72 protein-coding genes and 2 pseudogenes (2 of these 74 only partly in view) are annotated in these 51,389 nt (G+C 63.3%); 54 read left to right on the top strand and 20 right to left on the bottom strand.

The window, feature by feature from the left end; all coding sequences use genetic code 11:
* From nifA to FNV92_RS23205, 7 genes are all read left to right on the top strand, one after another.
* On the top strand, positions 1 to 1,409 hold the 3' portion of the coding sequence (gene nifA, locus FNV92_RS23235; RefSeq protein ID WP_143844404.1) for a nif-specific transcriptional activator NifA. It extends 328 nt beyond the left edge of the window; 1,409 of the gene's 1,737 nt are visible here — the last part of the coding sequence; its start codon lies off the left edge, out of view; the stop codon is at positions 1,407 to 1,409.
* Positions 1,410 to 1,555: 146 nt separating this feature from the next.
* The gene (locus FNV92_RS23230) at positions 1,556 to 1,750 is read left to right on the top strand and encodes a 4Fe-4S binding protein (RefSeq protein WP_015687126.1); all 195 of its coding nucleotides are present in this window, start codon (positions 1,556 to 1,558) and stop codon (positions 1,748 to 1,750) included.
* A 204-nt stretch (positions 1,751 to 1,954) separates the two neighbouring features.
* Positions 1,955 to 3,451 carry a Fe-S cluster assembly protein SufB gene (gene sufB / locus FNV92_RS23225; protein ID WP_143844405.1) on the top strand — a complete coding sequence of 499 codons (1,497 nt, stop codon included), beginning with the start codon at positions 1,955 to 1,957 and terminating at the stop codon, positions 3,449 to 3,451.
* Positions 3,452 to 3,485: 34 nt separating this feature from the next.
* A complete protein-coding gene (gene sufC, locus FNV92_RS23220; protein ID WP_015687123.1) occupies positions 3,486 to 4,244 on the top strand; it encodes a Fe-S cluster assembly ATPase SufC in 759 nt (252 codons plus the stop codon).
* 5 nt (positions 4,245 to 4,249) lie between these two features.
* Complete coding sequence (gene sufD / locus FNV92_RS23215) at positions 4,250 to 5,563, top strand: Fe-S cluster assembly protein SufD (RefSeq protein WP_143844406.1); 1,314 nt, start codon at positions 4,250 to 4,252, stop codon at positions 5,561 to 5,563.
* Positions 5,564 to 5,567: 4 nt separating this feature from the next.
* Complete coding sequence (locus tag FNV92_RS23210) at positions 5,568 to 6,809, top strand: cysteine desulfurase (RefSeq protein ID WP_143844407.1); 1,242 nt, start codon at positions 5,568 to 5,570, stop codon at positions 6,807 to 6,809.
* A complete protein-coding gene (locus tag FNV92_RS23205) occupies positions 6,806 to 7,174 on the top strand; it encodes a nitrogen fixation protein NifZ (RefSeq protein ID WP_143844408.1) in 369 nt (122 codons plus the stop codon). The genes FNV92_RS23210 and FNV92_RS23205 overlap by 4 nt, the downstream gene beginning before the upstream one ends.
* Before the next feature lie 7 nt (positions 7,175 to 7,181).
* Here the strand turns inward: FNV92_RS23205 and FNV92_RS23200 are convergent, their stop codons facing one another.
* From FNV92_RS23200 to FNV92_RS23190, 3 genes are read right to left on the bottom strand one after another with little or no spacing between them, the layout of a single operon-like run.
* Positions 7,182 to 7,631 carry a SufE family protein gene (locus FNV92_RS23200; protein ID WP_143844409.1) on the bottom strand — a complete coding sequence of 150 codons (450 nt, stop codon included), beginning with the start codon at positions 7,629 to 7,631 and terminating at the stop codon, positions 7,182 to 7,184.
* Between the two features lie 40 nt (positions 7,632 to 7,671).
* Entirely contained in the window at positions 7,672 to 8,106 is a 435-nt protein-coding gene (locus FNV92_RS23195; protein ID WP_168213599.1) for a response regulator, read from the bottom strand.
* Positions 8,107 to 8,159: 53 nt separating this feature from the next.
* A complete protein-coding gene (locus FNV92_RS23190) occupies positions 8,160 to 8,315 on the bottom strand; it encodes a hypothetical protein (RefSeq protein WP_168213600.1) in 156 nt (51 codons plus the stop codon).
* A 173-nt stretch (positions 8,316 to 8,488) separates the two neighbouring features.
* Here FNV92_RS23190 and nifH (FNV92_RS23185) point away from each other — a divergent pair, with 173 nt between their 5' ends.
* From nifH (FNV92_RS23185) to hspQ, 10 genes are all read left to right on the top strand, one after another.
* Positions 8,489 to 9,379: a nitrogenase iron protein gene (gene nifH, locus FNV92_RS23185; RefSeq protein ID WP_143844411.1), complete on the top strand. Its 891-nt coding sequence runs from the start codon at positions 8,489 to 8,491 to the stop codon at positions 9,377 to 9,379.
* Between the two features lie 75 nt (positions 9,380 to 9,454).
* Positions 9,455 to 10,957 carry a nitrogenase molybdenum-iron protein alpha chain gene (gene nifD / locus FNV92_RS23180; protein ID WP_143844412.1) on the top strand — a complete coding sequence of 501 codons (1,503 nt, stop codon included), beginning with the start codon at positions 9,455 to 9,457 and terminating at the stop codon, positions 10,955 to 10,957.
* Between the two features lie 78 nt (positions 10,958 to 11,035).
* Positions 11,036 to 12,595 carry a nitrogenase molybdenum-iron protein subunit beta gene (gene nifK / locus FNV92_RS23175; protein ID WP_143844413.1) on the top strand — a complete coding sequence of 520 codons (1,560 nt, stop codon included), beginning with the start codon at positions 11,036 to 11,038 and terminating at the stop codon, positions 12,593 to 12,595.
* Between the two features lie 118 nt (positions 12,596 to 12,713).
* The gene (gene nifE / locus FNV92_RS23170) at positions 12,714 to 14,384 is read left to right on the top strand and encodes a nitrogenase iron-molybdenum cofactor biosynthesis protein NifE (protein WP_143844414.1); all 1,671 of its coding nucleotides are present in this window, start codon (positions 12,714 to 12,716) and stop codon (positions 14,382 to 14,384) included.
* Positions 14,385 to 14,392: 8 nt separating this feature from the next.
* Complete coding sequence (gene nifN / locus FNV92_RS23165; RefSeq protein ID WP_143844415.1) at positions 14,393 to 15,775, top strand: nitrogenase iron-molybdenum cofactor biosynthesis protein NifN; 1,383 nt, start codon at positions 14,393 to 14,395, stop codon at positions 15,773 to 15,775.
* Positions 15,776 to 15,795: 20 nt separating this feature from the next.
* Entirely contained in the window at positions 15,796 to 16,191 is a 396-nt protein-coding gene (gene nifX, locus FNV92_RS23160; RefSeq protein WP_015687112.1) for a nitrogen fixation protein NifX, read from the top strand.
* A gap of 11 nt (positions 16,192 to 16,202) precedes the next feature.
* Positions 16,203 to 16,673: a NifX-associated nitrogen fixation protein gene (locus FNV92_RS23155; protein WP_143844416.1), complete on the top strand. Its 471-nt coding sequence runs from the start codon at positions 16,203 to 16,205 to the stop codon at positions 16,671 to 16,673.
* A gap of 8 nt (positions 16,674 to 16,681) precedes the next feature.
* On the top strand, positions 16,682 to 16,882 hold the full coding sequence (locus FNV92_RS23150; protein ID WP_015687110.1) for a CCE_0567 family metalloprotein: 201 nt from the start codon (positions 16,682 to 16,684) through the stop codon (positions 16,880 to 16,882).
* A 12-nt stretch (positions 16,883 to 16,894) separates the two neighbouring features.
* Positions 16,895 to 17,176 carry a ferredoxin III, nif-specific gene (gene fdxB / locus FNV92_RS23145; RefSeq protein ID WP_143844417.1) on the top strand — a complete coding sequence of 94 codons (282 nt, stop codon included), beginning with the start codon at positions 16,895 to 16,897 and terminating at the stop codon, positions 17,174 to 17,176.
* A 24-nt stretch (positions 17,177 to 17,200) separates the two neighbouring features.
* Entirely contained in the window at positions 17,201 to 17,518 is a 318-nt protein-coding gene (gene hspQ, locus FNV92_RS23140; RefSeq protein WP_143844418.1) for a heat shock protein HspQ, read from the top strand.
* 39 nt (positions 17,519 to 17,557) lie between these two features.
* Here hspQ and FNV92_RS23135 read toward each other — a convergent pair whose 3' ends face one another.
* Both FNV92_RS23135 and FNV92_RS23130 read right to left on the bottom strand, forming a co-directional pair.
* Positions 17,558 to 17,872: a hypothetical protein gene (locus tag FNV92_RS23135; protein WP_143844419.1), complete on the bottom strand. Its 315-nt coding sequence runs from the start codon at positions 17,870 to 17,872 to the stop codon at positions 17,558 to 17,560.
* Positions 17,873 to 17,900: 28 nt separating this feature from the next.
* Positions 17,901 to 18,359 carry a hypothetical protein gene (locus FNV92_RS23130; protein ID WP_143844420.1) on the bottom strand — a complete coding sequence of 153 codons (459 nt, stop codon included), beginning with the start codon at positions 18,357 to 18,359 and terminating at the stop codon, positions 17,901 to 17,903.
* Between the two features lie 245 nt (positions 18,360 to 18,604).
* Between FNV92_RS23130 and FNV92_RS23125 the strand changes: the two genes are divergently transcribed.
* The gene (locus FNV92_RS23125) at positions 18,605 to 19,009 is read left to right on the top strand and encodes a Rieske (2Fe-2S) protein (RefSeq protein ID WP_143844421.1); all 405 of its coding nucleotides are present in this window, start codon (positions 18,605 to 18,607) and stop codon (positions 19,007 to 19,009) included.
* Positions 19,010 to 19,020: 11 nt separating this feature from the next.
* Here the strand turns inward: FNV92_RS23125 and FNV92_RS23120 are convergent, their stop codons facing one another.
* Positions 19,021 to 19,611: a hypothetical protein gene (locus FNV92_RS23120; protein ID WP_015687104.1), complete on the bottom strand. Its 591-nt coding sequence runs from the start codon at positions 19,609 to 19,611 to the stop codon at positions 19,021 to 19,023.
* Positions 19,612 to 19,958: 347 nt separating this feature from the next.
* On the opposite strand from FNV92_RS23120, the gene FNV92_RS23115 reads away from it, so the two are divergent.
* The 20 genes from FNV92_RS23115 to FNV92_RS23020 all read left to right on the top strand — a co-directional run bounded on the left by FNV92_RS23115 (position 19,959) and on the right by FNV92_RS23020 (position 30,775).
* On the top strand, positions 19,959 to 20,279 hold the full coding sequence (locus FNV92_RS23115) for an iron-sulfur cluster assembly accessory protein (protein WP_015687103.1): 321 nt from the start codon (positions 19,959 to 19,961) through the stop codon (positions 20,277 to 20,279).
* Positions 20,280 to 20,322: 43 nt separating this feature from the next.
* Positions 20,323 to 20,616: a NifU family protein gene (locus FNV92_RS23110; RefSeq protein ID WP_015687102.1), complete on the top strand. Its 294-nt coding sequence runs from the start codon at positions 20,323 to 20,325 to the stop codon at positions 20,614 to 20,616.
* A 23-nt stretch (positions 20,617 to 20,639) separates the two neighbouring features.
* Positions 20,640 to 21,833, top strand: a complete 1,194-nt coding sequence (gene nifS, locus FNV92_RS23105; RefSeq protein WP_143844422.1) for a cysteine desulfurase NifS — start codon at positions 20,640 to 20,642, stop codon at positions 21,831 to 21,833.
* Positions 21,830 to 22,054, top strand: a complete 225-nt coding sequence (gene nifT / locus FNV92_RS23100) for a putative nitrogen fixation protein NifT (protein ID WP_143844423.1) — start codon at positions 21,830 to 21,832, stop codon at positions 22,052 to 22,054. The genes nifS and nifT overlap by 4 nt, the downstream gene beginning before the upstream one ends.
* Positions 22,051 to 22,917, top strand: coding sequence for an SIR2 family NAD-dependent protein deacylase (locus tag FNV92_RS23095; protein WP_143844424.1), 867 nt, complete (start codon positions 22,051 to 22,053; stop codon positions 22,915 to 22,917). Before nifT ends, FNV92_RS23095 begins: the two co-directional genes overlap by 4 nt.
* Positions 22,918 to 23,223: 306 nt before the next feature.
* Complete coding sequence (nifB, locus tag FNV92_RS23090; RefSeq protein WP_143844425.1) at positions 23,224 to 24,780, top strand: nitrogenase cofactor biosynthesis protein NifB; 1,557 nt, start codon at positions 23,224 to 23,226, stop codon at positions 24,778 to 24,780.
* A 14-nt stretch (positions 24,781 to 24,794) separates the two neighbouring features.
* Positions 24,795 to 25,019 (top strand): 4Fe-4S binding protein, encoded by a 225-nt coding sequence (locus FNV92_RS23085; protein WP_015687097.1) that lies wholly within the window; start codon positions 24,795 to 24,797, stop codon positions 25,017 to 25,019.
* 14 nt (positions 25,020 to 25,033) lie between these two features.
* Positions 25,034 to 25,342, top strand: coding sequence for a HesB/IscA family protein (locus tag FNV92_RS23080; RefSeq protein ID WP_143844426.1), 309 nt, complete (start codon positions 25,034 to 25,036; stop codon positions 25,340 to 25,342).
* Positions 25,343 to 25,361: 19 nt separating this feature from the next.
* On the top strand, positions 25,362 to 25,892 hold the full coding sequence (locus FNV92_RS23075) for a hypothetical protein (RefSeq protein WP_143844427.1): 531 nt from the start codon (positions 25,362 to 25,364) through the stop codon (positions 25,890 to 25,892).
* Positions 25,885 to 26,658, top strand: coding sequence for a 4Fe4S-binding leucine-rich repeat protein (locus tag FNV92_RS23070; RefSeq protein WP_143844428.1), 774 nt, complete (start codon positions 25,885 to 25,887; stop codon positions 26,656 to 26,658). The genes FNV92_RS23075 and FNV92_RS23070 overlap by 8 nt, the downstream gene beginning before the upstream one ends.
* On the top strand, positions 26,655 to 26,972 hold the full coding sequence (locus tag FNV92_RS23065) for a nitrogen fixation protein NifZ (RefSeq protein ID WP_015687093.1): 318 nt from the start codon (positions 26,655 to 26,657) through the stop codon (positions 26,970 to 26,972). The genes FNV92_RS23070 and FNV92_RS23065 overlap by 4 nt, the downstream gene beginning before the upstream one ends.
* Positions 26,972 to 27,220 (top strand): nitrogen fixation protein NifZ, encoded by a 249-nt coding sequence (locus FNV92_RS23060; protein ID WP_143846232.1) that lies wholly within the window; start codon positions 26,972 to 26,974, stop codon positions 27,218 to 27,220. Before FNV92_RS23065 ends, FNV92_RS23060 begins: the two co-directional genes overlap by 1 nt.
* Positions 27,221 to 27,224: 4 nt before the next feature.
* Positions 27,225 to 27,584: a DUF3024 domain-containing protein gene (locus FNV92_RS23055; protein ID WP_143844429.1), complete on the top strand. Its 360-nt coding sequence runs from the start codon at positions 27,225 to 27,227 to the stop codon at positions 27,582 to 27,584.
* A 13-nt stretch (positions 27,585 to 27,597) separates the two neighbouring features.
* Entirely contained in the window at positions 27,598 to 27,867 is a 270-nt protein-coding gene (locus FNV92_RS23050; protein WP_015687090.1) for a hypothetical protein, read from the top strand.
* Positions 27,864 to 29,072: a DegT/DnrJ/EryC1/StrS family aminotransferase gene (locus tag FNV92_RS23045; RefSeq protein WP_143844430.1), complete on the top strand. Its 1,209-nt coding sequence runs from the start codon at positions 27,864 to 27,866 to the stop codon at positions 29,070 to 29,072. The genes FNV92_RS23050 and FNV92_RS23045 overlap by 4 nt, the downstream gene beginning before the upstream one ends.
* A 34-nt stretch (positions 29,073 to 29,106) precedes the next feature.
* Complete coding sequence (locus tag FNV92_RS23040; RefSeq protein ID WP_015687088.1) at positions 29,107 to 29,415, top strand: 2Fe-2S iron-sulfur cluster-binding protein; 309 nt, start codon at positions 29,107 to 29,109, stop codon at positions 29,413 to 29,415.
* A gap of 17 nt (positions 29,416 to 29,432) precedes the next feature.
* Positions 29,433 to 29,657 (top strand): hypothetical protein, encoded by a 225-nt coding sequence (locus FNV92_RS23035; RefSeq protein ID WP_143844431.1) that lies wholly within the window; start codon positions 29,433 to 29,435, stop codon positions 29,655 to 29,657.
* A gap of 18 nt (positions 29,658 to 29,675) precedes the next feature.
* Positions 29,676 to 30,125 carry a Rieske (2Fe-2S) protein gene (locus tag FNV92_RS23030; RefSeq protein WP_015687086.1) on the top strand — a complete coding sequence of 150 codons (450 nt, stop codon included), beginning with the start codon at positions 29,676 to 29,678 and terminating at the stop codon, positions 30,123 to 30,125.
* A 4-nt stretch (positions 30,126 to 30,129) separates the two neighbouring features.
* Positions 30,130 to 30,297, top strand: a complete 168-nt coding sequence (locus FNV92_RS23025; RefSeq protein ID WP_168213601.1) for a hypothetical protein — start codon at positions 30,130 to 30,132, stop codon at positions 30,295 to 30,297.
* Positions 30,298 to 30,346: 49 nt separating this feature from the next.
* The gene (locus tag FNV92_RS23020) at positions 30,347 to 30,775 is read left to right on the top strand and encodes a group II truncated hemoglobin (RefSeq protein ID WP_143844432.1); all 429 of its coding nucleotides are present in this window, start codon (positions 30,347 to 30,349) and stop codon (positions 30,773 to 30,775) included.
* 12 nt (positions 30,776 to 30,787) lie between these two features.
* On the opposite strand, the gene FNV92_RS23015 is transcribed toward FNV92_RS23020, so the two are convergent.
* Genes FNV92_RS23015 through FNV92_RS23000 form a run of 4 tightly spaced genes read right to left on the bottom strand, consistent with a single transcriptional unit; the run spans position 30,788 to position 32,647 of the window.
* Complete coding sequence (locus FNV92_RS23015) at positions 30,788 to 31,033, bottom strand: hypothetical protein (protein WP_143844433.1); 246 nt, start codon at positions 31,031 to 31,033, stop codon at positions 30,788 to 30,790.
* A gap of 35 nt (positions 31,034 to 31,068) precedes the next feature.
* The gene (locus FNV92_RS23010; protein WP_143844434.1) at positions 31,069 to 31,803 is read right to left on the bottom strand and encodes a dienelactone hydrolase family protein; all 735 of its coding nucleotides are present in this window, start codon (positions 31,801 to 31,803) and stop codon (positions 31,069 to 31,071) included.
* Positions 31,804 to 31,839: 36 nt separating this feature from the next.
* Positions 31,840 to 32,169 carry an iron-sulfur cluster assembly protein gene (locus tag FNV92_RS23005; protein ID WP_143844435.1) on the bottom strand — a complete coding sequence of 110 codons (330 nt, stop codon included), beginning with the start codon at positions 32,167 to 32,169 and terminating at the stop codon, positions 31,840 to 31,842.
* 7 nt (positions 32,170 to 32,176) lie between these two features.
* On the bottom strand, positions 32,177 to 32,647 hold the full coding sequence (locus FNV92_RS23000; RefSeq protein ID WP_416377763.1) for a hypothetical protein: 471 nt from the start codon (positions 32,645 to 32,647) through the stop codon (positions 32,177 to 32,179).
* 350 nt (positions 32,648 to 32,997) lie between these two features.
* On the opposite strand from FNV92_RS23000, the gene FNV92_RS22995 reads away from it, so the two are divergent.
* From FNV92_RS22995 to FNV92_RS22985, 3 genes are read left to right on the top strand one after another with little or no spacing between them, the layout of a single operon-like run.
* A complete protein-coding gene (locus FNV92_RS22995) occupies positions 32,998 to 33,231 on the top strand; it encodes a BolA family protein (RefSeq protein ID WP_015687080.1) in 234 nt (77 codons plus the stop codon).
* Between the two features lie 51 nt (positions 33,232 to 33,282).
* Complete coding sequence (gene grxD, locus FNV92_RS22990) at positions 33,283 to 33,618, top strand: Grx4 family monothiol glutaredoxin (RefSeq protein ID WP_186355481.1); 336 nt, start codon at positions 33,283 to 33,285, stop codon at positions 33,616 to 33,618.
* A complete protein-coding gene (locus FNV92_RS22985) occupies positions 33,615 to 33,971 on the top strand; it encodes a (2Fe-2S) ferredoxin domain-containing protein (protein WP_015687078.1) in 357 nt (118 codons plus the stop codon). Before grxD ends, FNV92_RS22985 begins: the two co-directional genes overlap by 4 nt.
* Here the strand turns inward: FNV92_RS22985 and FNV92_RS22980 are convergent.
* Both FNV92_RS22980 and FNV92_RS22975 read right to left on the bottom strand, forming a co-directional pair.
* On the bottom strand, positions 33,968 to 34,393 hold the full coding sequence (locus FNV92_RS22980; RefSeq protein ID WP_143844437.1) for an ArsC/Spx/MgsR family protein: 426 nt from the start codon (positions 34,391 to 34,393) through the stop codon (positions 33,968 to 33,970). The two genes, FNV92_RS22985 and FNV92_RS22980, sit on opposite strands and share 4 nt — an antisense overlap.
* Before the next feature lie 9 nt (positions 34,394 to 34,402).
* Entirely contained in the window at positions 34,403 to 34,837 is a 435-nt protein-coding gene (locus tag FNV92_RS22975) for a response regulator (protein ID WP_143844438.1), read from the bottom strand.
* A 395-nt stretch (positions 34,838 to 35,232) separates the two neighbouring features.
* Here FNV92_RS22975 and nifH (FNV92_RS22970) point away from each other — a divergent pair, with 395 nt between their 5' ends.
* From nifH (FNV92_RS22970) to FNV92_RS22925, 10 genes are all read left to right on the top strand, one after another.
* Complete coding sequence (gene nifH / locus FNV92_RS22970) at positions 35,233 to 36,123, top strand: nitrogenase iron protein (RefSeq protein ID WP_015687075.1); 891 nt, start codon at positions 35,233 to 35,235, stop codon at positions 36,121 to 36,123.
* A 48-nt stretch (positions 36,124 to 36,171) separates the two neighbouring features.
* Entirely contained in the window at positions 36,172 to 36,921 is a 750-nt protein-coding gene (locus FNV92_RS22965) for a nitrogen fixation protein NifQ (protein ID WP_168213602.1), read from the top strand.
* Positions 36,922 to 36,932: 11 nt separating this feature from the next.
* The gene (gene irr / locus FNV92_RS22960) at positions 36,933 to 37,424 is read left to right on the top strand and encodes a Fur family transcriptional regulator Irr (protein WP_143844440.1); all 492 of its coding nucleotides are present in this window, start codon (positions 36,933 to 36,935) and stop codon (positions 37,422 to 37,424) included.
* Positions 37,425 to 37,568: 144 nt separating this feature from the next.
* Entirely contained in the window at positions 37,569 to 38,750 is a 1,182-nt protein-coding gene (nifV, locus tag FNV92_RS22955) for a homocitrate synthase (RefSeq protein WP_143844441.1), read from the top strand.
* A 7-nt stretch (positions 38,751 to 38,757) separates the two neighbouring features.
* Complete coding sequence (cysE, locus tag FNV92_RS22950) at positions 38,758 to 39,567, top strand: serine O-acetyltransferase (RefSeq protein WP_143844442.1); 810 nt, start codon at positions 38,758 to 38,760, stop codon at positions 39,565 to 39,567.
* Complete coding sequence (gene nifW, locus FNV92_RS22945; RefSeq protein ID WP_143844443.1) at positions 39,560 to 39,889, top strand: nitrogenase stabilizing/protective protein NifW; 330 nt, start codon at positions 39,560 to 39,562, stop codon at positions 39,887 to 39,889. Before cysE ends, nifW begins: the two co-directional genes overlap by 8 nt.
* A 256-nt stretch (positions 39,890 to 40,145) precedes the next feature.
* Positions 40,146 to 40,988 carry an electron transfer flavoprotein subunit beta/FixA family protein gene (locus FNV92_RS22940; protein WP_143844444.1) on the top strand — a complete coding sequence of 281 codons (843 nt, stop codon included), beginning with the start codon at positions 40,146 to 40,148 and terminating at the stop codon, positions 40,986 to 40,988.
* A gap of 19 nt (positions 40,989 to 41,007) precedes the next feature.
* Positions 41,008 to 42,117, top strand: coding sequence for an electron transfer flavoprotein subunit alpha/FixB family protein (locus FNV92_RS22935; protein ID WP_143844445.1), 1,110 nt, complete (start codon positions 41,008 to 41,010; stop codon positions 42,115 to 42,117).
* A gap of 13 nt (positions 42,118 to 42,130) precedes the next feature.
* Positions 42,131 to 43,438 (top strand): FAD-dependent oxidoreductase, encoded by a 1,308-nt coding sequence (locus FNV92_RS22930; RefSeq protein ID WP_143844446.1) that lies wholly within the window; start codon positions 42,131 to 42,133, stop codon positions 43,436 to 43,438.
* A gap of 38 nt (positions 43,439 to 43,476) precedes the next feature.
* Positions 43,477 to 43,773, top strand: coding sequence for a ferredoxin family protein (locus FNV92_RS22925; protein ID WP_143844447.1), 297 nt, complete (start codon positions 43,477 to 43,479; stop codon positions 43,771 to 43,773).
* A gap of 49 nt (positions 43,774 to 43,822) precedes the next feature.
* Here FNV92_RS22925 and ahpD read toward each other — a convergent pair whose 3' ends face one another.
* A complete protein-coding gene (ahpD, locus tag FNV92_RS22920) occupies positions 43,823 to 44,368 on the bottom strand; it encodes an alkylhydroperoxidase, AhpD family (RefSeq protein WP_143844448.1) in 546 nt (181 codons plus the stop codon).
* 8 nt (positions 44,369 to 44,376) lie between these two features.
* A complete protein-coding gene (locus FNV92_RS22915) occupies positions 44,377 to 44,931 on the bottom strand; it encodes a peroxiredoxin (RefSeq protein WP_143844449.1) in 555 nt (184 codons plus the stop codon).
* A gap of 184 nt (positions 44,932 to 45,115) precedes the next feature.
* Between FNV92_RS22915 and FNV92_RS22910 the strand changes: the two genes are divergently transcribed.
* A complete protein-coding gene (locus FNV92_RS22910) occupies positions 45,116 to 45,322 on the top strand; it encodes a TOBE domain-containing protein (RefSeq protein ID WP_143844450.1) in 207 nt (68 codons plus the stop codon).
* On the opposite strand, the gene FNV92_RS22905 is transcribed toward FNV92_RS22910, so the two are convergent.
* The 4 genes and pseudogenes from FNV92_RS22905 to modA all read right to left on the bottom strand — a co-directional run bounded on the left by FNV92_RS22905 (position 45,291) and on the right by modA (position 48,545).
* The gene (locus tag FNV92_RS22905; RefSeq protein ID WP_168213813.1) at positions 45,291 to 45,908 is read right to left on the bottom strand and encodes a DUF2478 domain-containing protein; all 618 of its coding nucleotides are present in this window, start codon (positions 45,906 to 45,908) and stop codon (positions 45,291 to 45,293) included. The two genes, FNV92_RS22910 and FNV92_RS22905, sit on opposite strands and share 32 nt — an antisense overlap.
* 96 nt (positions 45,909 to 46,004) lie before the next feature.
* Positions 46,005 to 47,102: pseudogene (gene modC, locus FNV92_RS22900) on the bottom strand (molybdenum ABC transporter ATP-binding protein); the annotation flags it as partial.
* Complete coding sequence (modB, locus tag FNV92_RS22895; protein ID WP_143844451.1) at positions 47,099 to 47,785, bottom strand: molybdate ABC transporter permease subunit; 687 nt, start codon at positions 47,783 to 47,785, stop codon at positions 47,099 to 47,101. The pseudogene modC and the gene modB, both read right to left, overlap by 4 nt.
* A 4-nt stretch (positions 47,786 to 47,789) precedes the next feature.
* Entirely contained in the window at positions 47,790 to 48,545 is a 756-nt protein-coding gene (gene modA, locus FNV92_RS22890) for a molybdate ABC transporter substrate-binding protein (RefSeq protein WP_143844452.1), read from the bottom strand.
* A 241-nt stretch (positions 48,546 to 48,786) separates the two neighbouring features.
* Between modA and modD the strand changes: the two genes are divergently transcribed.
* Positions 48,787 to 49,674 (top strand): ModD protein, encoded by an 888-nt coding sequence (gene modD, locus FNV92_RS22885; protein WP_143844453.1) that lies wholly within the window; start codon positions 48,787 to 48,789, stop codon positions 49,672 to 49,674.
* A gap of 14 nt (positions 49,675 to 49,688) precedes the next feature.
* Here the strand turns inward: modD and FNV92_RS22880 are convergent.
* Both FNV92_RS22880 and FNV92_RS22875 read right to left on the bottom strand, forming a co-directional pair.
* Positions 49,689 to 49,811 (bottom strand): annotated as a pseudogene (locus FNV92_RS22880) (molybdopterin cofactor-binding domain-containing protein); the annotation flags it as partial.
* 262 nt (positions 49,812 to 50,073) lie between these two features.
* Positions 50,074 to 51,231 (bottom strand): HAD-IIA family hydrolase, encoded by a 1,158-nt coding sequence (locus tag FNV92_RS22875; protein ID WP_244623648.1) that lies wholly within the window; start codon positions 51,229 to 51,231, stop codon positions 50,074 to 50,076.
* Here FNV92_RS22875 and FNV92_RS22870 point away from each other — a divergent pair.
* A protein-coding gene (locus FNV92_RS22870) for an ABC transporter substrate-binding protein (protein ID WP_143844454.1) crosses the window boundary here: on the top strand, positions 51,230 to 51,389 show its start. Its footprint extends 1,403 nt past the window's final position; 160 of the gene's 1,563 nt are visible here — the first part of the coding sequence; its start codon is at positions 51,230 to 51,232; the stop codon falls past the right edge of the window. The two genes, FNV92_RS22875 and FNV92_RS22870, sit on opposite strands and share 2 nt — an antisense overlap.

The raw sequence follows: 51,389 nt of genomic DNA, 5'->3' as shown, positions 1-51,389 counted from the left end.
TTGCGGAAAACATCGCGGCCCATCCTGCCTTTAGCCCAGCCGACATGGAGGTGCTCGGAGCCTCCGAAGCAACGCGCGTCTCGTTCATTGGTGTTCCGATTCGTATTGACGCCAGGGTCGTCGGTACGTTGACGATCGACCGGATCTGGGACGAGCGGTCGGTGTTTCGGCTCGACTCGGACGTCCGGTTGTTGACCATGATCGCCAATTTGGTCGGGCAGACTGTGAAGCTGCACCGCGTCGTGGCGCAGGACCGTGAGCGGCTGATGCATGAAAGCTATCGGCTGCAAAAGGAGCTATCCGAGCTCAAGCCGCAGCGGGACCGTAAGAAAGTCCACGTGGAAGGTATCATCGGCGACAGCCCGGCATTGCGCGGACTGCTGGAGAAGATTGCCATCGTCGCGAAATCGAATTCGACGGTGCTGTTGCGCGGCGAGTCCGGAACCGGCAAGGAGCTGATCGCCAAAGCCATTCACGAATTGTCGCCGCGGGCCAAGCGGCCGTTCATCAAGATCAATTGTGCGGCGCTGCCGGAATCGGTGCTGGAGTCGGAATTGTTCGGCCACGAGAAGGGCGCGTTTACCGGTGCGCTCAATGCCCGCAAGGGGCGGTTTGAGCTCGCCGACAGGGGCACGTTGTTCCTGGACGAGATCGGCGAGATTTCCGCCTCGTTCCAGGCCAAGCTCCTCCGTGTGCTGCAGGAGCAGGAGTTCGAGCGTGTCGGCGGGAACCAGACCATCAAGGTTGACGTCCGCGTCATTGCCGCCACCAACCGCAATCTGGAAGAAGCGGTCGCGCGTAACGAATTTCGCGCCGATCTCTACTATCGCATCAGCGTGGTGCCGATGATATTGCCTCCGCTGCGAGAGCGGCGCAGCGATATCCCGCTGTTGGCGGGCGAGTTCCTGAAGAACTTCAACGTCGAAAACGGCCGGGAGCTGACTTTCGGTTCGCATGCCGTTGAAGTCCTGATGAATTGCGGCTTCCCGGGCAATGTGCGCGAGCTGGAGAATTGCGTGCAGCGGACAGCGACGCTGGCGCCGGGACGCGAAATCGTCAGGAGCGATTTTGCCTGCTCCCACGGCCAGTGCCTGTCGGCGATCTTGTGGAATGGCGGATCGGACCTGCCGGCGCAGCGCTCCCTGCCGATCGTGCCGCTATCGACGATACGGTCCGCGCCACCAACAGGGTCCAGCGCGATTGCGCCATCGCCGGCAACCGTCGAGCCTGTCGCGCGCTCGGCGCCTGAGACGTCCGGTGTCGCCAAACTGGCCGACCGCGATCGTGTCCTTGCGGCGATGGAAAAGTCTGGCTGGGTCCAGGCGAAAGCGGCGCGTCTGCTCGGCTTGACGCCGAGGCAGATCGGTTACGCGCTGAAGAAGTACGACATTGAGGTCAAGCGGCTCTGACAGCGCATGTCGCAGATGCGACACGCTGTCGGGCCCACGACAACGCGATAAGCAAGATAGCTATTGGATTTCAGGCCTTTCGCGGTTGGCACGGCCTTTGAAAGGGTGATGTCAAATGACATCGCTCGGTCGAGGAGCCGCACCACATGGCCTACAAGATCATCGCCTCACAATGCACGGTCTGCGGTGCCTGCGAGTTCGAATGTCCCAACGCCGCGATCAGCCTCAAGCGCGACATGTACGTCATCGATCCGAAGAAGTGCACGGAGTGCGAAGGGCATTTCGATACGGCGCAATGCGCGGTCGTCTGCCCCGTACCCGACACTTGCGTTCCAGCATAGGGCGGGCCGATGACGCGCTCACGACCATCGGGCTGGATCGATACGCTGGCGGCACAGGTCCTGCGCCGGGCCATGCAACTGGGCCTGCTCGTGACTGGTCCCGAACGTCATGTGACGCGGGTCATCGCCTACGCGGCCAACCGGGCACGTACGCATCGTGCGCGGAGCACGGCTGGTCTATCGATTTCGCGTAGGGAGCAATAGATGGTAGCGGTTCAGGAAACGATCGAGCGGGTCCGCGGCATCGACGTTGATCAGTATCGCTATGGATTCGAAACGCAAATTGAATCCGAGAAGGCCCCGAAAGGGCTGTCGGCAGAGACCGTCAAGTTCATCTCCGAGAAGAAGAACGAACCCGCCTGGATGCTCCAGTGGCGGCTCGAAGCCTATCGGCGCTGGCTGACCATGACCGAGCCGACCTGGGCCCGCGTCGACTATCCCAAGATCGACTTCCAGGACCTCTATTACTATTCGGCGCCGAAGCCGAAGAAGACGATCACCTCGCTCGACGAGATCGATCCGGAGATCCTGAAGACCTATGAGAGGCTCGGCATCCCCTTGCGGGAAGTCGCCATGCTCGAAGGCGTCGAGCCCAAGCCCGGCGAGCAGGACCCCAACAGGCGCAAGATCGCGGTCGACGCGGTGTTCGATTCGGTCTCGGTCGCGACCACCTTCAAGGCCGAGTTGAAGAAGGCCGGCGTGATCTTCATGCCGATCTCGGAGGCGATCCGCGAGCATCCCGAGCTGGTCCAGAAATATCTCGGCTCGGTGGTTCCGACCTCGGACAATTTCTACGCGACGCTGAACTCGGCGGTGTTCTCCGACGGCTCGTTCGTCTACGTGCCGCCGGGGGTGCGCTGCCCGATGGAGCTGTCGACCTATTTCCGCATCAACGAGCGCAACACCGGCCAGTTCGAGCGCACGCTGATCATCGCCGACAAGGGCTCTTACGTCAGCTATCTCGAAGGCTGCACCGCGCCGCAGCGCGACGAGAACCAGCTGCACGCCGCCGTGGTCGAGCTCGTCGCCCATGACGACGCCGAGATCAAATATTCGACGGTGCAGAACTGGTACCCCGGCAATTCGGAAGGCAAGGGCGGCATCTACAATTTCGTCACCAAGCGTGGCGACTGCCGTGGCAACAACTCCAAGATCTCCTGGACCCAGGTCGAGACCGGGTCGGCGATCACCTGGAAGTACCCGAGCTGCATTCTCCGCGGCGACAATTCGCGCGGCGAGTTCTACTCGATCGCGATCTCGAACGGCTATCAGCAGGTCGACTCCGGCACCAAGATGATCCATCTCGGCAAGAACACGTCGAGCCGGATTATCTCCAAGGGCATCGCAGCCGGCAAGTCGCAGAACACCTATCGCGGCCTCGTCACCGCCCATCGCAAGGCGACCGGCGCGCGCAACTTCACGGCCTGCGATTCCCTGCTGATCGGCGACAAATGCGGCGCGCACACCGTGCCGTACATCGAGGCGAAGAACTCCTCGGCGACGTTCGAGCACGAGGCGACGACCTCGAAGATCTCCGAGGACGTGCTGTTCTACTGCATCCAGCGCGGCCTTTCGCAAGAAGAGGCGGTCGGCCTCGTCGTCAACGGCTTCGTCAAGGACGTGCTGCAGCAACTGCCGATGGAGTTCGCGGTGGAAGCGCAGAAGCTGATCTCGATCTCGCTCGAAGGTAGCGTAGGCTGATGATGGCCGAACGCGAGACGCAAGGAGAAGTGTGATGACGGCGCTCCTGGACATCCGTGGGCTCAAGGCGGAGATCGATGGCCGCCAGATCCTCAATGGGCTCGACCTTTGCGTCGGCAAAGGCGAGGTCCACGCCATCATGGGGCCGAATGGCGCCGGCAAGTCGACGCTGTCCTATGTGCTGTCAGGCAAGCCGGGTTACGAGATCACCGGTGGCGAAGTGTATTTGAATGGCGAAGACCTGCTGGCCATGGCGCCGGATGAACGCGCCGCCAAGGGGCTGTTCCTGGCTTTTCAATATCCCCTTGAAATTCCCGGTGTCGCCACGCTGACTTTCCTGCGCACCGCGCTCAATGCCCAGCGCAAGAAGCGTGGCGAGGAAGAGCTGTCATCGCCCGACGTCCTGAAGCGCGTGCGAGAACTTGCCAAGCAACTCAGTATCGATCCGGAGATGCTCAAGCGCCCCCTCAATGTGGGCTTCTCTGGCGGTGAGAAGAAGCGCAACGAGACGCTTCAGATGGCGCTCCTGGAGCCGCGTCTCTGCGTACTGGATGAGACCGATTCCGGCCTCGACATCGACGCGCTCCGCATCGTCGCAGACGGCGTCAACCGGCTGCGGGCGGCGGACCGCGGCATGATTGTCATCACGCACTATCAGCGGTTGCTCGACTATATCGTGCCCGATGTCGTGCATGTGCTCGCGGCCGGCCGCATTGTGAAGACCGGCGGCAAGGAGCTGGCGCTCGAGCTGGAAGCGACCGGCTACGCCCAGTATCAAAGCGAAGCGGCCTGATCGCCATGAACGCCGAGATCCGCCCTGTGAAGACTGCAGCCGAGATCGGGCTCGCCGACCTGTTTGCCGCAGCGCGCCAGACGTTGCCCGGTGGCAGCCGGACCGAAGCGCTCCGGCTCGAGGCGTTCGATCGCTTCTCCGAGTCCGGTCTGCCTCACGCGCGGCTGGAGGGTTGGAAGTACACCGATCTTCGGCGCCTGGTGCGTGATGCCAAGCCGTTGGCCCCGCTGCCCGATGCGAGCAAAGTGGACGCCGCAGTGCCGGGAGCGGCGCTCGACGACCTGGGGCTACGGCGGCTCCTCATCGTCAACGGCGTATTCGTCCCCGACCTGTCCGATCTCGCGAGCCTTGAAGCCGGGGTCAGCATTCGTTCGGCTACCGAGGTTCTTGCCGCGGACGAGCCGGTTCTGTTGAGCGGCGCGGAGTGCGATCCGGCCGCCTCGCTCAATCGTGCGTTCGCGGCGTCCGGCGTCGTGATCGCGGTCGCTCCCGACGTCGTTCTCGAGCGACCGATCCATCTTGCCTACGTCACCACGACCGGCACGCCGTCGGCGATGTTTACGGTGTCCCGGCTGGAGGTTGGCGAACGGGCGCGTGTCACGCTGATCGAGACGCACGAGGGTCCCGACTTGTCCGACTATCAGGTCAATACCGCGCTTCAGTTAATTGTGGCGGATGACGCCGAGTTCGACCGCATCAAGCTGACCTGCGAGGGCGCCGCTGCGTTGCATATTGCGACGCTCCAGGCTGAGATCGGGGCGCGCGTCCGCTATCGCGAGTTTGGTTTCACGACCGGCGGCGCCGTGGTGCGAAACCAGCTCCTCGTGACGCTCGCCGGCAAGGGGACCGATGCTCAAATCCATCAAGCGAGCCTGCTCGCCGGCCGGCAGCACGCCGATACCACGCTCGTCATTGATCACGTCGCAGCCGGCTCGCAAAGCCGGGAGGTGTTCAAGGCTGTTGTCGATGACGAGGCCCGCGCAGTGTTCCAGGGTAGGATCACGGTACAGCAGGGCGCGCAGCAGACCGACGCCAGGATGATGGCGCGGGCGCTGTTGCTGTCCGATGAGGCGACTGCCAATTGCAAGCCGGAGCTCGAGATCTTCGCCGACGATGTGCAGTGCGGACACGGAACCACCACTGGCGCGCTGGACGATCAGCTCAAGTTCTACCTCATGGCCCGCGGCATCCCCGAGAAGGAGGCCGAAGCGCTGCTGATCCAGGCCTTTGTCGGCGAAGTGATCGACGCAATCGACCGGGAGGATCTGCGCGGTGCTCTGTCCCGGATCATGACGGACTGGCTCAAGGGGCGGGGATGATCCCATGCATCCGGCAGTCAGCAACGGCAGTTATGACGTTCAGCGTGTCCGCGAGGATTTCCCGATCCTAGCGATGCAGGTCTATGGCAAGCCGCTGGTCTATCTGGACAATGCGGCATCCGCCCAGAAGCCGAAAGCGGTGCTCGATCGCCTGACCCAGGCCTACACGTCCGAATGCGCCAATGTGCATCGCGGGTTGCACTATCTCGCCAATGCGGCGACGGATGCCTATGAGGGCGCCCGTGACAAGGTCGCGCGCTTCCTCAATGCCGGGCGCCGCGAGGAGGTCATCTTCACGCGCGGTGCCACGGAAGCGATCAATTTGGTGGCGCAAACCTTTGGTCGGGAGCGCATCGGCCCTGGTGACGAGATCGTACTCTCGATCATGGAGCATCATGCCAATATCGTGCCCTGGCACTTCCTCAGGGAGCGTCAGGGCGCCGTCATCAAATGGGCACCGGTTGATGACGATGGAAACTTCCTGCTCGACGAGTTCGAGAAGCTCCTGACCGATCGCACCAGGATGGTGGCGATCACGCAGATGTCGAACGTGCTGGGAAGCGTCGTTCCCGTCAAGGACGTGGTTCGGCTGGCGCACGCCCGGGGCATTCCGGTTCTGGTCGACGGCTCGCAGGGCTGCGTCCACATGGACGTCGATGTCCGCGACATCGACTGCGATTTCTACGTCATCACCGGCCACAAGCTCTACGGACCGACCGGCATTGGCGCGCTATACGGTAAGTACGAGCATCTTGCCGCGATGACGCCGTTCAACGGTGGCGGCGAGATGATCCGCGAGGTTACACGTGACGTCATCACCTATGGCGATCCGCCGCACCGCTTCGAGGCCGGGACGCCGTCGATCGTGCAGGCCATCGGGCTTGGTGCCGCGATCGACTACATCAATTCCATCGGCAAAGAGCGGATCCGCAGACACGAGAATGGGCTGCTGACCTATGCCCAGGAACGGTTGCGTGGAATCAATTCGTTGCGGATCATCGGCACGGCCGCCGAAAAGGGCGCCATCGTCTCGTTCGAGATGAAGAACGCGCATGCCCACGATTTTGCGACCGTGATCGATCGCTCCGGCATCGCCGTGCGGGCCGGCACGCACTGCGCCATGCCGTTGCTCGATCGGTTCGGTGTCTCAGCCACCTGCCGTGCCTCGTTCGCGCTCTACAATACCAAGGAGGAGGTCGACGTCCTCGCGGAGGCGCTGACCAAGGCCCAGGAGCTATTCTCATGAGCGGACAGATCGCTGCGAAGCCGAAGCCCCCGTCGGGCTCCAAGTCGAAGCCGGTCGCGCGCGTCGTATGCAACGCCGGTCGGCACAAGACGGTGCGCAACATGGAAATGCGGCTGGCCGGCCGTTTCGATCCGGGAGAGCCGATCCGTTCGCTGGCGCCGATCATGAACGACGGCATGTACCCGCACAAGGACGTCGGTGAGGCCCTGGTGTATCCCGGCGATACCGGAATCGTCCGCGAGAGGTGGCGGTTTCTCGACGATACTTACTACACGGTCGAATTCGCCGGACGCTCAGTGTTCGTCATCATGCGCGGCCACGAGATGATGCGGATAGGAACGGCTCTCGACGTCGGCCTTGAATAGACGCTGACTAGACCGCTTCCGACAGCACGCCCTGGGCATCCGCGCGCATCCGCTCCACCATGGAGCGGAAACCGTTGGAGCGCTGCGGCGTCAGATGTTCGCCAAGACCCAGCCGCTCGAACAGGGCGATTGGATTTTCGTTCGCGATCTGCCAAGCGGGTCGCCCCGACAGCAGCGCGATCAGGATCGCGACCAGGCCGCGGACGATATGGGCATCGCTGTCGCCCATGAAGGTGAGCACTGTTTCGCCATCGCTCCGGCAGACGGTCGTTGCCAGCCACACCTGGCTGGCACACCCCCGCACCTTATTGACCTCGTTGCGATCCTGCTCGGGAAACGGCGCCAGCTTGCGGCCAAGCTCGATCACGTAACGGTAGCGATCGTCCCATTCGTCGAGCAGCGCGAAGTTTTCGACGATGTCGTCGATCGAGAGCGCCTGCTGCTGCGATGTGGTCATGGGTCTTCTCCGTGGTTGGCACGCTTGCGGGCGTCTGGATCTAGCCAAACGCCATGCGGATGAGGCGGGACGGGCCGCCTTGCACAATTGGTACGGCGAGGGCGGAGCGGACGGCATCGCAAACCGGATCAAACGAGATCGGCTTGGAGACGACGCCGTGTGCACCACTTCCGAGGCATGCTTGCGCGAGAGGGTCGGAGGTTCGGTCGGCCACGAACAGGATCTTGGCGCCGGCGAATTGCGCAATGAGTTCGGGTAGGAGCGTCTCGCTCCGGTCCTGCAAGATGGACGCGCCAATCAAGACGACATCGGGCTTGTCCGCGGAGATGTGCGCTTCGTCCGTCGATATGAATGTGTGTACCCGATAACGGTCCCTGAGGATGTAGGACAGCGCAGACCGTACGACCTCTTCGCCTTCAATCACGAAGACGGTCGATCGATGGGCAGCGGCTTGCAATTTCGGTTCGAGCTGCATGGGACCCTCGATGCGTCGACGAAACGTACCAAGCAAGCTCCATACCGCGAGCGTCACAGACGCATTCCCAGCTGAAAGCGCGCATCTGGCGATCGTTTGATTTGCCCGGCGCATTGTTTTGTTTCGAACAGCGCGCCGTGGGGGAACATGTCGACATGGCGCGATGTCGGGTTTGCAACAATCACGGCCCGCATCGCTATCTCGCTCATAATACGGCACTTTTTGCATTGAGACCGCGCTGGCACACTCGTTGCAAAAGTCTTTGCGCAAGGCGCGGCTGTCGTCCTTTGGATCTCGTCGAGATGCAGATGGAAGCTAGCCGTCCGACCGGATCATGAGAGAGCGCACGCCGGGCGATCAGCATCGGTTGATGGAGAGCAACATGTCTTCACTGAGACAAATCGCGTTTTACGGCAAGGGCGGTATCGGCAAGTCGACGACGTCGCAGAACACGCTGGCTGCGCTGGCGGAGATGGGCCACAAGATCCTGATCGTCGGCTGTGATCCCAAGGCGGATTCGACTCGCCTGATCCTGCACGCCAAGGCGCAGGATACGATCCTGAGCCTGGCGGCGAATGCCGGCAGCGTCGAGGACCTCGAAATCGAGGATGTCATGAAAGTCGGCTACCGCGACATCCGTTGCGTCGAGTCCGGCGGTCCGGAACCCGGTGTCGGCTGCGCCGGCCGCGGCGTGATCACCTCGATCAACTTCCTGGAAGAGAACGGCGCCTATGAAGACGTCGACTACGTGTCCTACGATGTGCTCGGCGACGTCGTGTGTGGCGGCTTCGCGATGCCGATCCGCGAGAACAAGGCGCAGGAAATCTACATCGTGATGTCCGGCGAGATGATGGCGATGTATGCCGCCAACAACATCTCCAAGGGCATTCTGAAATACGCCAATTCCGGCGGCGTGCGTCTCGGCGGCCTGGTCTGCAACGAACGGCAGACCGACAAGGAGCTGGAACTGGCGGAAGCGCTGGCGAAGAAGCTCGGCACCCAGCTGATCTACTTCGTGCCGCGCGACAACATCGTGCAGCACGCGGAGCTGCGCCGCATGACGGTTCTGGAATATGCGCCCGACTCGAAGCAAGCGGAACACTATCGCACGCTCGCGACCCGGATTCACAACAACAAGGGCAAGGGCATCATCCCGACCCCGATCACGATGGACGAGCTCGAGGATATGCTGATGGAGCACGGCATCATGAAGGCGGTCGACGAGTCCGTCGTCGGCAAGACCGCGGCTGAACTCGCGGCGATGCCGGCCTGAGGCCGTCCAGTTACATCCGACGCTTCGGAGAAGCGCCGCCCCCTCATTGCACAGGATAAACCGAAGGATACTCGCATGAGCCTAGCAACCACCCAGAGCGTCGCGGAGATCAAGGCCCGCAACAAGCAACTGATCGATGAGGTCTTGAAGGTCTATCCGGAGAAGACGGCCAAACGTCGCGCCAAGCATCTCAACGTCCATGAGGCCGGCAAGTCGGATTGCGGCGTCAAGTCCAACCTGAAGTCCATCCCCGGCGTCATGACCATCCGGGGCTGCGCCTATGCGGGTTCCAAGGGCGTGGTGTGGGGTCCGATCAAGGACATGATCCATATCAGCCATGGCCCGGTTGGCTGCGGCCAGTATTCCTGGGCGGCGCGCCGGAACTACTACATCGGCACGACCGGCATCGACACCTTCGTGACCATGCAGTTCACCTCCGACTTCCAGGAGAAGGACATCGTGTTCGGTGGCGACAAGAAGCTCGCCAAGATCATCGACGAGATCCAGGAGCTGTTCCCGCTCAACCACGGCATCACCATCCAGTCGGAATGCCCGATCGGCCTGATCGGCGACGACATCGAGGCGGTCTCGAAGGTTAAGTCGAAGGAGTATGAAGGCAAGACTATCGTGCCGGTGCGCTGCGAGGGCTTCCGTGGCGTCTCGCAATCGCTCGGTCACCACATTGCAAACGACGCCGTGCGCGACTGGATCTTCGACAAGATCTCTCCGGAGGCCAAGCCGACATTCGAGCCGACGCCCTACGACGTCGCGATCATCGGTGACTACAATATCGGTGGCGATGCCTGGTCCTCCCGCATCCTGCTCGAGGAGATGGGCCTGCGCGTGATTGCGCAGTGGTCCGGCGACGGCAGCCTCGCCGAGCTCGAAGCCACGCCCAAGGCCAAGCTCAACGTCCTGCACTGCTACCGCTCGATGAATTACATCTCCCGCCACATGGAGGAGAAGTTCGGCATTCCGTGGTGCGAATACAATTTCTTCGGCCCGAGCAAGATCGCGGAATCGCTGCGCAAGATCGCCAGCTTCTTCGACGACAAGATCAAGGAAGGCGCCGAGCGCGTCATCGCGAAGTATCAGCCGCTGATGGACGCGGTGATCGCCAAGTACCGGCCGCGGCTGGAAGGCAAGACCGTGATGCTGTTCGTCGGCGGCCTGCGTCCTCGCCACGTGATCGGCGCCTATGAAGACCTCGGCATGGAAGTGGTCGGGACCGGCTATGAGTTTGGTCACAACGACGACTATCAGCGCACCGCCCAGCACTACGTCAAGGACGGCACGCTGATCTACGACGACGTCACCGGCTACGAATTCGAGCGCTTCGTCGAGAAGATCCAGCCGGACCTCGTCGGCTCCGGCATCAAGGAGAAGTACGTCTTCCAGAAGATGGGTGTGCCGTTCCGGCAGATGCACTCGTGGGACTATTCCGGGCCGTACCACGGCTATGACGGCTTCGCGATCTTCGCCCGTGACATGGACATGGCGATCAACTCGCCGATCTGGAAGAAGACCAAGGCGCCCTGGAAGGATGCCCCCCGGCCGAGCCTGATGGCGGCAGAATAACAGAGACAAGCTACGGCTCTTCCCGGTCCCGGGAAGAGCCGGGACAGGCGATCGAACACGAATCCAAAGGATGCGACGATGACACAGAATGCCGAACACGTGCTCGATCACTTCGAGCTGTTCCGGGGTCCGGAATACCAGCAGATGCTGGCCAACAAGAAAGCGCTCTTCGAGAACCCGCACGACCCGGCGGAAGTCGAGCGCATCCGCGAATGGGCCAAGACGCCCGAATATCGCGAGAAGAACTTCGCCCGCGAAGCGCTGACCGTCAACCCCGCCAAGGCCTGCCAGCCATTGGGCGCGGTGTTTGTCGCGGTCGGCTTCGAGGGGACGCTGCCCTTCGTCCACGGCTCGCAGGGCTGCGTCGCCTATTATCGCAGCCATCTGTCGCGGCACTTCAAGGAGCCGAGCTCCTGCGTCTCGTCGTCGATGACGGAAGATGCGGCCGTGTTCGGCGGCCTGAACAACATGATCGACGGGCTCGCCAATACCTACAACATGTACAAGCCGAAGATGATCGCGGTTTCCACCACCTGTATGGCGGAAGTCATCGGCGACGACCTCAATGCCTTCATCAAGACGTCCAAGGAAAAGGGCTCGGTTCCCGCCGAGTACGACGTTCCCTTCGCCCACACGCCCGCATTCGTCGGCAGCCATGTCACCGGCTATGACAACGCGCTGAAGGGGATCATAGAGCACTTCTGGGACGGAAAGGCCGGCACGGCGCCGAAGCTCGAGCGCAAGCCGAACGAAAAGATCAACTTCATCGGCGGCTTCGACGGCTACACCGTCGGCAACATCCGTGAAATGAAGCGCATCTTCGAGCTGATGGGGATCGAGTACACGATTCTCGCCGACAACAGCGACGTGTTCGATACCCCGACCGACGGCGAGTTCCGCATGTATGATGGCGGCACCACGCTGGAGGATGCCGCCAACGCGATCCATGCCAAGGCCACCATCTCCATGCAGCAATATTGCACGGAGAAGACGCTGCCCTTCATCGGCGGTCATGGCCAGGAGGTCGTCGCCTTCAACCATCCGATCGGCGTCGGCGCCACCGACGAGCTTCTGATGACGCTCTCGCGCATCGCGGGCAAGCCGATCGCGAAGGCGCTCGAGCAGGAGCGCGGCCGTCTGCTCGACGCAATGGCGGATTCCAGTGCGCATATCCATGGCAAGAAGTTCGCGATCTATGGCGATCCCGACCTCTGCTATGGCCTGGCGGCCTTTCTGCTCGAACTCGGCGCCGAGCCGACCCATGTGCTGTCGACCAACGGCAACAAGGGTTGGGCTGAGAAGATGCAGCAGCTGTTCGATAGCTCGCCGTTCGGCCAGAACTGCCACGCCTATCCCGGCAAGGACCTCTGGCACATGCGCTCGCTGCTGTTCACCGAGCCGGTCGATTTTCTGATCGGCAACACCTACGGCAAGTACCTGGAGCGCGACACCGGCACGCCTCTGATCCGCATCGGCTTCCCGGTGTTCGATCGCCACCATCACCATCGCTACCCGGTGTGGGGCTATCAGGGCGGCATGAACGTGCTCGTGAAGATTCTCGACAAGATCTTCGACGAGATCGACAAGAACACCAACGTGCCTGCCAAGACCGACTACAGCTTCGACATCATCCGCTGACGTCGCGGAGGTCTGCCGCTGCTCCATGAACGGGCAGCGGCGGACACCAGTCTAGCCAGAGCGATCGAGACTGCGGGGCAGAGAGCTCGCGCAGCGGGTCAGGGAATAGGAGAGACGAATGAGCTCGCTGTCGGCCACCATCCAGGACGTCTTCAACGAGCCGGGCTGCGGCAAGAACGCCAACAAGTCCGAAGCCGAACGCAAGAAAGGTTGCACCAAGCAGCTTCAGCCAGGCGGCGCCGCCGGCGGCTGCGCATTCGACGGCGCCAAGATCGCGCTGCAGCCGTTCACCGATGTTGCCCATCTCGTCCATGGCCCGATCGCCTGCGAAGGCAATTCCTGGGACAATCGCGGCGCCGCCTCGTCCGGCTCCGATCTCTGGCGCCGAAGCTTCACCACCGACATCAACGAAACCGATATCGTGTTCGGCGGCGAGAAGCGGCTCTATAAGGCAATCAGAGAGATCATCGAGAAGTACGATCCGCCAGCGATTTTCGTCTACCAGACCTGCGTTCCCGCCATGATAGGCGACGACATCAACGCGGTCTGCAAGGCGGCGGCAACCAAGTTCGGAAAGCCGGTTATCCCGGTCAATTCGCCGGGCTTCGTCGGCCCGAAGAACCTTGGGAACAAGCTCGCCGGCGAGGCGCTACTGGAGCATGTGATCGGGACCCAGGAGCCCGACTACACCACGCCCTACGACATCAACATCATCGGCGAGTACAATTTGTCCGGCGAGTTCTGGCAGGTGAAGCCGCTGCTGGACGAGCTGGGTATCCGCATCCTCTCCTGCATCTCCGGCGACGGCAAATATCGCGAGCTCGCCTATTCGCACCGCGCGAAGGCTGCGATGATGGTGTGCTCAAAGGCGATGATCAACGTCGCGCGCAAGATGGAGGAGCGCTACGGCATTCCCTTCTTCGAGGGCTCGTTCTACGGCATTCAGGATTCCAGCGACTCGCTGCGCGAGATCGCCCGCATGCTGATCGAGCGCGGCGCGCCGGCGGAACTGATGGACCGTACCGAAGCCGTGATCGCGCGCGAGGAGGCAAAGGCCTGGGCTGCGATCGAACGCTTCAAGCCGAGCTTCAAGGACAAGAAGGTGCTTCTGATCACCGGCGGTGTGAAATCCTGGTCGGTCGTGGCGGCGTTGCAGGAGGCCGGGCTCGAGATCGTCGGCACCTCGGTGAAGAAGTCCACCAAGGAGGACAAGGAGCGGATCAAGGAGCTGATGGGCCAGGACGCCCACATGATCGAGGATATGACGCCGCGCGAGATGTACAAGATGCTGAAAGACGCGAAAGCGGACATCATGCTCTCCGGCGGGAAGTCGCAATTCGTGGCGCTGAAGGCCGCGATGCCCTGGCTCGACATCAACCAGGAACGATCCCACGCCTATATGGGCTATATCGGCATGGTGGAGCTGATGGAGGAGATCGATAAGGCGCTTTACAATCCGATGTGGGAGCAGCTTCGCAAGCCCACGCCGTGGGACGCCGGCAGCGTCAACTGGCAGGCCAAGGCAATGGCCCAGATGGACGCGCAGGCCGCCGAGATCGCGGCCGATCCCGCGCTCGCCGAGGCCACCCGCCGGGCGAAGAAGATCTGCTTCTGCAAGGCCGTCGATCTCGGGACCATCGAGGACGCCATAGCCGCGCATGGCTTGACGACCGTCGACGGCATCAAGGAACGGACCAGCGCGTCGGGCGGCTGCGGCGCCTGCAAGGGGCGTGTCGAGGATATTCTCGCCGCGCAGCCGGTGCCCGTTGTGCTCCAGGCAGCGGAGTAGGGCGTCTCATGGCGATCGTCACCACGTCCAAGAAGGCCTGCTCGGTCAATCCGCTCAAGATGAGCCAGCCGATTGGCGGCTCCTTCGCGTTCATGGGGCTGCGTGGCGCGATGCCGCTGCTGCACGGATCGCAGGGCTGCACCTCGTTCGGGCTCACGCTGTTCGTGCGGCATTTCAAGGAAGCCGTGCCGATGCAGACCACCGCGATGAGCGAGGTCGCGACCGTGCTTGGCGGTTACGAGAATGTCGAGCAGGCGATCCTCAACATCTACAATCGCACCAAGCCCGAGATCATCGGCATCAACTCGACTGGCGTTACCGAGACCAAGGGTGACGATGTTGACGGCTTCATCCGCCTGATCCGCCAGAGGCATCCGCAGCTCGAGAAGTTTCCGCTGGTCTACGTCTCGACCCCGGATTTCAAGGATGCATTCCAGGACGGCTGGGAGAAGACCGTCGCGCGGCTGGTCGAGGAACTGGTCGACCCGGTCGATGCTGCCGCTCCGCGCGATGCCGCACGCGTCAACGTGCTGCCCGGCTGCCATCTCACGCCGGGCGATCTGGACGAACTCCGCACCATTCTGGAGGATTTCGGGCTCAGACCGTCGTTCCTGCCGGATCTTGCCGGCTCGCTGGACGGCCATATCCCGGACGAGTTCACGCCGACCACGATTGGGGGCATCGGCGTCGACGAGATCGCCACCATGGGCCAGGCCGCCTGGACCATCGCGATCGGCGCGCAGATGCGGCGGGCAGCCGAAGCCATGCAGGCCAAAGCCGGCACGCCGTTCCGGCTGTTCGAGCGGCTCTGCGGCCTCGGTCCCAACGACGAATTCATCGCGTTCCTGAGCGAGATCAGCGGCAGGCCGGTGCCGCTGAAGTATCGGCGGCAGCGCGGCCAGCTTGCGGACGCGATGCTGGATTCGCATTTCCACATCGGCGGCCGCAAGCTCGCGATCGGGGCCGAGCCGGATCTGCTGTTCGACCTCTCCAGCATGCTTCATGAAATGGGAGCGCAGGTGACGGTGGCGGTGACCACCACGGCCTCGCCCGTGCTCGAGCGTATCAAGACCCAGGAGGTCCTGATCGGCGATCTCGAAGACCTCGAGGACCTCGCCAAGGCCCGCGATTGCGATCTTCTCATCACCCATTCACACGGCCGGCAGGCGGCTTCGCGCCTGAAAATCCCGTTCTATCGCGCCGGCTTCCCCATGTTCGACCGGCTGGGTGCGGGGCACCTGCTGTCGGTCGGCTATCGCGGAACGCGCGATCTGGTGTTCGATCTCGCCAATCTGATCATCACCGATCGCGAGAACAACCATCAGCCGACGCCGGACACCTGGCGGAGCACCGATGCCGGCCTGCCCGTCGTTCCGCCGCAGCTGCACTGACGCGAGAAAAGGATCATCTGATGAAGGTCGCCTTTGCCACCCAGGACCTGAAGCGCGTCGATGCGCATTTCGGCTGGGCCAAGAACATCGCCATCTACGACGTCAGTCCCGAAGGACATCGCTTCGTCGAGGCGATTCAGTTCGACGGCGACCTCAAGGAGGACGGCAACGAGGACAAGCTGGCGCCGAAGATCGAGGCGATCAAGGATTGCACGATCCTCTATGTCGCGGCGATCGGCGGCTCGGGCGCGGCGCGGGTCGTTGCCAACAATATCCATCCGATGAAGGTAGTCCAGCCGGAAGCGATCGCCGATCTCTGCAGCAAGCTCGAGGAGGTGCTGAAAGGCACGCCGCCGCCCTGGCTGCGCAAGGTCCTCGCCAAGGACCAGGAACGCACGCTTGATTTCGAAGATTGAGGGAAACGAACATGGCCGATGCGGCTGAACTGATCCAATCCGAGTCCGCGGCAGATGCTCCGTTCATCAAGGAGCTCATCAACATCTGGCGGGCCCAGGACACCCACGGCGCCTGGGAGGGCAAGAAGGATCTCGACCTGCTCGAGCCCTATATTCTCGACAAGGAGGCGCGCCGGGCGCTGCCGATCGTCGGAGATCCCGACCCGGATACGATCTGGCGGATGGAGCTGTTCTTCAATGCGGTCGCGCTCGCGATCGAGAAGGCGACCGGCGTGATGATCTCGCCGATGCTGAAGATGCATCACGAGGGCTTCGGCCGCATGGTCCTGATCGGCGGCCGGCTGATCGTCGTCAACAAGCAGCTGCGCGACGTCCACCGTTACGGATTCGACAATCTCGGCAAGCTCGCAGCTGAAGGCGACAAGTTCGTCAACGGCGGGATTGAGATGATCCGCAAGTTTCCTGACGTGGCCAACTATTGAGGTGACACATGAGCGATCCTGAAACCCTGAAAGCCGAGATCAAGAAGCTCTCGGCCAAGGCCACGGCGGCCAAGATGGATCTCCACGATCTCTCCGAGGAGCTGCCGATCAACTGGACCTCGATCATGAGCGTCGCCCAGAAGGCGCACGACGCCTTCTCCGAGCTCGAGCGCAAGCGCGAGGATCTCAAGGCGCTCGAAAAGGCCTGAACGGACTCCGCCATGTCATCTGCAACCCGCGATGGTCGCGATTGGAGACCGGACTATCTGGTCTCGATCGACCCTAGGAAATGCATCGGCTGCGGCCGCTGCTACAAGGTCTGCGGCCGCGAGGTCATGACGCTGAAGGGCCTCAATGAGGACGGCGAGATGATCGATCTCGACGACGATGACGATGAGGTCGAAAAGAAGGTCATGGTGATGAATGACGATGGCGCCTGCATCGGTTGCGGCGCCTGTGCCCGGGTCTGCCCGACCAATTGCCAGACCCACGCCCCGGCGTGAGCGCGGCGGACTATGCGGTGAGCGATGAGCAAGACCCGGATCGCCAGATACAATATCGGCCAGGTGATCCGCCATCGCCTCTATGAAATGCGCGGTGTGATCTTCGACGTCGATGCGTCTCCCGCGGCGTCCGATGTCGGCCCGATGCAGGGGCCTGGAGCACCGGGGTTGTTCTATCGGATGTTCGCCGTGGACGACCAGATCCCTTACGTCGCCTGCATCGCCGAGCAGGATCTGTTGCCCGACCAATCGAGCGAGCCGGTCAACCATCCTGAGATCAGCGGGTTGCTCGAAGTCGATGAGGGCGGCGGCTATCGCCGGCGGAAGCGATTGATGAACTGAGTGTGCCGGACAGCAGGCCGGCGAGGCACGCGGGTTGGCCTATTCAATTCCCTGCTCACGCGCCTTCATCATCGCGGCGATGCGAAACCGCTCGTGGATTGCGATTGGATTTGCGAGCATGTCGGCCTCGGCACGCTTGAACGCTGCGAGGACGATCTCTGCTTCTTCGCGCGTCAGCGGGACGCGGCCGGCCATGTGCGTGGCCTCGGGCGCAGCGTTCCGGATCGCGCGCCGATAGGGGTGATCCTTGACTTCGATCAGCTCGTTGGCCTCGAGCTTGCCGCCGAGCGTGATCGCCAGCCCCGTCACTTCGAGCTTGCGTCCGTCCTGGGTCGTCTTCACCAGTGTCGCCATGTGTTCGCCCTCGCTCGCGTGCGGTGAATCAGAGAACCGTCGGCATCGCGAAGCCGGGGCGGGGATGGGCGTCGTAATAATCAGGCCGTTCCGGCCAGCCGCCTTCGGCTATGAATGTGAAGGCTGTAATTCTCACTGGCGCGCCTTGCGAGCACGAGACCTCCGCGAATTTGATCTCGCGTGGGCCAGGCCCTGCAGAGAAGTCAGCGATCACAGTGCCATCCGCCTTGCAGGCGCGGGCGAAACCCGGTGTGCCAACGCTGCTGGCGGGAACGGGATTGGCCGCAAATGTGGCGGTCTCGCCCCCGTCCGCCGTGGGACCGAAGGCGGGACTGGCGAAATTGAACGTTGCGAGCACGTCACTGCGATCGACCGCATGATCTGCCGTCATCGGCCGCGCGACCGAGTAGACGGTCAGCGTGCCGCCGGCGAGCAGGGACTTCAGTTCCTCTTCCGGACAGCCGGCAAATGCGGACGCGACGTTCATGTCATTCTCCATGCCAAAGGGCTTTGGCTGAAGAACATCAAATTTCGTGCCACGCGGCAGGCATGCAGCGTGGCGGCCGAAGGCCGCCGAACGGGCGAAAAGCCCCCCGTTTCTTGCGAGTTGGCACGGGTCGATCGAGGCGAATGTCGGTTTCCGCACAAGGGTGCGACGGATGACGGACTTTTGCGTAGCGCGATTCTTGCAATGTCTCGCCCAGGTAGCTCGGGCTCGCAAACGAGGACAGCATGGAACAGGATACCGCCTATGCGATCTGCCGCTTCAGCGATATTCCAAGCCAGAGGGCGATCGGCTTTCAACTCATGATCGTCGGCGACGACGGCGCGCCGCGGCCCTGGCCGATCGTGATCGTCCGCTGGGGCAGACAGGTTTTCGGTTATCTCAACAGATGTCCGCACAACGGCGTGAACCTGGACTGGGAGCGCAACCAGTTCCTGGATACGAACGGCACCAGGCTGCTGTGCGGCAAGCACGGCTCGACCTTCGAGCTCGGCACCGGTCTTGGGATCGACGGGCCGTGCAAGGGCCAGAGCCTGACCCCCATTGCGCTTGCCGTGCTCGACGGGGACATCTGCGTCACCGGCGTGACGCTGGTCGAAGACGAAGACGAGGCTTGCGACGAAGAGATCTGACGCGCGGGGCGTCAGACCGGGCGGTTCTCGTTGCGATTCTTCACCGGCTCCATCTTGGCGAGGCCTTCCTCGTAGCTGATCTCGGCATAGGATCCGTCGAGGTCCTTTGCGACATCGAGCAGGTAATCGAGCTTGCCAGCGGTATCGAGCTTCTTGATGTCGTTCTTGTCGACACCAGCGAGGTCCATCATCTCTTTCCAGACGGTCGATTCGTCGCAGGGCAGCACGCGGAAGGTGATATCGCCGATCCTGGTGCGGTATTTGGCCAGCAGGTCGATGTTGTTGCAGAAGATGAAGTAGCTGCCCTTGGGCGTCAACGCGCCGTCGAGCACCTTTGCAAGGTCGGCCAGGTAGGCGAAGGAATGCAGGTAGCCGGCCAGCACGGGGATCGTCGCCTCTCCCTCCTGCGCCACGGTCAACACCTGCTCGATCGAATAGTCCGGCGGGCGCTTCTCGTCTGCGACCTGGGCCTGGAACTTCAGCGCGATATCGCCGCGAAAGCCGAAGCGGCCCGGCTTTGTCGTGTCGCCCTTCAGCACCGCGTTCAACAGCCGGCCCTCCTTGTCCAGCCGGCCAAGGGCGGTGTTGTCGATCGACGTCATGAAAGCCTCCTCGTTCAATGCGCTCGCAGCGGTGTCGGCCGGCGCGAAATCACGCCTGCCGTTGTGTGAGTGACCTTATGCAAGGAGTTTGCCGACCGCCTGCGCGCGCACCGAAAGTTCAAGTCATCGCGCATTTGGTGAGTTCTTGCGCTGGAATTGCGCGAGGAGCGGGGCGGTCTCGCCGATAGGTTTGTTGCGGCGCCGCCAAAGCCTGTGTCGGAAATCCGACACGCGTCGCAAACGCAACAGGCAAAGTCAGAAGAAAAATGCAGCGTTTTCAAGTGCGTGCCGGGTGGCACGGGACTTGCGATCCCTATGCCAACAGACCCAGATAGAGAGGGCGAACGATGATCAATCTGACGGACAGTGCGGTGAATGCGGTGAAGACCGCGATCTCCTCCGCAGCGGAGCCGGCGAATGGCCTGCGGATCATGGTCGAAACCGGCGGCTGCGCCGGGTTCAAATACATGATGGGCCTCGCGGAAGAAGCCAAGCCCGACGATACCGTGATCGAACGCGGCGGCGTGAAGGTGTTCGTCGACAATGCGAGCCACGAGCATCTCAACGGCACCACGATCGACTTCGTGGTGGCGCTGGAAGGCTCGGGCTTCACCTTCGACAATCCGAACGCGAAGTCGAGCTGCTCCTGCGGCAAGTCGTTCAGCTGATCCCACTGCTCCCACGAAACGATCTGCCAGAGAAAGAACACGCATGCTCGTTGAATCCGAACCACTCAAGCAGCTGCCCGCCGCCGAACCGACGGACCGCGAGCGCATCGTCCGGGCCGTACTCGATGAGATCCGGCCCAACCTCAAGCGCGATGGCGGCGATTGCGAATTGCTCGAGATCGACGGCAACAAGATCATGGTCAGGCTCACCGGCGCCTGCGTGTTCTGCAAACTCGCCAGCGCGACGCTGGAGGGAATTCAGGCCCGTCTGGTCGAGCGTCTCGGCGAGTTTGTCCGCCTGATTCCGGTCGCCGGAGCGGCAAAAGCCCGGCACTGAGGCGACATCGAGAGGGACGTTCCGTGCGGCCAGTCTACCTCGACAACAATGCGACGACCCGCACGGACCCCGCCGTCGTCGCGGCGATGTTGCCGTTCTTCTCCGAGCAATTCGGGAATGCGTCGTCGTCGCATGCGTTTGGCAGCGAGGTCGCCCCGGCCTTGAAGCAGGCGCGCAAGAGCCTGCAGACGTTGATCGGTGCGGCCTACGATCACGAGATCGTCTTCACGTCGGGCGGCACCGAATCCGACAACGCGGCGATCCTGTCGGCGCTCGCGGTGCAGGAGGGGCGTGACGAGGTCGTCACCACGGCGGTGGAGCATCCGGCCGTGCTGTCGCTGGTCGAGGAGCTCGGCCGCCGCGGTATCAGGAGCCATCTCATTCCCGTCGATACGCGGGGCCGCCTCGATATCGAGGCGTTCCGGCGCGCGCTGTCGCCGCGCACGGCGGTCGCCTCGGTAATGTGGGCCAACAACGAGACCGGCACGATCTTCCCGGTGGAATTTCTGGCCAAGATGGCGCGGTCGGCCGGCGCGCTGTTTCATACCGATGCGGTCCAGGCCGTCGGCCGGATTCCGATCGATCTGAAAAACACCGAAATCGACATGTTGTCGCTCTCCGGCCACAAGCTGCATGGACCCAAGGGGATCGGCGCGCTCTATGTGCGTAAAGGCATCAAGTTCAAGCCGCTGATCGTCGGCGGTCCGCAGGAACGCCGCCGCCGGGCGGGGACCGAGAACGTGCCCGGCGTCGTTGGACTCGGCAAGGCGGCGCAGCTTGCAACGGCGCAACTCGAGTCAGAGCGGACGCAGGTCGCCGCGCTCCGCGACCGGCTGGAGCAGGGTGTCCTGAGGCTCGGCCATTGCGTGGCGCTCGGCGATGTCCGGAGCCGCCTGCCGAATACCTCCAATATCGCCTTCGAACGGCTCGAGGGCGAAGCCATCATTCATCATCTGAACCGCGCCGGCATCGCCGCCTCGCTTGGGTCGGCCTGTGCGTCCGGATCGATGGAGCCGTCGCATGTGCTGCGCGCCATGAATGTGCCGCCGACGGCACTGCGCGGGGCGATCCGCTTTTCACTATCGCGAGAGACCACCGCCGACGAGATCGACTGCGTCCTCGCGGCGCTGCCTGACATCATAGAGAAACTGAGAGCATTGTCTCCTTCGCAGGAACGCGCGAGCGACACCTCTCTTCCTGCGGAGATGAGCCTATGAAAGTCATGATTCGACGCTCGCCGGAGACCGGCCTGTCGATCTACGTCCCGAAAAAGGATCTCGAAGAGCCGATCGTGGAGACCGAGCACGAGACGTTGTGGGGCGGCTGGATCAGGATCGCGAACGGCTGGGTGCTCGACCTGCCGCAAATGGCGAGCGACACCACGCTGCCGATCACGATCAATGCCAAGAAGCGCGGCGGCGACGGAGAGGAGCGATGAACGCACCCGTACCGCGGATCGATTTCGCAGGTCCCGCCGATGCCGAAGCCATCCTCCGCGAGGTGACTGCGAAGCTGCGCGCCGGCAGCGTCATTCCTTATCTCGGGACCGGCGTCACCGAGCTGGCCAAGCCGGGCGTACCGATGAATCCGGAAGCGCTTGCGGCCTTCCTCGGCAGCAAGGTCGCACTGCCGCGGCGGGCCAGGGGCAATGCCTGGGCCGCGGCACAGCATATCGAAAGCACGAAGCATCGCTCCACCGTTACGGCGCTGATGTCGGAGGCCTTCGCCACGCCGGTCGCGCCGACCCCGCTGCATCGTCACCTCGCGACGCTGTCCCTGCCCCTGATCGTCGACAGCTGGTACGACGGCGCGATGCGAACGGCGCTCGCCGATCGTAGCGATTGGGGGGAAATCCAGGGTATCACCCGGGCCGGCATTGGTGAGGACCGCTGGTACCGCTTCTACGATCCCGCCGGAATGGAAGTTGATCGCACGCTGGCCCAGGGGTGGGACACCGTCCTCTACAAGCCGCATGGCAGCATTGCGCCGGCGAAGAACTTCCTGATCACCGACGCCGACTATGTCGAGGTCCTGACCGAGATCGACATCCAGACGCCAATTCCCGACGAGGTGAAGGCGCGTCGCACCGGCCGCAACTTCCTGTTCCTCGGCTGCCGGTTCAACGACCAGCTCCTGCGCACCTATGCGCGTCAGGTGTCGAAGCGATCGGCCGAGAGTCACTATGCTGTTGTCGAGCCGGACGCGCTATCGAAGAACGAGCTCCGCTTCCTCGTCAATCAGGGCCTGACGCCGCTCGCGATCCCGCTCGCGCGTGCGATCGAGATCGTGCTCGCGGGGTGATCTCATCCATCTCGATCCGACGGGACCGCGCGGGCAATGCTCGCGCGGCTTCTTGCGTCGATCGTCATCGCGCGCCGTCGTGGTCGCTGCGGCTGTCACCTTTGCAACATGCATCGTCGCGACGCGCGCCGATGTTGGCAATCCGACATTTGCCGGATCGTTCGCTAACTCTTTGACGCGAGAGAAGAATGTGCCCGGCCGAAGCCATGGCATGCGAGTTGCTAATACCTCTCTAGAACCACTCTTAGACTGCTTCTCGGAAGTCGGGCCCCGGGAAACTCATTCGGCATCAGGGAGAACTGGGCGATGGATGTTTCAGTGCAACACGAAGTGAGCGGCAACGTCGCCGATGTCGGCGAGATCATGCAGGCGATTGCCGACCACAAGGGCTGCGGCACGACCGGCGGCAGTGGCAAGGCGAGCTGCGGCTCGAGTGCAGGGCAGGGCGATCTGCCGACCGAGATCTGGGAGAAGGTGAAGAATCATCCCTGCTACAGCGAGGAAGCGCATCACCACTACGCGCGCATGCATGTCGCGGTCGCGCCGGCCTGCAACATCCAGTGCAACTATTGCAATCGTAAATACGATTGCGCCAATGAATCGCGCCCGGGCGTGGTGAGCGAGAAACTCACCCCTGAGCAGGCCGCCAAGAAGGTACTGGCGGTGGCCTCCACCATCCCGCAGATGACCGTCCTCGGCATCGCCGGTCCGGGCGATCCGCTGGCCAACCCGGAAAAGACCTTCAAGACTTTCGAGCTTATCTACAATACGGCGCCCGACATCAAGCTCTGCCTGTCGACCAACGGCCTCATGCTGCCCGACCACGTCGACACCATCGCGAAGTACAACGTCGACCACGTCACGATCACGATCAACATGGTCGATCCCGAGATCGGCGCGCAGATCTATCCGTGGATCTTCTACAAGCACAAGCGATACACCGGCGTCGAGGCTGCCAAGATCCTGACGGATCGCCAGCTCCAGGGCCTCGAGATGCTTACCGAGCGCGGCATCCTCTGCAAGATCAACTCGGTCATGATCCCGGGGATCAACGACAAGCACCTGGTCGAGGTCAACAAGGCCGTGAAATCGCGCGGCGCCTTCCTGCACAACATCATGCCGCTGATCTCCGCGCCCGAGCACGGCACTGTGTTCGGCCTGAACGGCCAGCGTGGTCCGAGTGCGCAGGAGCTGAAGGCCCTGCAGGATTCCTGCGAAGGCGAGATGAACATGATGCGGCATTGTCGCCAGTGCCGTGCCGATGCGGTGGGTCTGCTTGGAGAGGACCGCAGCGCCGAGTTCACCACCGAGAAGATCATGGCGATGGAGGTCAAGTACGACTCCGACACCCGCAAGGCCTACCAGGCCAAGGTCGAGGAGGAGCGCGTCGCCAAGGTGGCCGCGAAGCAGGAAGAACTGGCGGAACTCGCCGGTGCCTCGAGCGACATCAAGGTCCTCGTCGCGGTTGCGACCAAGGGCTCCGGGCTGATCAACGAGCACTTCGGTCATGCCAAGGAGTTCCAGGTCTATGAACTCTCCACCGCGGGCGCCAAGTTCGTCGGCCATCGCCGTGTCGATCTCTATTGCCAGGGCGGTTACGGCGAGGAGGACAGCCTCGAGACCATCATCCGCGCCATCAATGACTGTCATGCGGTGTTCGTGGCCAAGATCGGCGGCTGCCCGAAGGGCGATCTGATCAAGGCCGGCATTGAGCCGGTCGATCAATTTGCCCACGAGTTCATCGAGAAGTCGGCTATCGCCTGGTTCAGGGCCTATCTCGACAAGGTGAATAGCGGCGAGATCGAGCATGTGGAGCGCGGCGACGCTGCGATCCGCCAGGGCGCGCTGATTTCGGCCGCCTGACCCCGGAGGAAGCGATGCCATTCAAGATCATCTCCTCGCAGTGCACGAGCTGTTCGGCCTGCGAGCCGGAATGTCCGAACGTCGCGATCCGCGAGAAGGGCGGGACGTTCGTGATTGATCCAAAAAAGTGCACCGAATGCCTCGGTCATTTCGACGAGCCGCAATGCGTGGCGGTGTGTCCGGTCGATAACACCTGCGTCATCGACACGTCGCTGCCGCGCTATCAGGCGCCCGCCTAAAGAGGAGGAAGGACATGAACTTCACGATCACACCGGCGGCGCAGAAATTCATGCGCATGATGCTCCGCGTGGATGGCCCCGCGGGGAGCGGCTTCCGCCTCGCCGTCAGTCCGGGCGGTTGCTCCGGCCTCGCCGCGGACATCAAGGTGCTTGCCACGCCCCTGTCGGGCGATGCCATCGTCGAACGTGACGGCGTCAAGCTGTTCCTGCCCGCGGAGAGCCGGCTGCTGCTCGATGGCGTGACCATCGATTTTGCGGATACGCCGACCCAGACCGGGCTGGTGTTCCACGATCCGAAGCAGGTTTCCTGCGGACATCACTGAGGACGATAGGCCACAGCCGATGCCCGACACGCTATTCAGCCCGCAATCAGAGATCAACGACGCGCTGCTCGCCGGCGCGTTGCTCGGCGGCGGGCTGCCCAGCGAAGCCGAGCATCATCTGTGGCAGGCTGGCTTGTCTTACCATCTGGACGATATTGCCGAAAACCACCTGCGGGAAGCCGCTGCGATCGCCCCCGGGCATGCGGCGGTGCTGATCGGCCTCTATCGCTTCTATTTCTACAAGGGGCGCCTCGCCGAGGCGCTCGACGTCGCCGAACGCTGCCTGCAGAAAGCAGCCGAGGCGAACCATTTCGCCGCCGACTGGCGCACTGTGGGCGCGGCTGACGCCGAATTCAGCCGCTACGAGAGCGTCCTGCCGCGGTTCTTCCTGTTCTCGCTGAAGGGCTACGCCTACCTCCAGATGCGGCTCGGACGCATGGAGGAGGGGCGGCTGGCCGTCGCCAAGCTGCTGGAGCTCGATCCGACCGACAAGATTGGGGCGAAGGTTCTCCTCGGTGTGCTCGAACGCATGGGGCGGGACGATGAGTGACGACATCGATGAAGCCCGCGACTGGCAGGGCCAGGAAGTCGACTGCACCGCCTGTGCGCATCTTGCGCTGAGCGGCGGCGGTCGTTGCCGGTTGAAGCATGCCTGCGTCAACGACCGCTATGCCCGCCGGATTGACCGCTTCTTCAACTGGAATCCCGGCCTCGCGGACAGTTATCTCCGCCACCCGCATTTCGAGGTGCGCGCGATCGCTGCGAAATTCGCCAATGTGTTCCTGCTGCCGACGCTGCTCGCCGATGTCGACGAAACCGTGCGCTGGAACGCGGTCCGACGGTTGCCGAAGCGATACGCACTGCGATTGCGGAAGGATCCGCATCGCGAGGTGAGGATGCGGGTTGTCACGCTTCTGGATGGTGACGAACTGCTGCCCATGGTGTCCGACGAGGACTACTACGTTCGCCTCGTGGTCGCGCGCCGGATCGCGCCGCCGCTGCTCGGGCGTATGATCGACGACCCGGAGGCCGAGGTGCGCCGTGTGGTGGCGCGGCGGCTTCCCGACGGGTGGCTGCTCGGCATGATCAACGATTGCGACGCCTCGGTGCGTCTGGAAGTGGCCCGGCGGCTTTCGCCGGAGGTCCTGACGCTGCTGCGCCGCGATCCGGACTGGCGCATCCGGTACGAGGTGGCGAGCCGCGCGGCGGTGTCGGAATTGTCCGATCTCGCCGAGGACCAGGACAGCCTGGTGCGCGAGGTCGCACGCGCCAGGGTGTCGGTGCGGCTGGAGCGAGGCTCAGGGAGTTCGGCATGAGCAACATCGTTCGTGACAGCGACGTCGTCGAATTGTCGGCGCCGCCTTTCTTCAATTTCGGCGAAAGAGTGCGGGCCAAGCGCACCATCCGAAACGACGGCACTTATGCCGGCAAGGAGATCGGCGACATCCTCGCGAAGAAGGGCGAGGTCGGTTACGTCGTCTCGATCGGAACCTTTCTGCAGCAATTTTACATCTACGGCGTCGAATTCCTCGAAAGCGGCAATCGGGTCGGGATGAAGCGCAAGGAGCTCGATCCGGTCACGCCGCGCGACGAGGTCGAGGATCTGCCACTGCCAGGAGCCACATCATGATGCCTGAACCGAGACTCCCGAAATATCAGTGGGGCCAGCGCGTCAAAGCGGTGACTGATTTGATGAACGACGGATCGTTTCCGGACGCACCGGCTGATGGTCGTCTGGTCGGAGTCGGGGATACCGGCGAAATCGTCCAGGTCGGCAGGCATACGGATGCAAACCTTCCGATCTACCTCGTTGAGTTCGGCGAGAAGCTGGTGGTCGGATGCCTCGAGGAAGAGATCAGCCCGCTACAGGGGAATTAGCGCGATGAACGCCGCTGTGTTGAGGAAGCTCGATACCGGACGACCCGCGCATCCGAACGATATCGATCGCAAGCGGATCGAGCGCGCCATCAAGTCGCGCCAGCGCTATCGTTACGTCTCGCCTGACGTCACCGCGGTGACTGGAGGCTATCTCGTCGTCAGCCCGTGCTGCTCGCGGAATATCGATACCGAAGGTGGCGTCATCGACGTTGCGTTGCTGCACCACGATGCGGCCAGCGCAATGTGGCAGCTCTTCCGCAAGGATCACAAGAGGGGCGTCTGGGAATTGCACTCGTCGCACCCTCGACTGGGATCGGTGACCGACGTCCTGAACGCCGATCCCGAACGCGTGTTTTGGCAATAGCGGGATTTGCGAGATGGCTTTGGTGGCAAGCGAATTGGCAGAGATCGAACAGATGCTTGCGTCGTCGGATGCGGGCTCGCAGGCCTACTCGGAGCTGCGGCGTAAATACCCGCATCTCGCCTGGATCCGCTGCGACGCGTCCGACGTGACGGAGACGCCGTTCCGCTCGTTCCGGGAATTCGACCTGCATCTGCTCGATAGTGCGGATCATTGTGCGCAGATTACCGCAGATCCGGAGCGTGCGACCGGCATCGTCCTCGCAAAGCGGGGTGCAGCATCATGACCGAGCCCGCGCTGGTCTATGAGGTAGAGGAGATCGACGAGGAGTCGGTCGGGACAGGGAACGAATCCTTCATTCCCCTGTCGGATCCCGACATCACGGTCGCCGAGATCGCCGCGGTGGACGCGGTGCTGCGTTCGCCGCGGCTCTCGAATGGACCTGTTGCGGAAGCGTTTGAGACGGCCTTTGCCGGCTACCTCGGCCGGAAATACGCAGTCGCGGTACCGAATGGAACGATCGGGCTGCTACTCGCGCTGAAAGCTTGCCGCATCGGCGCAGGCGACGAGGTCATTGCTTCGGCCTATTCGTTCCGCGAAACCGCGCACGCGATCAGCCTTGCCGGGGCGCGGCCGGTGTTTGCCGATATCGACTATTGGTCGGGCGTATTGGCGCCGCAGAAGGTCGAGGAGCGCATCTCGCCCAGGACCCGCGCCATCATTGCCGGTAACAACAACGGCCATCCAGCGGCCTGGTCCGAGCTTTGCGATATCGCGTCGCGGCACAATCTTGTGCTGCTGGAGGATTCCACCGAGGCGATAGGCTCACGCTACAAGGGCGAACTGGTCGGAACATTCGGCGATGCCGCCATATTCGACTTCTCCCAGCCCTCGCTCCTGACGTGCGGTGAGGGTGGCATGGTCGTCACCGACGACATCGACCTTGCCATGACCTTGCGCCGGCATCGTTCGCACCGGCTGGACGAGCGCTCTTCCGTCGTGGTCGGCTCCGCCGCGCCCTACCAGGCCGGAATCAGCGATCTTGCGGCTGCGCTCGGGCTCGCGCAGCTCGCGCGCATCGACGAAATCATCGAGCGGCGCCGGCTGACCGAAGATCTCTACGCAACGCATGTCCAGTCCTTCGAGGGGATCAAGCCGCCCTATATCGCCCCCGACGTGACCGAGGTGAACTGGCTGCTCTATCTCGTGCATCTCGGCACGCGCTTCTCCCGCTCCAGTCGCGACGCCATCGCCGAGGATCTTCGGGTCGAGCAGGTCGAGGCGACGGCTTACAGCCATCCGCTGCATCTGCAGCGGCACTATTTCGATCTCGGCTATCGCCGCGGCGACCTCCTGGTCACCGAAAAGATCGCCGACCGCGCCGTCGCGCTGCCGTTCCACACGCATCTCACCGATGCCCATATCGAGTTCATCGTCGAGACCATGAAGGACGCCTCGATCAACGTAGGTGCCGGCGCAGCGATCTATTGAGTTGGAAGTCAACGTAACAGAGAGGATGAGAACCATGACGACCCTGACCGTGCTGCCGGAAGGCAAGACCATCGAGGTCTCGGAAGGAACGACGCTGCTGGCGGCGCTGCTGGGGGCCGAGATCGCGGTCCCGCACAAGTGCGAGGGCCAGGCCAAATGCGGCTCCTGCCACATCTACGTGCAGGAAGGCCGCAAAGGCCTGTCGAAGATCGCGCGGCTCGAGAACGAGAAGCTGGATTCCATCGTCGGTGTCGGCTCGAAGTCGCGGCTCGCCTGCCAGGCCACCGTGCTGGGAACGGAAGACGTCAAGATCGAGCTGCTCGGCTTTGGTTCGGGCCTGTGAAGGCGGGGGAGGGACAGATGGAGACGCAGAACATTGTGCTGCATGCGCGTTTCGCGCCGAACGGCACTGTGGTCGAGATCGGCGAGCGACCGGCGAGCCTCGCGCCGCAGGACTGGTTCAACTTCCTCAGCGACAAGGCTGGTGATGTTTACCAGGCGCTGGCCGGGGGCCGAGGCGTGTTTCGGTTGACGCGGGAAGAGCTGAACGCGCTGAAGGAGGCCGCCGCGCCGGCCGCGGCCTAGGGCCGGAAAGGGAATCGCATGGACACCGATGAGATCGAAGTCTTCGTCATCTGCGCCACCGACGCGGTCGAACGTGGCGGCGCGAAGGCCTTCAGCCTGTCGCGCATCGACGCGTCAGGCGAGAGCCGGCCGTTCCCGATCGTCGTGATCAGGACGCACGACAACGACTACATCGGCTATGTCAATGCCTGCCCGCATGATGGCGTGTGGCTCAACATCGGCAGCGGCGACTTCTTCACGCCGGACCGCGCCTTTCTCAAGTGCGGCCGTCATGGCGCGACCTTCGAGATCGACAGCGGGCTCGGCATCGACGGACCATGTCAAGGAAAGAGTTTGGAGCCGATCGCGCTTGCGGTGGTCGACGGCGAGGTCTGCCTGTGCGGTGAGCGGCTGGTCGAGGACGACCAGCCGCGCGATCCGTTCGACGACCACGACGAGACCATGGAGATCATGATCCACCCGGAATGACCCCATGACCGTCGCTCAGCTGCTCGAGGAATTGAACAGGCTGCCCGGCGACGCGGTCGTCCTGGTGGACAGTGGCGGAGGGCTGTCGCGCGTTGCGGCGCTGGAATTCGTCGCAGGGCAAGGCCCGGGCGCGCCGGCAGAGGTCATCTTGTCGCCCAGCATGGACGAGTGAGACCCCTGCGGCCGGGAGAAAGCACGGCGTAGCAAGGAGCGGGACACGAATGAGCGAGACGGCAGTCGTGGTTTCAATGTTTGAGCGGATCGGCGGCACGGTCACCATCGACCGGCTGGTCGAGAGCTTCTATCGGCGAATGGATGAGCTGCCGGAGGCCGCTTGTATCCGCGCCATGCATCCCTCCGACCTGGACCCCACCAAGCAGGTGCTGAAGCGCTATCTCACGGAGTGGACCGGCGGCGCGAAGCTCTATTCGGTCGAGAAGGGGCATCCGCGGTTGCGCCAGCGGCACATGGGCTTTCCGATCGGAGGTGCGGAGCGCGATGCCTGGCTGCTTTGCATGCGCGGTGCGCTGGACGAGACGGTCGCGGACGGCGCGGCCCGCCAGGAGCTCGACGTGGCGCTGTCCCGTCTCGCCGACTGGATGCGCAACCAGGCCGGCAATCCGCATGATGCCGGCGGCCATCCGGCTTGAGCCTGTGCCCCGTCATCCCGGCAGCGGCAAGCCGAAGAAATCCTCCTCCGAGCCGCCCCACGCCTCGTGCAGGGCGAGGCCGTTCCGCCAATGCCCGAGCTCGGACTCGTTGGCGGGCCGGTGCGTGATCTTGCCGTCGACCCTTTCGGCTAGCAGGAAGGCCTTGCCGTTGCGGATGAAGCGATTGAGATCCTTGCTGTCGGTCGGACGAACCACGCAGCGTGGTGCATCGTCGATGAGAATGGTCGTCGGAAGCATGCGGTGCTCCTTCCAGGTCGCGGACGGGCGAGCCGTCAATCCATCGGCGGTCCGAGATCGTCGTCCTTCTTCTTTTTCTTCTTCTCGGTCTTGGCTTGCGCATAGGCACCGGCATTCTTCAGGAGAATGGGCGGCTGGCCTTCGACATATTGCGAGATCCAGAACTGAGTGCGCGCCAGCGCCTGATCACCTGCGTCCTCGCGATAGCTGTCGCCTGGATAGGTGAAGGCGCTGACGTCGGGGCGATAGGCGCGGAATTGGGTGATCTGCTCCAGCGAAACCCGCGGATCGTTGTCGCCGAAATGCAGCAGCGTCGGCACTTTGCGCTTTTCGCGGTAGTCGGCAACGATCTCGCTGCCGTCATAGCCGACCACGCAGGCGATGCCGTCGATCTTGTTGCCGGCGGAGTAGGCGAGGTCGCCTCCCCAGCAGTAGCCGACGATCGCGACCTTGCCGGCGTCCTTCACCGCATCCACCGCAGCCTGAATGTCGGAGATCGCCTGGACCTTGCCGATCTGCTCAGAGATCGCCGTGCCGTCAGCCCGGCCGGATTCGTCCTGGTTGAGACTTACACCCGGTTTCACCCGATCGAACAAGGATGGTGCGATCGCGACATAGCCCGTGGCGGCAAACGTGTCCACGGCCTTCCGGATGGCGGGCGTGATGCCGAAGACGTCCTGAAGAACGACCACGGCTCCCTTTGGGGTCTCCGCCGGATCGGCGCGATAGGCGGAAAAATGGCTTCCGTCGCCTGCGGTCAGTTCGATCATGTGCATCCTCCTTGTTGATGTGCTTCGGCCGTGTCGCTAGAGCAGGCCGAGCTCGAGCTTGACGTCATCGGACATCCGCGAGCTGTCCCAGGGCGGATCGAACACCAGCCGAACCTCGACCCCGGCGATGCCGTCGATGGCGCGGACCGCCGTCTCCACCCAGGTCAGAATCTCGCCGGCGACGGGGCAGCCGGGCGCGGTCAAGGTCATGTCGATCTCGACCAGGCCGTCGTTCTTCGGCTCGATCCGGTAGATCAGCCCGAGATCGTAGATGTTCACGGGAATTTCGGGGTCGTGCACGGTCCGCAGTGCCGCGACGATCTCGGTGACCAATGCATCCTTGTCGGCAACAGCGGACGTCATCATCACGGCCTCATTGCAGTCCATCCGCGAGGGCGGCCACGACCGACCAGCCGACGGCGCCCGCGGGATCGAGCCTGCGCAAGGCCATGAGAAGCTCGTGCGCCTGCTTCCGGTTGTCCTTCCTCAAATGGATGAACGCGAGCGCCTTCAGCGTGTAGAGGGCAAAGCGTCCGGCCCCTTCCGGCAGCTCATCCTGAGGCTGCCAGCCTCGCCAGTCGGCTTTCCAGCCAGCCTGCAGCGCGGCTTCGCGCAGGCCGCGTTCGGCCATTTCCTGGGCCTCGTCGAGATAGCCGCGATAGGTGTGGATCTTGTAGAGGCAAAAATACACCGCAAGCTCGGTCGGCGCGGCGTCCAGTGCCTGGCGGAAGATGCGATCGGCCTCGATCGGATCGCGGCGGTAGCTGATGACACCCTGCTGCAGCAGGGCATCGATCTCCGGCGGAAGCTCTCCGAAATTGATGGCGTCGGTGTCAGCGAGCATGGCGATCACGATGATCCATGATTGTTCGTACCGGGCGTCCAATTCTTGCGTCCTTGCACGCCAACGCAGGTGCAGTTCCTGGCATCGGGCGGCAGGTCACGCTGTTGCAAAGCAAGAGCCGGGCCGCGGAAAATCTTCCGTACGGATGCGAATTCGGCGCGTGACGATCAGGCAATAATCTCGTTGAACGCCAAGTGGCCCGATGCCGTCACGTCCGCGACAGCGATAGGCACAGGATTGTCGGAAGTCGAACACGATGCGGGCCACAGTGCCCGGGGATCACGTCAAAACGCGTGCTCCGGACTGGTTTGGAGCTTGCATAGAGGCGCCCGGGAAGAGGAGTGCATGATATGGCGATGGCCGCACCAGACATCGAACAGCTGATCCGCGAGGCGTTCCCGGACGCGAAGGTGATCGTGACCGATCTCGCAGGCGACGGAGATCACTATGGCGCACGCGTCGTCTCGCAGGCCTTTGCCGGCAAGAGCCGCGTTCAGCAGCACCAGATGGTTTACGCCGCGTTGAAGGGAAACATGGGCGAGGCGCTGCACGCGCTGGCGCTCGAAACGGACGTGCCGAAATGAACGGCGCGCGTCCGGCTGTCAATCATCCATGAGCATGAGGAGAAAATGTCCATGAGTAACCCGACCGAACAACGCATCAAGGACGTCATTGCCAGCAACGACATCGTGCTGTTCATGAAGGGGGGGCCGGCGGCGCCGCAATGCGGCTTTTCGGGCGCCGTGGTGCAGATCCTGAGTGGTCTTGGCGTGCCCTTTGCCGGCGTCAACGTGCTGGCCGATCCGGAGATCCGTGATGGTATCAAGGCGTTCTCGAACTGGCCGACGATTCCGCAACTTTACGTCAAGGGCGAGTTTCTCGGCGGCTGCGACATCGTCCGCGAGATGTTCAAAGCCGGTGAGCTCGCCGCGCTGTTGAACGACAAGGGTATCGCGGTGGCGGCCGTATGAGTGACGGTGTGAACGAGGAGGAGTTCCAGCTCCCGCAACTCTACCGGCATCACGTCTTTGCCTGCCATACCCAGCGTCCGCCTGGCCATCCCCGCGGCAGCTGCGGCGCGGCCGGCGGTGCGGCTTTGTGGGAGCGGTTCGGCAAGGCGATCGAGGCGCAGCGGCTGACCGATATCGGTTTCACCGCGTCCGGCTGTCTCGGCTTCTGCGCCGCCGGTCCGCTGATGGTGATCTATCCCGATGGCGTCTGGTATCGTCCAACCACGCCGGAGGACGTCGATGAGATCGTCGAGTCCCATCTCAAGCAGGGCAAGCGCGTCGATCGCCTCGTGATGGTGTTGGCGCGAAGCTAAGTCGCGGTGAGGGGATCCGGGCAACGCGGCACGGCCTCAGGTCGCGTGCAGCCCTGGAGGTCGTCGCGTGAGCCGCCGCCAAGCAGCGACAGCACCGGCTCGCGGTCGAAACCGGCGCATCGCGCGCCATCGGCCTCGACCAGAGGCCTTCGGATCAGCAGCGGATCGTCGAGCATCAACGCGAGCGCGCCTGCGGCATCGATTGCGGCGGGATCGACTTCGCCGGACTTCACCCGTGGCGCGGCTGGGTTGAACCAGGATGCCACGGGCGTATCGCCGAAGAAGGTCATCAGATCCGGCGCGGTCCAGGGCTCGGTGAGCAGGCTCTTGGCGACAACCCGATGACCCGCGGCTTCGAGCGCGCGGATCTGCCGTGCATTCGTGCCGCAGCCCGGCTTTTGGTAGAACAGAACGGTCGCCATGGCGCGCGCCTATTTCATCATTGAGAGCTGGATCAGCGGCGCCGCCCCGCCGCGGCCGAGAATGGTGTCGACTTTCTGCCGCACGCCCTCGAGCGTCAGCGGCTTGACCACGGCGCCATGCGCACCGGCTTTCATCGCCTCGACCGCGGTCGCCTCGTCCGACCTGTCGGTCACGACCAGGATACGGACGCCGGGGAATTTTGCGGTGAGCTCCCCGATCAAGCCGGGCCCGCGGCTCTTGAGGAATGAGACGCCGAGCAGGACGACGTCGGGCTTGAGCCAGTCGACGCCCTTTGCATAAGCCTCTTCGGGGCTGGTCAACTCATGGGTCTCGATCTCGTCGTGCAGCATGAATTGCAGGGCCGCGCGGGTGATCTCGTCCTCGTCGACCACGAACACGCGCCGCTGGTCCACGGCCTTGGCTGTCTCGACTCCGATCTGCATCTGTCGCTCTCCTCAAATCGCATCTGACGAAGAGAGTTAGCAATTTCCGTTCCGCTTTCCGGTCACGAAAACGGCCGCTAAATAGGCGCGTTTCGGCTCGAAGGCTTGTCCGGTTTCCGACAGTGGCACTACCTCTGTAGGGTTCGGCACAGCTTCTGTCGCTGCCGGCTGCGAATTATTCTTCAAGCATGATCAGTCGCTTAGTGCGCGTGCCGGGAATGGCACGCCAGTTGCTATTTGGATGCAGCAACAACGAGTGAGGGCTGAGAGCACGCCGACGCCGATGGCGAGCGATGTTCTCCTTCCCGAGCCCCGTGTGCCCACGTTTCTGAGAGAGAAACAATCTCGCGCGAGCATCGTGCGAAATCATTGGCAATCGGTTGATGGAGAGCAACATGTCTTCACTGAGACAAATCGCGTTTTACGGCAAGGGCGGTATCGGCAAGTCGACGACGTCGCAGAACACGCTGGCTGCGCTGGCAGAGATGGGCCACAAGATCCTGATCGTCGGCTGCGATCCCAAGGCGGATTCGACCCGCCTGATCCTGCACGCCAAGGCGCAGGACACCATCCTGAGCCTGGCGGCGAATGCCGGCAGCGTCGAGGACCTCGAAATCGAGGACGTGATGAAGGTCGGCTACCGCGACATCCGTTGCGTCGAGTCCGGCGGTCCGGAGCCCGGTGTCGGATGCGCCGGCCGCGGCGTCATCACCTCGATCAACTTCCTGGAGGAGAACGGTGCCTACGAGGACATCGACTACGTGTCCTACGACGTTCTAGGCGACGTCGTGTGCGGCGGCTTCGCGATGCCGATCCGCGAGAACAAGGCGCAGGAAATCTACATCGTGATGTCCGGCGAGATGATGGCGATGTATGCCGCCAACAACATCTCGAAGGGCATTCTGAAATACGCCAATTCCGGCGGCGTGCGTCTCGGCGGCCTGGTCTGCAACGAACGGCAGACCGACAAGGAGCTGGAACTGGCGGAAGCGCTGGCGAAGAAGCTCGGCACCCAGCTGATCTACTTCGTGCCGCGCGACAACATCGTGCAGCACGCGGAGCTGCGCCGCATGACGGTGCTGGAATACGCGCCGGAGTCCCAGCAGGCCGATCACTATCGCAAGCTGGCGCAGAAGATCCACAACAACGGCGGCAAGGGCATCATCCCGACCCCGATCACGATGGATGAGCTCGAGGACATGTTGATGGAGCACGGCATCATGAAGGCGGTGGACGAGTCCGTCGTCGGCAAGACCGCCGCCGAACTCGCCGCCATGTCGGCCTGATCCCTCGTGCCGGCCTCCCCGACCGGGGAGGCCGGCATCGGCTTCACAATGACAGCAGCGGAGCCTTCCGTGATTGCAGCACAAGCGAGCCGGATCGACGTGTCGTCATTTCCGTTCGCGCCGGCAGATGCCGGCGAGACGCACGCCGGAAGAGCCTTCTACCGCCTGCTGACCGGACGTGACCCGGCGGATGCCGATATCCGCGACAACGACGATTTCGATCGCCACGTGCTGGCGTCCATCCTGGCTGCTTCGGTGATGGATGGCGGCCAGATCGCCGAGCGGTCGGGCCTCGCCGAGCAGGACCTCAATGAGCTGCTGGCTCAATGCTTCCCGTCGGCCGGGGTGAGAGCATTTGCCTGGAGTGCCAGGTCCGATCGGGACGGCGACGACGAGACGGCCATGGTGCGCGATCTCTTGCTCGCGCAGCGGTCAACCGACGGCGAGATAGGCCGCTGGCTCGCGGCGATGGTGGCACGCCGCGCCATGGAGCCGAACCATCTGTGGGAAGATCTCGGATTGCGTGAGCGCCCGGAATTGTCCCGTCTGCTGACCCGGCACTTCGCGCCTCTGGCGGCGCGCAATACCCGGAACATGCGCTGGAAGCGCTTCTTCTATCGCATGCTGTGCGAGGACGATGGCTTCGTGATGTGCACGACGCCCATCTGCACGCAATGCAATGATTTCGATCTCTGCTTCGGTGAAGAGAACGGCGAGAGCCGCATGGCCGAGCGCCGCCGGGAATATCTGCGCGGCGCCGACGATCATGTCGATCCGGCCGGGGATCGGCGAGCGTGAGGCAAGCTCACATGGACCTGTTCTCTGGCGACAAATATCAGGAGTCCGTTGCTGACGCGGAGTCCGAAGCGGGATGCGGGCGGCTTGATGCCGACGGGCCTGGTTGTGCACGGCGGTTGCGGGATGCGGGGCTGCGACCGACACGCCAGCGGGTGATGCTTGGCGAATTGCTGTTTGCCAGAGGCGATCGCCATGTCACTGCCGAAATGCTCTATGGCGAGGCGGTCGAGGCCAACATCGAGCTTTCACTGGCGACGGTCTACAACACGCTGAATCAGTTCACGCAGGCGGGCCTGCTGCGCCGAATCGGACCGGACGGATCGAGATCCTTCTTCGACACCAATACCAGCGTGCATCCGCATTTCTATCTGGTGGGCGAGGATGTCCTGATCGATGTTCCGGAACGGCTGATTGTGGCGCAAATGCCGGAGGCCTTGCCCGGCCACGAGATATCCAGGCTCGACATCATCATTCACATCTGCCGCAAGCCAGCAGACATCTGACGCGTCGCCTTCGCGACCTTGTCGCATATGCGACAAAGCCAGATCAGCTGAAAAGAGCTTTGATTTCAAGCGCCTTTTGCCGTTCTCGGTGGTGGCACGCGGGTTGCTGAGGAACAGCGGAAGAATTTGATACGGAGCCCGCTGATGGCGTTCGCCGGCGTAACGACACTGTCGGACAAGGTATTGTCCCGCCCCATCGTTCTCAACGACACGACGTTGCGCGACGGCGAGCAGGCGCCCGGCGTAGCCTTCACCACAGGGGAAAAGGTATCGATCGCGCGCGCGCTGGCGCGGGCGGGTGTTGTCGAGATCGAGGCCGGGACCCCGGCCATGGGGCACGAGGAGGTGACCGCGATCCGCGCCATTGTGGAGGCGGGCTTGCCGGTGACGGCGATTGCCTGGTGCCGGATGCGGCAGGCGGACGTGGACGCGGCGATCGCGGCGGGGGTCTCCATGGTCAATGTGTCGATCCCGTCCTCCGACGTGCAGATTGCCGCCAAGCTCAGTGGCGGACGGGCTGCGGCTCTGGAGCAGGTGCGGCGCGTGGTGGGCTATGCCCGTGATAGGGGGCTCGACGTTGCCGTCGGCGGCGAGGATTCATCGCGTGCCGACGTCGATTTTCTGGTCGAGCTGATCGCAACCGCCAAGGCCGCTGGTGCGCGCCGATTTCGTATCGCCGACACGTTGAGCGTGCTCGATCCCGACGCATCCTTCGCGCTCATGAAAGCGCTCCGCGCGACCACCGATCTCGAGCTCGAGTTCCACGGCCATGACGACCTGGGTCTCGCGACCGCCAATACGCTTGCGGCGATCAAGGCCGGCGCCACCCATGCCTCCGTGACCGTGATCGGGCTTGGCGAGCGGGCCGGCAATGCGCCTCTGGAGGAGGTCGCGGTCGCGCTCAAGCAGCTCTACGGCCACGACACCGGCGTGGTGCTGTCGGAACTGGAGAATGTCGCTGCGGTGGTAGCCGCTGCGGCCGCACGCGCGATTCCGCTCAACAAGGCGATCGTCGGTGAGCATGTCTTCACGCACGAGTCAGGCATTCACGTCGATGGTCTGTTGAAGGACCAGCGTACCTATCAGGCGCTCGATCCCGGATTGCTCGGCCGCGCCAACCGCATCGTCATCGGCAAGCACTCGGGATTGGCGGCGATCACGTCGTTGCTCTCGGAATTGCAGCTTGCCGTCAGTGCGGAGGAGGCCAGGACCATTCTTGCCCGGGTTCGCAAGCATGCGGTCGAACACAAGGGCGCCGTCGCGCGCGAGACGGTGACTGCGATCTGGCGCGAAGTGCACGAGCACTCGCTGCTCAACTGTGCGTGAGGTTATCATGGCCTGTGTCGTCGACATTCCAATGGCCGATCCGGACGATGCGAGGCCGGCGGGACCGTCGTTGCTCGCGTTGATCCGCGAGGATATCGCCTGTGTACGTCAGCGCGATCCTGCCGCGCGCGGCCAGATCGAGACGCTCCTGACCTATCCCGGGATCCACGCGGTGATCTGGTATCGGATCGCGCATGGGCTGTGGAACAGCGGCTGGCGCTTTCCGGCACGGGTGCTGTCCTGGCTCGGACGTTTCCTCAGCAATGTCGACATTCATCCCGGCGCCCGGATCGGTCACCGCTTCTTCATTGACCATGGCGCAGGTGTCGTCATTGGCGAAACCGCCGAGGTTGGCGACGATGTCACGCTCTATCATGGCGTCACGCTGGGCGGTACGTCTTGGTCGCCGGGCAAGCGTCATCCGACGCTGGAGGACCGCGTCGTCGTCGGGGCTGGAGCCAAGATTCTCGGGCCGATCACGGTCGGGGCCGGCTCTCGCGTCGGCGCCAATTCGGTGGTGATCGAGAGCACGCCGCCTGACGTCACCGTGGTCGGCATCCCCGCGCGCGTGGTGCGGCCGCAATTGAGCCACCGCCGCGTGGTCGGACGGATCGATCTCGATCATCATCTGATGCCCGACCCCGTCGGCGATGCGATCGAGGTGCTGCTTGATCGCGTCGAATTCCTGGAAGCGCGGCTCACGCACATGCAGAAGCGTCTGCGCGAGGCCGGCGTGCCGGGCCGGGCCGATGATCCCGCCTTGTCGACGTCCGATTGTGGCGGCACCACGAGCCTGATGGAGACCTGCAATGGCTGATGGAATTCTGGCGCAATTGAACAGCGCGTCTTCGGCGGAGGAATTCTTCGCGCTGCTTGGCGTCGACTACGACGCGAAGGTCGTCAACGTGGCCCGGCTGCATATCCTGCGGCGGATGGGCCAGTATCTCGCGGGCGAGGATTTTATCGGCGCCGCGGACGCTGTCGTTGCCGAGCGATGCAGGGCGGTGCTCGAGCGGGCCTATGCGGATTTTGTCGCATCGACGCCGATCGACCAGCGGGTCTTCAAGGTCCTGAAGGATGCTGTTGCGCCGCAGGCGAAGCCGACGCCGACATTGGTGCAGCTCGGCACATTGAAGTGAACGTTCTCTCGTCGTGCAGCGGAGCCGCGAATGATCCGTGGGCGGGCTTGCGCGCGCCCTTGGACGCCCGCCTTGGCAAAATCATGTCTGTCGGGGCCTGTCGGATTTCCGACGCGTGTGTCGAGTGTCGTGCCCACCCGACGGGCAACTCGTCCCGGCGCCATCGCAAGCCATTGGACTCCTGATCGATTTTCGTCGTCGCCGCAGTTGGTACGACACTTGCTGTCCTCTATCTGGCCAAGCTTTGGAGAAGCGCATGCACATCGTCGTCTGCATCAAGCAGGTTCCCGATTCCGCGCAGATTCGCGTGCATCCCGTGACCAACACCATCATGCGCCAGGGGGTGCCGACCATCATCAACCCCTATGATCTGTTTGCGCTCGAAGCGGCGCTCGAGCTGCGCGACAAGTTCGGCGGCGAGGTCACGGTGCTGACCATGGGGCCGCCCTCGGCCGAAGACTCGCTTCGAAAGGCGCTGACGTTCGGCGCCGACCGGGCGGTCCTGCTGACCGATCGTTTCTTTGCCGGTGCCGATACGCTGGCCACGACCTACGCACTTGCCACCGCGATCCGGAAGATTTCGACCGAGTTCGGTCCGCCGGATCTGGTCTTCACCGGCAAGCAGACGATCGATGGCGACACCGCCCAGGTCGGTCCCGGCATCGCCAAGCGGCTCGGCCTGTTGCAGCTGACCTATGTCGCGAAGATCAGCGCGCTTGATCTCGAGGCGCGTACGATCGATGCGGAGCGACGCTCCGAAGGCGGCGTGCAGATCTTGCGTACCCGGCTGCCGTGTCTGGTCACCATGCTGGAAGCGACCAACCAGATTCGGCGTGGCGCCATGGCCGATGCACTCCGCGCGGCACGCGCGCCGATCGTGAAATGGAGTGCCCAGGATGCCGGGGTCGAGGACATCTCGAAATGCGGACTGAGGGGATCGCCGACGATCGTCAAGCGGGTGTTTGCACCGGCCGCACGCAGCGAAAAGGCGGCTCTGATCGAGGTCGGCGAGCAACCAGCCGAGGCCCTGATCGAGGCGATCTTCAAACGTCAGCCGCCGCTGGAGGCCGAACTCGCGACGCTGGCGCGCGGATATTGATGCAAAGGGAGCACCGACTATGAGCACCGCACCGAAAACTCCCTCTCAGGCCGCCGGTGGCCGCGCTTCCACCAAGAAGGAGCTGCCCGAGCATTTCAAGGCCTATAAGCATGTCTGGGTCTTCATCGAGCAGGAGCGCGGTGTCGTGCATCCGGTCTCCTGGGAGTTGATGGGGGCCGGTCGCAAGCTTGCCGACAAGCTCAAGGTCGATCTCGCCGCTGTCGTGATCGGTCCGGATGGCGAGGCGACGCAACACGCTGCGGCCGAATCCTTCTGTTACGGTGCCGACCTCGTCTATATGGTCGCCGACAATCTGCTGGCCGATTATCGCAACGAATCCTACACCAAGGCGCTGACCGACGTCGTCAACACCTACAAGCCGGAGATCCTGCTGCTCGGTGCCACCACGCTCGGCCGCGATCTGGCGGGCTCGGTGGCGACCACGTTGCTCACCGGCCTCACCGCCGATTGCACCGAGCTCGACGTCGATGCGGACGGCTCGCTGGCCGCAACGCGGCCGACCTTCGGCGGCTCGCTGCTCTGCACGATCTACACGCTGAACTACCGGCCGCAGATGGCGACCGTTCGTCCACGCGTGATGCCAATGCCGGAGCGCGTGGTTCGCGACACCGGCCGGATCGTCAGCCATCCGCTCGACCTCGTCGAGGACGACATCGTCACCAAGGTGCTGTCGTTTCTGCCTGATCGCGATTCCGCCAAGTCAAATCTCGCTTACGCCGACGTGGTCGTCGCCGGCGGCCTCGGGCTCGGGTCGCCGGAGAATTTCCAGCTGGTGCGCCAGCTCGCGACCGTGCTCGGCGCCGAATATGGCTGCTCGCGGCCGCTGGTGCAGAAGGGCTGGGTCACCTCCGACCGGCAGATCGGCCAGACCGGCAAGACCATCCGGCCAAAGCTCTATATTGCCGCCGGCATCTCCGGCGCGATCCAGCATCGCGTCGGCGTCGAGGGCGCCGACCTCATCGTCGCCATCAACACCGACAAAAACGCGCCGATCTTCGAATTCGCCCATGTGGGCATCGTCACCGACGCCATCAGGTTGTTGCCGGCGTTGACCGCCGCGTTCCGCGCGCGGCTGTCGCCGCATTCGCGCGACCGCATCGCAAGTTAGGGAGGGGACCGCCATGATCGAGGAGAAATTCGACGCCATCGTCGTCGGGGCCGGCATGGCCGGCAATGCGGCGGCGCTCACGCTGGCCCAGCGTGGCCTGAAAGTACTGCAGCTCGAGCGCGGAGAATACTCGGGATCCAAGAACGTGCAGGGCGCCATCCTCTACGCCGACATGCTGGAGAAGCTGATCCCGGATTTCCGCGAGGATGCGCCGCTCGAACGGCATCTGGTCGAGCAGCGCTTCTGGATGATGGACGACCGCTCTCACACCGGATTGCACTATCGCTCGGACGACTTCAACGAGGAGAAGCCGAACCGCTACACCATCATTCGTGCCCAGTTCGACAAATGGTTCTCCTCGAGGGTCCGCGAAGCCGGCGCGACGGTGTTGTGCGAGACCACAGTGACCGAGCTTGCGCAGGACGCCTATGGCAAGGTGATCGGCGTCCGCACCGATCGCGCCGACGGCGAGATCCATGCCGACGTGGTCGTGCTGGCGGAGGGCGTCAACGGCCTGCTCGGAACGCGCGCCGGCCTGCGCGACCGGCCGAAGCCGGACAAGGTGGCGCTCGCGGTGAAGGAGATGCACTTCCTGCCGCGCGAGACCATCGAGGCGCGCTTCAACCTTCGCGGCGACGAAGGCGTTGTAATCGAGGCCGCCGGCACCATCTCGCGCGGCATGACCGGCATGGGCTTCATCTATGCCAACCAGGAGTGCATCTCGCTCGGCATCGGCTGCCTGGTCGCTGACTTCCAGCGCACCGGCGAGACGCCTTACGGCCTGCTCGATCGCTTCAAGCGGCACCCTTCGGTGGCGCCGTTGATCGAAGGGTCGGAGGTCAAGGAATATTCCGCCCACCTGATCCCGGAGGGCGGCTTCAATGCGATCCCGCAGCTCTATGGCGAGGGCTGGGTCGTGGTCGGCGACGCCGCGCAGCTCAACAATGCAATTCATCGCGAGGGCTCGAACCTTGCGATGACCTCCGGCCGGATTGCGGCCGAAGCGATCTTCCAGATCAAATCGCGGCGCGATCCGATGACGGCGGACAATCTGGCGCTCTACAAGAAGATGCTGGACGAGTCCTTCGTCATGAAGGACCTGAAGAAGTACAAGGATATGCCGGCGCTGATGCATACCCAGTCGCAGAACTTCTTCCTGACCTATCCGGAACTCGTCTCCAAGGCGATGCAGAACTTCCTGCGCGTCGACGGTACGCCCAAGATCGAGAAGGAAAAAGTGACGCTGAGATCCTTCATCAAGGCGCGATCCTGGACCGGTTTGTTCGGCGACGCCTTCCGCCTGGCCCGCGCCTGGCGCTGAGAGAGCTGACATAGCGACAAACGATGGAGACCCAAATCATGTCGATCGAACCATCCGTGCGCGTCGAGGACAAGCTGTTCTACAACCGCTATCTGGTCGATGCCGGCCGCGCCCACATCAAGGTGCGGCCGCACACGACACCGTCGCCGCAGCTGCTCACCATGCTCAAGGCCTGCCCGGCGCGCTGCTATGAGCTCAACGACAAGGGACAGGTCGAGGTCACCGTCGATGGCTGCGTCGAATGCGGCACCTGCCGGGTGATCTGCGAGGAAAGCGGCGACATCGAGTGGAGCTATCCGCGCGGCGGCTACGGCGTGCTGTTCAAGTTCGGCTGAATATCCGGACGCCGCCGGTGAGTCCGGCGGCGTCCGCTTGTCGCATTGCCTATTCCGCGGCCGCCAGAACGGCAGCTCCGCCGGCCTCGATGGCGACCGCGACCGACTGGATGATCGCGGCAAAGCGCACCGCGGTCTGGATCTTACCGGCGGCGACGCCGGCCTCCTGCAAGACCTTCTCGTGCGCATCGATGCAGGCGCCGCAGCCGTTGATGGCGGACACGGCGAGCGACCAAAGCTCAAAATCGGCTTTGTCGACGCCGGGGTTTCCGATCACGTTCATGCGTAGCCGCGCTGGCATGGTTCCGTATTCCTTGTTCGAGGCAAGGTGGACGAACCGGTAGTAGATGTTGTTCATGGCCATCACGGACGCCGCGGCTTTCGCCGCCGCGATGGCCGCCGGCGTCAATCTGTCCGACGCAAGCCGTGTGAACGCCGCGATCACGGCCGGGTTGCGGGTCGCAACCGCGGCTGCGAGGAACAGGCCATACTTCGTCTGCTCGCCCAGGCTCTCGTCGGCCACCATGGACGAGAGATTGAGTCTCACGTCCTTGGCGAAGTCCGGGACCATGTCCTTCAGTTGATCAATCGACATGGCTGCTGTCAGGCGACCTTCAGCGTCTCGCCGCCGACCTCGCGGTTGCAGGGGCAAAGCTCGTCGGTCTGCAGCGCGTCGAGCACGCGCAGCGTATCCTTGGGGCTGCGGCCGACATTGAGGTTGGTGGCGTAGACATGCTGGATGGTATTGTCGGGATCGACGACGAACGTGTAGCGATAGGCGACGCCATCCGGCGAACGGACGCCGAGACCGTCGACCAGCGAGCCCCTGGTGTCGGCGAACTGCCAGATCGGCAGCTTGCGTAGATCCTTGTGATCGCGCCGCCAGGCCAGCTTGCAGAACTCGTTGTCGGTCGATCCGCCGAGCACGACGGCATCGCGATCCTCGAAATCCTTCGCGAGCCGAGCGAATTCGGCGATCTCGGTCGGGCAGACGAAAGTAAAATCCTTGGGATAGAAGAAGACAATCTTCCATTTACCGGGAAAGCTTTTTTCAGTCAGTGTCTCGAAGGCGCTCTCACCCTTTTCTTCCTGAACTTCAAATCCGGGCTTCACGCCGACGACTTCGAACGATGGCAACTGACTTCCAATTCCGAGCATAGTTTTTAACCTTTTGAGATTCGATCGCAGCATGAAGCTGCAAGCAAGCGATATGCCATTCGTGATGTTTGGCCAAGGTCGGAAATGTAACGATCAGAATCTCGGATTGCGGAGTCAACATTCTTGCATGCAAAACATCGAGCGACGCGAATTCACGTCGTCGCAGAAAGCAAGGATTGCAAAAATGAAACTCAGTGCACGCAACATTCTGCCGGGCCGCATCGTTGCCGTGACCAAAGGTACGACGACGGCGCATGTGAAGGTCGAGCTGGCGCCGGGGCTGGTGGTGTTTTCCGCGATTACCAACGAAGCGGTCGACGATCTCGTCCTGAAAGTGGGCGACACCGTCTCGGCCGTGATCAAGTCGTCGGATGTAATGATCGGCAAATAGTCGCGCGGTCGGTGGTTGACACTGCGTCATGATCCTCGCGCATGCGTTTCATGCGCGAGGATATGTCCTGCCACCATGCTTCGATGACCTGACGCTCGCAGAGCAGCGTGGTGCCGATCCCGCCGGTAAAGCTGATCCAGGCTTCCAGACATTTTTCGGGCACGGCGGTCAGCACGGGAATACCGGCGGCGATGGCGTCGGCGAGCTCGTCGCGCAGCCCCTGTCCGGCGGCTTCCTGCTTGGAGAACTTGTTGATCACGATCAGGTCGACATCCTGCGCGATCGCGCTTGCGACCGCGACGGAAGCGTCGGCAAGACCGGCGGCATCCAGTTTGCACGCCATGGCACCGCTGCCGAGCGGCTGGCAGATCGAGATCTCGCGGCCGGTCATGAGGTCGATGGCCTGCATGCCGACCTGGCAGCCGCCTCCGTCCTTGATGTTGCGCTGGACGATACCGCCGATGCGCTCACCCGTCCGCACCAGGTCTTGCGCGAAGTCGGCGAGCAAGGCGTCAAGGTCGTCTTGCGGCCGGTATAGAATGGCGGCAACGCGGTTCGGGTCGATCTCGGCGAAATCAATAGGCATGGCTGTGGTCCTTGTTTCGCTTGGTACGCCTGTATCCTGAGTTGAGCAATGGTCGAGCCGCTCTGGCGCAGGCGGCGCTATATTACCGATCGCGCGATCAGACGCCCGGACCAGCGAGACGCCTTTGACCTGGGCATAGACGTCGATGCCGTCCGATAATCCAAGAAGGTCCCGTGAGCGGCGGCTGATGCGCGAAAGGATCGACGCGCCAGATCCGTCGGGGCCAAGCTGGATCACCATCGTGACCTCGCCCGCGCCCAGCGGCGATTGCGCGACCACGCGTGCCGGCAGGATGTTGAGGATCGAGCTCTCCGTAGGCCGCGTCCGGACGATGCTGACGTCGCTGGCTGCGATCCGAAGCCGTTGCCGCGCGCCGACAGCGATGCGATGTGATGGCACCTGCAGCAGGCCGCCGCTGACGGCGAGCGTGAGCAGGCCGTAGCGCTCGTCATAAGCCTCCACGACGCCGTCGATGCTGACTGCTGCGTCGCGGCTGTGGGCCAGTGGCAGCGCAGGATCGCTTTGCAGGATATGGAGCGGTCCGGTGGCGACGACGCGACCGCGCTCCATCAGAACCAGATGGTCGGCAAAGCGCTCGATTTCGGCCATGTCGTGACTGATATAGAGGACGGGCAGCGACAGCCGGTCATGCAGGCGCTCGAGAAACGGCAGGATCTCGTCCTTGGTGGCGCGGTCGAGCGCGGCCAGTGGCTCGTCCATCAGCAGCAATTTCGGTTGCGACAGCAGCGCGCGGCCGATCGCGACCCGCTGGCGCTCGCCGCCGGAAAGCCGATGCGGTGAGCGGTCGAGCAGCGCGGTGATGCCGAGCAGCTCCACCACCTCGTCGAAGTCGATCGGCGCATCGGGAGTTTTCGGCGCCCCGTAGAGCAGATTGCGCCGGACCGACAAATGCGGAAAAAGGCTCGGCTCCTGGAACACGTAGCCGACCGGACGGCGATGCGCCGGCCGAAACGTCTCGCCGTCCTGCCAGACCTCGCCGTCGATCGCGCAGAAGCCGTCGGACAGGCGCTGCAGCCCGGCAATGCAGCGTGCGACCGTCGTCTTGCCGCAGCCGGACGGGCCGAAGATCGCGGTGACACCGGTGCCGGGTACGCTCAGGCCCGCATCGAGCGCGAAGCGTCCCAGCCGGCCGCGAAAGGCGGCGTTGATCCGGCCGGGCCCGATGGCCCTCATGAGGCAGCCCTCGCGCTGCGCCTGTCGATCAGCGTCATCGTCAGGATCACCGCGAAGGCGAAGATCACCATCCCGCCGGCGAGCAGGCTTGCTTCCCGCCAGCGCGAGGCCTCGACATAGTCGAAGATCGCGACCGACAGGACCTTGGTGCGCCCGGGAATGTTGCCGCCGATCATCAGCACCAGGCCGAATTCGCCGACGGTGTGCGCGAAGCCGAGCACGGCGCCGGTGAGGAGACCGGGCCGCGCCAGCGGTACCGCGATCGTCCAGAACGCGTGCCACGGCGAGGCGCGCAATGTTGCCGCGACCTCGAGGGGCCGCTCGCCCATCGCGGTGAAGGCGTTGCGGATCGGCTGCACCACGAAGGGCATGGAATAGACCACCGAGCCGATGACGAGGCCCTCGAAAGTGAAGGCGAGCGTGCGTCCGCCCCACAGGCCCGCGATCCGGCCGCCCGGTCCGTCGGGGCCGAGCAGCACCAGCAGGTAGAAGCCGAGCACCGTCGGCGGCAGCACCAGCGGCAGCGCGACGACGCTTGCGACGATCTCGGTCCACCAGCCCTTGCTGCGCGCCAGCCACCAGGCGAGGGGCGTACCGATGACGAGCAGTGTTGCGGTCGTCACCGCTGCGAGCGCGAGGGTGAGGGTGACGGCTTGCGAAATCTCCGCCGACCAGACGTCCATGAGATCAGCTTTGTCCGTCCAGCACGTAGCCGTATTTCTCGATGATGGCGCGTGCTTCCGGTCCGTGCAGGAAGCCGATGAAGGCGCTCGCCGCGTCGTTGCCGGCACCGTTCTTGAGCAGCACGGCGTCCTGGCGGATCGGGTTATAGAGGTCCTGCGGAACGACCCAACGCGAGCCGGCGTCGCTGCCCGTGAGCTGTGACAGCGCGACGAAGCCGACCTCGGCATTGCCGGTTTCGACGAACTGGTAGGCCTGCGTGATGGTCGCGCCTTCGACCAGCTTCGGCCGCAGCGCCTCATAGAGCTTCAGCGCCTTCATCGCCTCGACCGCCGCCGCGCCATAGGGCGCAGCCGCGGGATTGCAGATCGACAGTTTTGCGAAGGAGGCGGCCTTCAGCGTCTCCTCGCCGTTTACGACACCGGGTGACTTGCTCCAGAGCACCAGCTTGCCGATGGCATAGGTAAAGCGGCTACCTGGCACCGCCAGGCCGTCCTCGACGAGTTTCTTCGGCCGCGAATCGTCGGCTGACAGGAACACCTGGAACGGCGCGCCTTGCGTGATCTGGGTATAGAACTGCCCGCTGGCGCCGAAGCTCAGCACGGCCTCGTGCCCGGTCTTCTGCCTGAAGGCGGCCGCGATCTCCTTGGCAGCTTCAGTGAAGTTGGCGGCGACGGCCACGTTGGTCTGGGCCGCCTTTGCCGCACCGGGAGCGATGAAGATCAGGCCGATGCCGATGGCGAGCGAGCGGATAAATTTCATCGAGAAACTCCTTGTCCGTTGAGCGCACCGAGCGCAGCCGAACTGCCGCGTCGTGCCGGCCAGAACCATCTCAGCAATCGGCGTGCCGGGTGCGCCCGCGCAAATCTGGTGCGGGCTTTGCTAGAACATCGTCGAAATCACGTGCTTTTCGCCGGCGACGGCGCAGAGGCGGACACGCCTTGTCGGCTTCCCGACAAAACACGTCCGCAAGTGGACATGGTTGCGGAGATTGGAGCGTCACATGGTCACCGTTGCATCGCGCGCCGAGCTGGAACGCCTGCTGGAGGACGACGTCCCCTATGGCGATCTCACCACCGAAGCGTTGGGGATCGGCGCCGTCTCCGCTGTCATGCGGTTTTCGGCGCGCGCACCCATGGTGCTGGCGCTCGTCGAGGATGCAGCCGCCATCATCGAGTTCGCCGGCGGCAGCGTGGAGTTGTTGGCCTCATCGGGCGCCGCGCTCGGGCAGGGTGCGCCGATCCTTGAAGCCCGCGGTCCGGCCGCGGCGTTGCTGCGAAGCTGGAAGGTGGCGCAGACCCTGATCGAGATCTGGTCGGGCGTGGCGACCGAGACCCGCGCCATCGTCGATGCGGCCCGCGCCGCTTCACCGCGTATCGCGGTCGCCTGCACGCGCAAGAACATCCCCGGCACCAAGCGCTTCGCCGCGGCCGCGGTGAAGGCGGGCGGCGCGGTCATGCATCGCCTGGGGCTTTCGGAAACGGTGCTGGTCTTTCCAGAGCATCGGGCCTTTCTCGGTGACGTGCCCTTGTTCCAGGTAGTCGAGCGCTTGCGCGTCTCGGCGCCGGAGAAGAAAATCGTCGTCGAGGTGACGACCCAGGAAGGCGCGTTGGCCGCGGCGGTCGCCGGCTTCGACGTGATCCAGGCCGAGAAATTCACGCCTGACGACATCGCCGCGCTGGTGCAGCGAATCGCAGCAATCGCCTATCGAAGCACCCGGCCCATCATCGCCGCCGCCGGCGGCGTCAACGCCGGCAATGCCGCAGCCTATGCGCGGGCCGGCGCCGATGTCCTGGTGACGTCGGCGCCATATCTGGCTAAACCCAACGATGTGCAGGTGCGGATCGCCGCAGCCGGCGTGAATGCGCCCGGCCTGATTGAGGTGGCCTAGAGCACCTCTGGTCGCTCATGCAGGGCATAGCCCAATCCCTGCACGCCGCCGCCCTGGATCTGTTCATGGGTCGCACGCGGGTTCAGCGCGCGGCCGACGTCCTCGACGACGCGATAGCTCAGCACCTCGACCTGTCCCGCACCGGAAGTCATTTCAACGCCTTCTCACTCGCCGCCCATCACAAGCGTTGCGGGAGACGCTTGTAAAATTCGAAATATCGTTCGCCGATATCGGAAATTCTGATGGTGTTGAGGTTCAGCGCAGTGAGCGTGTAGACGGCTCGAAATTTCAACGCATTGCCAAGCGATGCTCGGGGCAGGGCGCGTTCATATGAAGATCTTGCGCGCGCGACTCTGGACGTGCGCATGTCGGCCCGACGGAACCGAACCTAAGGGGGCATCATGAAAGTGGGACGGCCGACCCGGGAGCCGCGTTGAGGAGATCGAGAAGGGTCGATATGACCCGATGGGGGATAGCATCTGTCACTGAATTGAACGGCACGTCGCTGGCGAGCAGGATGGAGCGCAGGCCCGCGGCGTTGCCGGCCGCGATGTCGGTGGCGAGCTGGTCGCCGATCATGATCGTTTCGTGCTTTGCCGTGCCGAGATATTCGAGCGCCTGCTCGATCAGGAACGGATGTGGCTTGCCGACGACGATTGGCGTCACGCTTGGTACGGCAGCGATCACCGCTGCGGTCAGCACGCCGACGCAAGGGTCATATCCATCGTGTACGGGCGTGAGGACATCGGGATTGGTCGCAATGATCGTCGCTCCCGCCAGGGCGGCGCGGATCGCGGTTCGCAGCTTGGCGTAGTCGAGCGTCGAATCGAAGCCGAGCACCACGACCTCCGGATCCGCGGCGGTCAGATCGTAGCCGGCCGCCTCGATGGCCGCGAGCAACGGCTGTTCGCCGATCGCGTAGACCGGAGTGCCTAGCGGCCAGCGCCTTGCGAGCAGGGCGGTTGCCGCCGAGATGGTGTTGAAGACCTGCCCCGGCTCTGCCGGAATGCCGATGCCAGTCAGCTTTGCTGCAAACTGCGCGGCAGATTTCGTCGAATTGTTGGTGACGAACGCATACTTCATGCCCTGCTCATGCCAGGTGCGAAACGCTCTGACCGAACTCGGGATCGCGGTGTCGCCTCGATAGGCGACGCCGTCGAGGTCCGAGATGACGCCGCGAATGGGCGGGAACTCCTGTGTTTTCAAGGCTTGCATTTTCAAGGCCTGGATTCCGCTCATTTCAAACGCGGGAATTATAGGTTTGCCGTCTCCGAACCGCTGTTCCGAGCGTCCATCATTCCTGTCCTGCACAGTGGAGAGGCGCTTCTGCCTCGGAGTTGGGCGGTAGGCTCCAGGTGATCGGGAGACGCCGTGCGTAATGGTCGCACCCGGGAGTGTCAGCAACGGAATCGTGGAGCAACAGGAATCGGGCAAGCGCGGCCTTTGGTCTACGCTTTGCAAGTTACGGCAAGTTGCGCGAGACGATCGAAACGGCTGAGTGCCCCGCGCCCTCGGCAGCAGTTTCAGCGTTGCCAAAATCATCGAGGGATAGGACATGATCAACCGTAGAGACGTGATGTTAGGTGGGCTTGCCGGTGCCGCAGCGTTGGGCTTCGGACGGGTCAATCCCGATTTTCTGATGAACTCGGCCTTTGCCGCCGAAGGCAAGGCGTTGCGATTTCTCGGTGCGGAAGCGTTGAGCGGCAATTGGGATC

It is taken from the genome of Bradyrhizobium cosmicum, assembly GCF_007290395.2.
GTDB classification, from domain to species: Bacteria; Pseudomonadota; Alphaproteobacteria; order Rhizobiales; family Xanthobacteraceae; genus Bradyrhizobium; species Bradyrhizobium cosmicum.
The sequence above is the reverse complement of the archived record's forward strand: the minus strand, read 5'-3'. Positions and strand labels throughout refer to the sequence as shown.

Coding starts and splice junctions, on each gene's coding strand:
- FNV92_RS22975 (WP_143844438.1), bottom strand. CDS start 34,837: ATGCAGATCGGAGTCGAGACAGCCAAGGCCGTGGACCAGCGGCGCGTG.
- fdxB (WP_143844417.1), top strand. CDS start 16,895: ATGTCATCTGCAACCCGCGATGGTCGCGATTGGAGACCGGACTATCTG.
- FNV92_RS23230 (WP_015687126.1), top strand. CDS start 1,556: ATGGCCTACAAGATCATCGCCTCACAATGCACGGTCTGCGGTGCCTGC.
- FNV92_RS23135 (WP_143844419.1), bottom strand. CDS start 17,872: ATGGCGACACTGGTGAAGACGACCCAGGACGGACGCAAGCTCGAAGTG.
- FNV92_RS22940 (WP_143844444.1), top strand. CDS start 40,146: ATGCACATCGTCGTCTGCATCAAGCAGGTTCCCGATTCCGCGCAGATT.
- FNV92_RS23060 (WP_143846232.1), top strand. CDS start 26,972: ATGCCTGAACCGAGACTCCCGAAATATCAGTGGGGCCAGCGCGTCAAA.
- FNV92_RS22995 (WP_015687080.1), top strand. CDS start 32,998: ATGGCGATGGCCGCACCAGACATCGAACAGCTGATCCGCGAGGCGTTC.
- FNV92_RS23055 (WP_143844429.1), top strand. CDS start 27,225: ATGAACGCCGCTGTGTTGAGGAAGCTCGATACCGGACGACCCGCGCAT.
- sufD (WP_143844406.1), top strand. CDS start 4,250: ATGAACGCCGAGATCCGCCCTGTGAAGACTGCAGCCGAGATCGGGCTC.
- FNV92_RS23190 (WP_168213600.1), bottom strand. CDS start 8,315: ATGAGCGAGATAGCGATGCGGGCCGTGATTGTTGCAAACCCGACATCG.
- FNV92_RS22980 (WP_143844437.1), bottom strand. CDS start 34,393: ATGGCGACCGTTCTGTTCTACCAAAAGCCGGGCTGCGGCACGAATGCA.
- FNV92_RS23020 (WP_143844432.1), top strand. CDS start 30,347: ATGAGCGAGACGGCAGTCGTGGTTTCAATGTTTGAGCGGATCGGCGGC.
- nifV (WP_143844441.1), top strand. CDS start 37,569: ATGGCGTTCGCCGGCGTAACGACACTGTCGGACAAGGTATTGTCCCGC.
- FNV92_RS23040 (WP_015687088.1), top strand. CDS start 29,107: ATGACGACCCTGACCGTGCTGCCGGAAGGCAAGACCATCGAGGTCTCG.
- FNV92_RS22905 (WP_168213813.1), bottom strand. CDS start 45,908: ATGCCTATTGATTTCGCCGAGATCGACCCGAACCGCGTTGCCGCCATT.
- modD (WP_143844453.1), top strand. CDS start 48,787: ATGGTCACCGTTGCATCGCGCGCCGAGCTGGAACGCCTGCTGGAGGAC.
- FNV92_RS22930 (WP_143844446.1), top strand. CDS start 42,131: ATGATCGAGGAGAAATTCGACGCCATCGTCGTCGGGGCCGGCATGGCC.
- FNV92_RS22935 (WP_143844445.1), top strand. CDS start 41,008: ATGAGCACCGCACCGAAAACTCCCTCTCAGGCCGCCGGTGGCCGCGCT.
- FNV92_RS23035 (WP_143844431.1), top strand. CDS start 29,433: ATGGAGACGCAGAACATTGTGCTGCATGCGCGTTTCGCGCCGAACGGC.
- FNV92_RS23075 (WP_143844427.1), top strand. CDS start 25,362: ATGCCCGACACGCTATTCAGCCCGCAATCAGAGATCAACGACGCGCTG.
- irr (WP_143844440.1), top strand. CDS start 36,933: ATGGACCTGTTCTCTGGCGACAAATATCAGGAGTCCGTTGCTGACGCG.
- nifH (WP_015687075.1), top strand. CDS start 35,233: ATGTCTTCACTGAGACAAATCGCGTTTTACGGCAAGGGCGGTATCGGC.
- nifW (WP_143844443.1), top strand. CDS start 39,560: ATGGCTGATGGAATTCTGGCGCAATTGAACAGCGCGTCTTCGGCGGAG.
- FNV92_RS22925 (WP_143844447.1), top strand. CDS start 43,477: ATGTCGATCGAACCATCCGTGCGCGTCGAGGACAAGCTGTTCTACAAC.
- hspQ (WP_143844418.1), top strand. CDS start 17,201: ATGAGCAAGACCCGGATCGCCAGATACAATATCGGCCAGGTGATCCGC.
- nifH (WP_143844411.1), top strand. CDS start 8,489: ATGTCTTCACTGAGACAAATCGCGTTTTACGGCAAGGGCGGTATCGGC.
- FNV92_RS23130 (WP_143844420.1), bottom strand. CDS start 18,359: ATGAACGTCGCGTCCGCATTTGCCGGCTGTCCGGAAGAGGAACTGAAG.
- nifE (WP_143844414.1), top strand. CDS start 12,714: ATGAGCTCGCTGTCGGCCACCATCCAGGACGTCTTCAACGAGCCGGGC.
- FNV92_RS23025 (WP_168213601.1), top strand. CDS start 30,130: ATGACCGTCGCTCAGCTGCTCGAGGAATTGAACAGGCTGCCCGGCGAC.
- FNV92_RS23150 (WP_015687110.1), top strand. CDS start 16,682: ATGAGCGATCCTGAAACCCTGAAAGCCGAGATCAAGAAGCTCTCGGCC.
- FNV92_RS23080 (WP_143844426.1), top strand. CDS start 25,034: ATGAACTTCACGATCACACCGGCGGCGCAGAAATTCATGCGCATGATG.
- grxD (WP_186355481.1), top strand. CDS start 33,283: ATGAGTAACCCGACCGAACAACGCATCAAGGACGTCATTGCCAGCAAC.
- FNV92_RS23120 (WP_015687104.1), bottom strand. CDS start 19,611: ATGACGTCGATCGACAACACCGCCCTTGGCCGGCTGGACAAGGAGGGC.
- FNV92_RS23110 (WP_015687102.1), top strand. CDS start 20,323: ATGCTCGTTGAATCCGAACCACTCAAGCAGCTGCCCGCCGCCGAACCG.
- FNV92_RS23005 (WP_143844435.1), bottom strand. CDS start 32,169: ATGATGACGTCCGCTGTTGCCGACAAGGATGCATTGGTCACCGAGATC.
- modB (WP_143844451.1), bottom strand. CDS start 47,785: ATGGACGTCTGGTCGGCGGAGATTTCGCAAGCCGTCACCCTCACCCTC.
- ahpD (WP_143844448.1), bottom strand. CDS start 44,368: ATGTCGATTGATCAACTGAAGGACATGGTCCCGGACTTCGCCAAGGAC.
- FNV92_RS23000 (WP_416377763.1), bottom strand. CDS start 32,647: ATGCTCGCTGACACCGACGCCATCAATTTCGGAGAGCTTCCGCCGGAG.
- FNV92_RS22915 (WP_143844449.1), bottom strand. CDS start 44,931: ATGCTCGGAATTGGAAGTCAGTTGCCATCGTTCGAAGTCGTCGGCGTG.
- FNV92_RS23155 (WP_143844416.1), top strand. CDS start 16,203: ATGGCCGATGCGGCTGAACTGATCCAATCCGAGTCCGCGGCAGATGCT.
- FNV92_RS23070 (WP_143844428.1), top strand. CDS start 25,885: ATGAGTGACGACATCGATGAAGCCCGCGACTGGCAGGGCCAGGAAGTC.
- FNV92_RS23065 (WP_015687093.1), top strand. CDS start 26,655: ATGAGCAACATCGTTCGTGACAGCGACGTCGTCGAATTGTCGGCGCCG.
- FNV92_RS23085 (WP_015687097.1), top strand. CDS start 24,795: ATGCCATTCAAGATCATCTCCTCGCAGTGCACGAGCTGTTCGGCCTGC.
- nifT (WP_143844423.1), top strand. CDS start 21,830: ATGAAAGTCATGATTCGACGCTCGCCGGAGACCGGCCTGTCGATCTAC.
- FNV92_RS23030 (WP_015687086.1), top strand. CDS start 29,676: ATGGACACCGATGAGATCGAAGTCTTCGTCATCTGCGCCACCGACGCG.
- FNV92_RS23015 (WP_143844433.1), bottom strand. CDS start 31,033: ATGCTTCCGACGACCATTCTCATCGACGATGCACCACGCTGCGTGGTT.
- FNV92_RS23205 (WP_143844408.1), top strand. CDS start 6,806: ATGAGCGGACAGATCGCTGCGAAGCCGAAGCCCCCGTCGGGCTCCAAG.
- FNV92_RS22910 (WP_143844450.1), top strand. CDS start 45,116: ATGAAACTCAGTGCACGCAACATTCTGCCGGGCCGCATCGTTGCCGTG.
- FNV92_RS23125 (WP_143844421.1), top strand. CDS start 18,605: ATGGAACAGGATACCGCCTATGCGATCTGCCGCTTCAGCGATATTCCA.
- nifB (WP_143844425.1), top strand. CDS start 23,224: ATGGATGTTTCAGTGCAACACGAAGTGAGCGGCAACGTCGCCGATGTC.
- modA (WP_143844452.1), bottom strand. CDS start 48,545: ATGAAATTTATCCGCTCGCTCGCCATCGGCATCGGCCTGATCTTCATC.
- FNV92_RS23050 (WP_015687090.1), top strand. CDS start 27,598: ATGGCTTTGGTGGCAAGCGAATTGGCAGAGATCGAACAGATGCTTGCG.
- nifD (WP_143844412.1), top strand. CDS start 9,455: ATGAGCCTAGCAACCACCCAGAGCGTCGCGGAGATCAAGGCCCGCAAC.
- FNV92_RS22985 (WP_015687078.1), top strand. CDS start 33,615: ATGAGTGACGGTGTGAACGAGGAGGAGTTCCAGCTCCCGCAACTCTAC.
- FNV92_RS23095 (WP_143844424.1), top strand. CDS start 22,051: ATGAACGCACCCGTACCGCGGATCGATTTCGCAGGTCCCGCCGATGCC.
- nifN (WP_143844415.1), top strand. CDS start 14,393: ATGGCGATCGTCACCACGTCCAAGAAGGCCTGCTCGGTCAATCCGCTC.
- nifK (WP_143844413.1), top strand. CDS start 11,036: ATGACACAGAATGCCGAACACGTGCTCGATCACTTCGAGCTGTTCCGG.
- FNV92_RS23115 (WP_015687103.1), top strand. CDS start 19,959: ATGATCAATCTGACGGACAGTGCGGTGAATGCGGTGAAGACCGCGATC.
- FNV92_RS22965 (WP_168213602.1), top strand. CDS start 36,172: ATGACAGCAGCGGAGCCTTCCGTGATTGCAGCACAAGCGAGCCGGATC.
- FNV92_RS23200 (WP_143844409.1), bottom strand. CDS start 7,631: ATGACCACATCGCAGCAGCAGGCGCTCTCGATCGACGACATCGTCGAA.
- cysE (WP_143844442.1), top strand. CDS start 38,758: ATGGCCTGTGTCGTCGACATTCCAATGGCCGATCCGGACGATGCGAGG.
- sufB (WP_143844405.1), top strand. CDS start 1,955: ATGGTAGCGGTTCAGGAAACGATCGAGCGGGTCCGCGGCATCGACGTT.
- FNV92_RS23195 (WP_168213599.1), bottom strand. CDS start 8,106: ATGCAGCTCGAACCGAAATTGCAAGCCGCTGCCCATCGATCGACCGTC.
- FNV92_RS23010 (WP_143844434.1), bottom strand. CDS start 31,803: ATGATCGAACTGACCGCAGGCGACGGAAGCCATTTTTCCGCCTATCGC.
- FNV92_RS22875 (WP_244623648.1), bottom strand. CDS start 51,231: ATGTCCTATCCCTCGATGATTTTGGCAACGCTGAAACTGCTGCCGAGG.
- nifX (WP_015687112.1), top strand. CDS start 15,796: ATGAAGGTCGCCTTTGCCACCCAGGACCTGAAGCGCGTCGATGCGCAT.
- sufC (WP_015687123.1), top strand. CDS start 3,486: ATGACGGCGCTCCTGGACATCCGTGGGCTCAAGGCGGAGATCGATGGC.
- FNV92_RS23210 (WP_143844407.1), top strand. CDS start 5,568: ATGCATCCGGCAGTCAGCAACGGCAGTTATGACGTTCAGCGTGTCCGC.
- FNV92_RS23045 (WP_143844430.1), top strand. CDS start 27,864: ATGACCGAGCCCGCGCTGGTCTATGAGGTAGAGGAGATCGACGAGGAG.